The sequence below is a fragment of the Phycisphaerales bacterium AB-hyl4 genome (assembly GCA_041821185.1).
GTDB lineage: Bacteria > Planctomycetota > Phycisphaerae > Phycisphaerales > Phycisphaeraceae > Natronomicrosphaera > Natronomicrosphaera hydrolytica.
Window position 1 is genome coordinate 1 of sequence record JBGUBD010000014.1, and the last position, 57,671, is coordinate 57,671.

Annotated in this window: 48 protein-coding genes and 2 pseudogenes (1 of these 50 running past the window's edge); 28 read left to right on the forward strand and 22 right to left on the reverse strand. The window is 61.2% G+C overall.

Annotated elements, in window-relative coordinates; all coding sequences use genetic code 11:
• From ACERK3_17020 to ACERK3_17055, 8 genes are all read left to right on the forward strand, one after another.
• The coding region (locus ACERK3_17020; protein ID MFA9479983.1) for a hypothetical protein at nucleotides 1-230 on the forward strand (230 nt) is incomplete at its 5' end.
• A 41-nt stretch (nucleotides 231-271) separates the two neighbouring features.
• Nucleotides 272-2,728, forward strand: coding sequence for an alpha-L-rhamnosidase C-terminal domain-containing protein (locus tag ACERK3_17025; protein MFA9479984.1), 2,457 nt, complete (start codon nucleotides 272-274; stop codon nucleotides 2,726-2,728).
• A gap of 244 nt (nucleotides 2,729-2,972) precedes the next feature.
• Nucleotides 2,973-4,046 carry a LacI family DNA-binding transcriptional regulator gene (locus ACERK3_17030; GenBank protein MFA9479985.1) on the forward strand — a complete coding sequence of 358 codons (1,074 nt, stop codon included), beginning with the start codon at nucleotides 2,973-2,975 and terminating at the stop codon, nucleotides 4,044-4,046.
• Nucleotides 4,047-4,114: 68 nt separating this feature from the next.
• Entirely contained in the window at nucleotides 4,115-4,855 is a 741-nt protein-coding gene (locus ACERK3_17035) for a PEP-CTERM sorting domain-containing protein (protein MFA9479986.1), read from the forward strand.
• 248 nt (nucleotides 4,856-5,103) lie between these two features.
• Entirely contained in the window at nucleotides 5,104-5,724 is a 621-nt protein-coding gene (locus ACERK3_17040) for a hypothetical protein (GenBank protein MFA9479987.1), read from the forward strand.
• Nucleotides 5,725-5,863: 139 nt separating this feature from the next.
• Complete coding sequence (locus ACERK3_17045; GenBank protein ID MFA9479988.1) at nucleotides 5,864-8,089, forward strand: discoidin domain-containing protein; 2,226 nt, start codon at nucleotides 5,864-5,866, stop codon at nucleotides 8,087-8,089.
• Nucleotides 8,090-8,129: 40 nt separating this feature from the next.
• Entirely contained in the window at nucleotides 8,130-8,981 is an 852-nt protein-coding gene (locus ACERK3_17050) for a sugar phosphate isomerase/epimerase family protein (protein MFA9479989.1), read from the forward strand.
• A gap of 182 nt (nucleotides 8,982-9,163) precedes the next feature.
• Nucleotides 9,164-10,075 carry a sugar phosphate isomerase/epimerase family protein gene (locus ACERK3_17055; GenBank protein MFA9479990.1) on the forward strand — a complete coding sequence of 304 codons (912 nt, stop codon included), beginning with the start codon at nucleotides 9,164-9,166 and terminating at the stop codon, nucleotides 10,073-10,075.
• Between the two features lie 258 nt (nucleotides 10,076-10,333).
• Here ACERK3_17055 and ACERK3_17060 read toward each other — a convergent pair whose 3' ends face one another.
• The gene (locus tag ACERK3_17060) at nucleotides 10,334-10,468 is read right to left on the reverse strand and encodes an SOS response-associated peptidase family protein (GenBank protein ID MFA9479991.1); all 135 of its coding nucleotides are present in this window, start codon (nucleotides 10,466-10,468) and stop codon (nucleotides 10,334-10,336) included.
• 147 nt (nucleotides 10,469-10,615) lie between these two features.
• On the reverse strand, nucleotides 10,616-10,969 hold the full coding sequence (locus ACERK3_17065; protein ID MFA9479992.1) for a hypothetical protein: 354 nt from the start codon (nucleotides 10,967-10,969) through the stop codon (nucleotides 10,616-10,618).
• Between ACERK3_17065 and ACERK3_17070 the strand changes: the two genes are divergently transcribed.
• Both ACERK3_17070 and ACERK3_17075 read left to right on the forward strand, forming a co-directional pair.
• Nucleotides 10,959-11,447 (forward strand): hypothetical protein, encoded by a 489-nt coding sequence (locus ACERK3_17070; protein ID MFA9479993.1) that lies wholly within the window; start codon nucleotides 10,959-10,961, stop codon nucleotides 11,445-11,447. The two genes, ACERK3_17065 and ACERK3_17070, sit on opposite strands and share 11 nt — an antisense overlap.
• A 2-nt stretch (nucleotides 11,448-11,449) precedes the next feature.
• Entirely contained in the window at nucleotides 11,450-12,181 is a 732-nt protein-coding gene (locus ACERK3_17075) for a DUF418 domain-containing protein (GenBank protein ID MFA9479994.1), read from the forward strand.
• A 188-nt stretch (nucleotides 12,182-12,369) separates the two neighbouring features.
• Here ACERK3_17075 and ACERK3_17080 read toward each other — a convergent pair whose 3' ends face one another.
• Nucleotides 12,370-12,609: a hypothetical protein gene (locus ACERK3_17080; protein ID MFA9479995.1), complete on the reverse strand. Its 240-nt coding sequence runs from the start codon at nucleotides 12,607-12,609 to the stop codon at nucleotides 12,370-12,372.
• A gap of 300 nt (nucleotides 12,610-12,909) precedes the next feature.
• Here ACERK3_17080 and ACERK3_17085 point away from each other — a divergent pair, with 300 nt between their 5' ends.
• Nucleotides 12,910-13,539, forward strand: coding sequence for a hypothetical protein (locus ACERK3_17085; protein ID MFA9479996.1), 630 nt, complete (start codon nucleotides 12,910-12,912; stop codon nucleotides 13,537-13,539).
• A 186-nt stretch (nucleotides 13,540-13,725) separates the two neighbouring features.
• Here ACERK3_17085 and ACERK3_17090 read toward each other — a convergent pair whose 3' ends face one another.
• From ACERK3_17090 to ACERK3_17145, 12 genes are all read right to left on the reverse strand, one after another.
• A complete protein-coding gene (locus ACERK3_17090) occupies nucleotides 13,726-14,286 on the reverse strand; it encodes a hypothetical protein (protein ID MFA9479997.1) in 561 nt (186 codons plus the stop codon).
• A gap of 168 nt (nucleotides 14,287-14,454) precedes the next feature.
• Nucleotides 14,455-14,832: a hypothetical protein gene (locus tag ACERK3_17095; protein ID MFA9479998.1), complete on the reverse strand. Its 378-nt coding sequence runs from the start codon at nucleotides 14,830-14,832 to the stop codon at nucleotides 14,455-14,457.
• 220 nt (nucleotides 14,833-15,052) lie between these two features.
• Nucleotides 15,053-16,096, reverse strand: coding sequence for a S66 peptidase family protein (locus ACERK3_17100; protein ID MFA9479999.1), 1,044 nt, complete (start codon nucleotides 16,094-16,096; stop codon nucleotides 15,053-15,055).
• A gap of 764 nt (nucleotides 16,097-16,860) precedes the next feature.
• Complete coding sequence (locus ACERK3_17105) at nucleotides 16,861-17,286, reverse strand: hypothetical protein (GenBank protein ID MFA9480000.1); 426 nt, start codon at nucleotides 17,284-17,286, stop codon at nucleotides 16,861-16,863.
• Nucleotides 17,287-17,479: 193 nt separating this feature from the next.
• Nucleotides 17,480-18,163 (reverse strand): MotA/TolQ/ExbB proton channel family protein, encoded by a 684-nt coding sequence (locus tag ACERK3_17110; protein ID MFA9480001.1) that lies wholly within the window; start codon nucleotides 18,161-18,163, stop codon nucleotides 17,480-17,482.
• A 562-nt stretch (nucleotides 18,164-18,725) separates the two neighbouring features.
• A complete protein-coding gene (locus ACERK3_17115; GenBank protein MFA9480002.1) occupies nucleotides 18,726-19,919 on the reverse strand; it encodes a hypothetical protein in 1,194 nt (397 codons plus the stop codon).
• Nucleotides 19,920-19,995: 76 nt separating this feature from the next.
• Entirely contained in the window at nucleotides 19,996-24,204 is a 4,209-nt protein-coding gene (locus ACERK3_17120; GenBank protein ID MFA9480003.1) for a M56 family metallopeptidase, read from the reverse strand.
• A gap of 54 nt (nucleotides 24,205-24,258) precedes the next feature.
• Complete coding sequence (locus tag ACERK3_17125) at nucleotides 24,259-24,648, reverse strand: BlaI/MecI/CopY family transcriptional regulator (protein MFA9480004.1); 390 nt, start codon at nucleotides 24,646-24,648, stop codon at nucleotides 24,259-24,261.
• 553 nt (nucleotides 24,649-25,201) lie between these two features.
• Nucleotides 25,202-25,585 (reverse strand): hypothetical protein, encoded by a 384-nt coding sequence (locus tag ACERK3_17130; GenBank protein ID MFA9480005.1) that lies wholly within the window; start codon nucleotides 25,583-25,585, stop codon nucleotides 25,202-25,204.
• A 217-nt stretch (nucleotides 25,586-25,802) separates the two neighbouring features.
• The gene (locus ACERK3_17135) at nucleotides 25,803-30,476 is read right to left on the reverse strand and encodes a M56 family metallopeptidase (GenBank protein ID MFA9480006.1); all 4,674 of its coding nucleotides are present in this window, start codon (nucleotides 30,474-30,476) and stop codon (nucleotides 25,803-25,805) included.
• Nucleotides 30,477-30,622: 146 nt separating this feature from the next.
• A complete protein-coding gene (locus tag ACERK3_17140) occupies nucleotides 30,623-32,614 on the reverse strand; it encodes a HEAT repeat domain-containing protein (GenBank protein ID MFA9480007.1) in 1,992 nt (663 codons plus the stop codon).
• A gap of 166 nt (nucleotides 32,615-32,780) precedes the next feature.
• Complete coding sequence (locus ACERK3_17145; protein MFA9480008.1) at nucleotides 32,781-33,164, reverse strand: BlaI/MecI/CopY family transcriptional regulator; 384 nt, start codon at nucleotides 33,162-33,164, stop codon at nucleotides 32,781-32,783.
• Nucleotides 33,165-33,375: 211 nt separating this feature from the next.
• Between ACERK3_17145 and ACERK3_17150 the strand changes: the two genes are divergently transcribed.
• The 10 genes and pseudogenes from ACERK3_17150 to ACERK3_17195 all read left to right on the forward strand — a co-directional run bounded on the left by ACERK3_17150 (nucleotide 33,376) and on the right by ACERK3_17195 (nucleotide 42,054).
• Entirely contained in the window at nucleotides 33,376-33,879 is a 504-nt protein-coding gene (locus tag ACERK3_17150) for an RNA polymerase sigma factor (GenBank protein MFA9480009.1), read from the forward strand.
• Nucleotides 33,858-34,397 (forward strand): hypothetical protein, encoded by a 540-nt coding sequence (locus tag ACERK3_17155; protein ID MFA9480010.1) that lies wholly within the window; start codon nucleotides 33,858-33,860, stop codon nucleotides 34,395-34,397. Before ACERK3_17150 ends, ACERK3_17155 begins: the two co-directional genes overlap by 22 nt.
• 29 nt (nucleotides 34,398-34,426) lie before the next feature.
• Entirely contained in the window at nucleotides 34,427-35,875 is a 1,449-nt protein-coding gene (locus ACERK3_17160) for a hypothetical protein (protein ID MFA9480011.1), read from the forward strand.
• A gap of 23 nt (nucleotides 35,876-35,898) precedes the next feature.
• Nucleotides 35,899-37,413 (forward strand): hypothetical protein, encoded by a 1,515-nt coding sequence (locus tag ACERK3_17165; GenBank protein MFA9480012.1) that lies wholly within the window; start codon nucleotides 35,899-35,901, stop codon nucleotides 37,411-37,413.
• Between the two features lie 228 nt (nucleotides 37,414-37,641).
• Nucleotides 37,642-38,625 (forward strand): ATP-binding cassette domain-containing protein, encoded by a 984-nt coding sequence (locus tag ACERK3_17170; protein ID MFA9480013.1) that lies wholly within the window; start codon nucleotides 37,642-37,644, stop codon nucleotides 38,623-38,625.
• Complete coding sequence (locus ACERK3_17175; GenBank protein ID MFA9480014.1) at nucleotides 38,625-39,443, forward strand: ABC transporter permease; 819 nt, start codon at nucleotides 38,625-38,627, stop codon at nucleotides 39,441-39,443. The genes ACERK3_17170 and ACERK3_17175 overlap by 1 nt, the downstream gene beginning before the upstream one ends.
• A gap of 4 nt (nucleotides 39,444-39,447) precedes the next feature.
• Nucleotides 39,448-40,248: an ABC transporter permease gene (locus tag ACERK3_17180; GenBank protein ID MFA9480015.1), complete on the forward strand. Its 801-nt coding sequence runs from the start codon at nucleotides 39,448-39,450 to the stop codon at nucleotides 40,246-40,248.
• A 129-nt stretch (nucleotides 40,249-40,377) separates the two neighbouring features.
• Nucleotides 40,378-40,725 (forward strand): annotated as a pseudogene (locus ACERK3_17185) (ASCH domain-containing protein).
• Between the two features lie 99 nt (nucleotides 40,726-40,824).
• Nucleotides 40,825-41,343 (forward strand): annotated as a pseudogene (locus tag ACERK3_17190) (GrpB family protein).
• Between the two features lie 45 nt (nucleotides 41,344-41,388).
• A complete protein-coding gene (locus tag ACERK3_17195) occupies nucleotides 41,389-42,054 on the forward strand; it encodes a nucleotidyltransferase domain-containing protein (GenBank protein MFA9480016.1) in 666 nt (221 codons plus the stop codon).
• On the opposite strand, the gene ACERK3_17200 is transcribed toward ACERK3_17195, so the two are convergent.
• From ACERK3_17200 to ACERK3_17230, 7 genes are all read right to left on the reverse strand, one after another.
• Nucleotides 42,051-43,187 carry a hypothetical protein gene (locus ACERK3_17200; GenBank protein ID MFA9480017.1) on the reverse strand — a complete coding sequence of 379 codons (1,137 nt, stop codon included), beginning with the start codon at nucleotides 43,185-43,187 and terminating at the stop codon, nucleotides 42,051-42,053. The genes ACERK3_17195 and ACERK3_17200 overlap by 4 nt on opposite strands.
• A gap of 115 nt (nucleotides 43,188-43,302) precedes the next feature.
• The gene (locus tag ACERK3_17205) at nucleotides 43,303-45,387 is read right to left on the reverse strand and encodes a permease prefix domain 1-containing protein (GenBank protein MFA9480018.1); all 2,085 of its coding nucleotides are present in this window, start codon (nucleotides 45,385-45,387) and stop codon (nucleotides 43,303-43,305) included.
• Nucleotides 45,388-45,400: 13 nt separating this feature from the next.
• On the reverse strand, nucleotides 45,401-45,730 hold the full coding sequence (locus ACERK3_17210; protein ID MFA9480019.1) for a PadR family transcriptional regulator: 330 nt from the start codon (nucleotides 45,728-45,730) through the stop codon (nucleotides 45,401-45,403).
• 93 nt (nucleotides 45,731-45,823) lie between these two features.
• Nucleotides 45,824-47,797, reverse strand: a complete 1,974-nt coding sequence (locus tag ACERK3_17215; GenBank protein MFA9480020.1) for a hypothetical protein — start codon at nucleotides 47,795-47,797, stop codon at nucleotides 45,824-45,826.
• Nucleotides 47,794-48,525: a hypothetical protein gene (locus tag ACERK3_17220; protein ID MFA9480021.1), complete on the reverse strand. Its 732-nt coding sequence runs from the start codon at nucleotides 48,523-48,525 to the stop codon at nucleotides 47,794-47,796. Before ACERK3_17220 ends, ACERK3_17215 begins: the two co-directional genes overlap by 4 nt.
• A gap of 30 nt (nucleotides 48,526-48,555) precedes the next feature.
• Nucleotides 48,556-49,497 carry an ABC transporter ATP-binding protein gene (locus ACERK3_17225; protein MFA9480022.1) on the reverse strand — a complete coding sequence of 314 codons (942 nt, stop codon included), beginning with the start codon at nucleotides 49,495-49,497 and terminating at the stop codon, nucleotides 48,556-48,558.
• The gene (locus tag ACERK3_17230; protein ID MFA9480023.1) at nucleotides 49,497-49,922 is read right to left on the reverse strand and encodes a GntR family transcriptional regulator; all 426 of its coding nucleotides are present in this window, start codon (nucleotides 49,920-49,922) and stop codon (nucleotides 49,497-49,499) included. The genes ACERK3_17225 and ACERK3_17230 overlap by 1 nt, the downstream gene beginning before the upstream one ends.
• Nucleotides 49,923-50,104: 182 nt before the next feature.
• Here ACERK3_17230 and ACERK3_17235 point away from each other — a divergent pair, with 182 nt between their 5' ends.
• From ACERK3_17235 to ACERK3_17265, 7 genes are all read left to right on the forward strand, one after another.
• Nucleotides 50,105-50,437 carry a PadR family transcriptional regulator gene (locus ACERK3_17235; GenBank protein ID MFA9480024.1) on the forward strand — a complete coding sequence of 111 codons (333 nt, stop codon included), beginning with the start codon at nucleotides 50,105-50,107 and terminating at the stop codon, nucleotides 50,435-50,437.
• Nucleotides 50,438-50,440: 3 nt separating this feature from the next.
• Complete coding sequence (locus tag ACERK3_17240; protein MFA9480025.1) at nucleotides 50,441-51,289, forward strand: hypothetical protein; 849 nt, start codon at nucleotides 50,441-50,443, stop codon at nucleotides 51,287-51,289.
• 336 nt (nucleotides 51,290-51,625) lie between these two features.
• Nucleotides 51,626-52,357 carry a type I restriction-modification enzyme R subunit C-terminal domain-containing protein gene (locus ACERK3_17245; protein MFA9480026.1) on the forward strand — a complete coding sequence of 244 codons (732 nt, stop codon included), beginning with the start codon at nucleotides 51,626-51,628 and terminating at the stop codon, nucleotides 52,355-52,357.
• Entirely contained in the window at nucleotides 52,357-53,082 is a 726-nt protein-coding gene (locus ACERK3_17250; GenBank protein MFA9480027.1) for a transposase, read from the forward strand. The genes ACERK3_17245 and ACERK3_17250 overlap by 1 nt, the downstream gene beginning before the upstream one ends.
• Before the next feature lie 264 nt (nucleotides 53,083-53,346).
• Nucleotides 53,347-54,474: a LacI family DNA-binding transcriptional regulator gene (locus ACERK3_17255; protein MFA9480028.1), complete on the forward strand. Its 1,128-nt coding sequence runs from the start codon at nucleotides 53,347-53,349 to the stop codon at nucleotides 54,472-54,474.
• 93 nt (nucleotides 54,475-54,567) lie between these two features.
• A complete protein-coding gene (locus ACERK3_17260; protein ID MFA9480029.1) occupies nucleotides 54,568-55,299 on the forward strand; it encodes a prepilin-type N-terminal cleavage/methylation domain-containing protein in 732 nt (243 codons plus the stop codon).
• Between the two features lie 222 nt (nucleotides 55,300-55,521).
• A protein-coding gene (locus tag ACERK3_17265; protein MFA9480030.1) for a DUF4838 domain-containing protein crosses the window boundary here: on the forward strand, nucleotides 55,522-57,671 show its 5' portion. It continues 265 nt past the right edge of the window; only the first 2,150 of its 2,415 coding nucleotides appear in the window; its start codon is at nucleotides 55,522-55,524; the stop codon falls past the right edge of the window.

Consider the following 57,671-nt stretch of genomic DNA (forward strand, 5'->3'; position numbering starts at 1 on the left):
CCGCAGCGCTGCAGGCGGCTGAACAGCCGGGGGTGCGTGTGCTGAACGCAGCATCTCCGTGGGTGTGCGCCGATCGGCCAACGGCGGAGATTCTTCGCAACTGGTATGGGAGGGGAGTTGATCTGACCTACTTCGAGCAGGCTGGGCACGAACGCAGTGGCGTGTTTGACGTGCGCCGCATTCAGCAGGTGCTGGCGTTCACCCCACGCGATAGACCGGTCGAGCGTTAGTAGGGATTCGAAGAATTCCTGTGCACAGGGCAGACACTCAAATGAGTAATAGCCGAGAATCTGGCGACGGTGTGACGCTTGAGCATATGCGACGTTTTTCAACGTCCGTCATCGAGCCGACTGGTAACAGCAATATTCATCGCCGATACGCGATCGAGGCTGCGGCGTGGGTGTGGCATCCTGACTGTGCGGTCGACGAACCGGCAGTGTTGCAGTTTACCAACACGTTTTCGCTCGATGAACCCACAACGATTCGGCTGCATCTCAGCGCCGACCAGCGGTACGAGTTGTTGTTTGACGGGCGGTATGTGGGCATGGGACCGGACCGCTGCGATCTCGATCACTGGAGCTTCGCGTCATACGAGATCGACCTCGCGGCCGGTACGCATCGGTTTGACGTGCTCGCTTGGTGGATCGGTGCCGATGCGCCCACTGCTCAGGTCTCGCGCCGCGGCGGATTCATCTGCGCAGCAGAGGGATTGGAAGCACAACTGAACACCGGCACGGGATCATGGCAGGTGCAGCGGCGGGCGGGGTGGTCGTTCGTTCACAAAGACATGCAGGCGTACCACGCGATCGGCGCGGCCCAGACGATCGACGGCTTGGCGTGGCACGAACCGGCAAAAGCCCCCCTCCAGCCGAGCGTCGTCGCCACCCCGATCAAGACCAACGACTACGGGATTGTGGCCGATCAGTGGCATTTGCACCCGAGCCCACTGCCGGACCTGCTTCGTCGCCCGATCCGCCCCGGCCGCATTCGCGCGGTATGGGTCGGCGACGGCGATATCGTGCACACCGAATCGACGTGCCATGAGCAGGTTCAGGCTTGGAATCAGCTCATCACGCAAGGCCAGTCAATCAATGTGCCTGCACGCACGGTCACCCGAATCCTCTGGGACCTGGAAAATTATCACTGTGGCTTCGCCAACGCGACGCTCAGCGGCGGCAACGGCAGCGCGTTGACCTTCGAATGGGCCGAGTCGCTTTACAGCCTTGATAAGCAGGGCCAGCGATCCCCTCACAAGAACCACCGCGACGAGATCGAGGGCAAGGCGTTCTTCGGCTTCGGCGACACATTTCTCAACGACGGAGGCGAACATCGTGACTATCGCTCCTGTTGGTGGCGCTCGGGGCGATATGTGTGCCTGACCGTTCGCACAGGCGACGAGCCATTGCGCCTCGAGAATGTCGGCATTCTCGAAACCCGTTACCTCTGGCAGCCGACGGCGACATGGCATTGTAACGATGACGAGCTTGCGCCAGTCGCGGACCTTGCCGTGCGAGGGCTTCAAATGTGCATGCACGAAACGTATATGGACTGCCCTTACTACGAGCAGATGATGTACGTCGGCGACACGCGCTTGCAGATGCTCGTCGGTTATATCTGTTCACCCGACGACAGGCTGACGCGTCGTGGCATCGAGTTGTTCGACTGGTCTCGCTCGAAGATGGGACTCGTCGCTGAGCGTTACCCCAGTACGCCCCTTCAAATCAGTGCCACGTTCTCGCTGATCTGGATATCGATGGTTAAGGACTATGCCTGGTGGCGGCACGATCCGAACTGGGTACGGCAGCGACTGGTGGGCGTCCGCTGTCTGCTTGAGCAATTCAGGCCCATGCTCAACGAATCTGGCCTGCTCGGCAGCATGCCCGGCTGGTCGTTCGTGGACTGGACGCCCGAGTGGACAAACGGCTGCCCCCCCGTGGGTCCGGATGGGGTGTCGGCGATCTACAATCTGCTGCTGATTCATGCCCTGCGTGATGCGGTGGCATTGGAGGAGGCATACGGTGAGCCGGCCCTGGCCCGTCGATGGCAGGACACCGCGGACCAATTGTCGAAGCAGGTGGTGGAAATCTTCTGGCACGAGCCGAGCGGCTGCTTAGCGGATGACGCAAGGCATCAGCACTTCAGTGAGCACGCGCAATGCCTTGCGCTGCTCACCAGGACACTCGTCGGCGACAAGGCCGACGCAGCACTGGCGCGCCTGCTCAATGGCGAAGGGCTTGCTCACACCACAATCTACTTTTCGTTCTATCTGCTGGAGACCCTTTACCGATTCGGGCAAGGGGATCGGATGATGCAGCAATTCGCGTTCTGGAAGCGTCTCGTTCAGCAGGGGCTGCGCACGCCGGTGGAGTTGCCGGAGCCCACCCGATCGGATTGCCATGCCTGGGGCGCTCACCCGCTGTTTCACTTCCACGCCTCGTTGGCTGGGATACGCCCCGCTGCGCCGGGCTTCAGCCAGGTGCGGATTGCCCCCGTAGCTGGAACCGGCCTCAGGCGGATTGAAAGCCGTATTCCCCACCCGGCCGGCGAAGTGCGTGCGTCGCTTCGAATCGACCCTCACACCAATCATTGCCAGGGCGAAGTCGTCACGCCGCCTGGAATATCCGGGACGTTTGCCTGGGCGGATCAATCGGTTGACCTGATGGCAGGCCAACCGACCCCCATTTCCATCAGGCCGAGGGACGCGAAGGCTGACACACAGAGCCGGTAGGCCGTTTGTTCGCCCACGAAAGCTCGCTCGTCCCCCATCCATCCCCCCAGCCACCGCAGCGCCTGCGTGGATCTTGTCGATCGCTGCGATCGTCGGCCAGTTTCTCATCGCCGACCCCCTCGGCGAGGTGTGTTCTGATCATACGCAAATATTTATTCAATAGATTGTTATTCGCAAACCCACCAAGACCCTTGACAGGGCGAGGAAGCAAGGTAAACTCGGTTTAAGAAACCAGAGTTTCCAAATGCCTGAACCGCTCGACAACCTGAAACCCGTGGCCAGCGCCAACGGCCGCCGGGCAACCATGACGCAGGTGGCTGAGGCTGCCGGTGTGACCAAAGGCACGGTCTCGAAAGTTCTTCGAGGCGGCGACGGTTTCTCGGACGAAACGCGACGCCGGGTGATGGCCGCCGTGCAAAATTTTCAGTATCGCCGTTCGACGGAGCAGCAGCGCCGGGGGCGGGTGCATATCGGGCAGATCGGATTTATGGCTGTCGGGCCCGGCCCGGCGTCGACACTGATCGCTGGCAATGTAGGGGCGGGTTACCTGCTGTCGATGTTCGAAGGTTGCACAGCCGAGGCGGTGGAACGCGGGGAAAGCATCTCGCTGTGTCGCATGACATGGGATGAATTGGCCCAGGGTAAGATTCCCGCGGCCGTGGCGCGCAATAACGTGGACGGTATCGTGGTCCGGGGGGCGATCGATGACAAGGTCGCCTCATGGCTAGCCAGCCTGCGCGTGCCGGTGGTGCTGGCGGATTGTGATCGTCATCTCACGCAGTTTTCGCACGTGCGTATCGAGCATGTGCGCACGATGAGCAAGGTGGTGGATCACCTGACCGCCCGCGGCGGGCAGCAGTTTGCCGTGATCGCAGGCGACATGGATCACCTCAATGCTCAGGAGCGTCTGGCGGGGCTGCAGGTGGCGTTGACGCGGCGCGGCTTGTCGTTCGGGCCCGATGCGATTGTCAGCAGTTCGGATTGGGGGCCGGACGATGGTCGGCGAGGCGTGCGGACCTTGATCGAGCGGGGCGTCAAATTCGACGCACTCGTCTGCCAGAACGACGGCATTGCGATGGGGGCGCTGGCGGAATTGAAGCAGCGCGGTGTGGCGGTGCCGGACGAAGTGCGTGTCGTGGGCTACGACGATTTTCCGTTCGCCGCGACACTGGATCCGCCGTTGACGTCGGTGGGCAATTTCACGTTTCGTTTGGGGCAGGCGGCCGCCGGTCTGTTGTATGACGAAATCCGTCTTGGCAAGTCCGAGCGCAAGCAGGTGGTTATCGAGGGGGAAGTGATTTCCCGGAAGTCGACGTGAGGTCCGCGAATGTCGGATTAAAACATATTTGTCAGTTCTATCTTCTCACTACTCTATGGAGGACGGTCATGTTGAATTCACGATTGACGATGGGTGTTGCCGCGATGGCGATGACGGCATCGTTGGCCCTGCCGGCGCAGGCCAGTTTCATTGCAACGGACAATTTCGAGGATGGCGACTTCACAAGCAACCCGACGTGGGTTGCGCATACGGACGGTTTCAGTGTGGCAACAACTGGGTGGGGCAGTCGATCCTACCTGCGAGTTGAACCGAGCACTGCGTACAATAGTACGATCTCGCTGGACCTGAAGCAGTTCGACCTGCTGGATCTGAGCCAGTCCTTTGCGATCAGTTTTGAAACAAGAACGGCCGCTTCAAACCATGACGGCCACGTCGTGCAATTCAGTCTATTCGATGCGGCCACGGAAACAGGTTACACCGTAACGGCGACGGAGATGTCCACGATGTTCGGCTCGTCGGGCTTTGCCCGTGGAAATTACCGTGCGATTGCCGCTACGCTAGGGTCGCAAAACCTGCCCACCAATGCCACGAGTGTCCTGATCACGCTCGAATACAACCCGTCCAACGACGAAGTGATCGTTACTCGAAATGATAGTCTAGTTGGAAGTTTCATCGGCTCACAAGGCCTCGGTGAACTGGATACCTTTGAAATTCGTCTTGGAAATACCGGCGGAGCACCGGTTCGCTACTTCGATAACTTCCAGATCGAAGGCACAATGATCCCCGAGCCGGGTTCGCTCGCGCTGCTGTCTTTGGGTGCCCTGGCTTTGATGCGTCGCCGTCATTGAGAATTTGAGAAACGGCGGCGGTCGATCCCCTATGTCCGTACTTGTTGTTGCGGTCCGCCGTATCGTCCCTTGAAAGGAGCCTCGCGATGAGATGTTGTATTGTGGCGTCGGCGAGGGGTGTTGCAAGACGTGTGAATCGATGCTCCGGTGGCCGTGGGGCGGGGCTGTCCTCAGTACCGGTTGGAAGGGGCAAACGAGCGAGGCCGGGAATTTCGTCCTCGCCCGGGTTTACATTAATCGAGCTGCTCGTGGTGATATCAATCATCGCGCTGCTTATCGCCATTCTCCTGCCGGCGTTGCGTCAAGCCAGGATGGCGGCCGCCAGCATTCAGTGTGCGTCCAATCAGCGGCAGCTTATTCTAGCCTACACCATGTATGCCGATGACAACCAGGAGTATTTGCCGCTCTGGTTCGGGCCATCCCGACCATCGTCGTACGGGGCCTCGCATCAGTTCTATCTGATCGATGCAGCCCCTTATCTGCAAGGTGATGACGTACACCAATGCTCCGCGTCCAGCGACCATGGGTCTGTCTTGGGTAGGCAGGTCAGCATTGGCTACAACTTTCATCTTGGGTTTCGAGATGGCGGCGGCTGGTACGCGCCACCGTATTATATGCCACATCGCACTGGACAGATTCGACAGCCTTCCAGGTTTGTAATGACGGCTGACAAGCGTCCGCCGTCCACCAGTACAGGGTGGATCAGTGGTGGAGTGTTTATTAATGAAAGATGGAACACCCCCGTAGACCCGGGAATGATCCTCCCTCGGCATGTGAACAACGGGGCAAGTCTCGGCTTCCTCGACGGCCATGTTGAAACGGTCGAGGAAGGTCGGTGGGGCAGTTTTACGTGGACACAGCCACAATGAACGGGCGGCGCGGAGAGACGGTTCGGTACGAATGTCGCCTTGTCACCTCGGCATCCTGGCGAACGCAACTTATATCTCCGCCCCGGGGCGGGTTGGTATGAAGCCGGTTATCACACGCAGCTAGTAATAAGGTAATGGTATGGATGAGCGAAGCATGGGCCGTTCTGGCTGGGACGGCAGTCGCAGTTCTGCAACCGGATTGCGTTGGTTGTTTGCCCTCGCGTTGCTGGTGACGCCGACCGCCGCGTTTGCGGATGATTATGAATGGCTGCATCGCCCTTTTTCTGATCGCAGCAATGAACGGGCGATCGGAACGGTTTCTTCGCTGGTCGACGTCTTTCCCGACAAGCCGCCAGCGGCGGCTGATCTCGCGCCGGAACTCACCCTTAGTGCTGCTCGCAATGAGTCCGAGAGTGGGCAGGTCGTGCTGATCGCTGGTGATGAACCACTGAGTATCAATGATGTAACCGTCAGCGATCTGCGGGGGGGGCAGAGAGTTCTCTCAAGCGAGCATCTTGAAGTGCGCCTGGTGGGATATGTAGATATTCAAAATCCCTCGTGGCGAAGTATCGGGCGGCGCGGGTTGTATCCCGACCCACTGATGCGATTTCGGCCGTTCACCTGCCCGCCGGGCCAAGCGAGATCGCTTTGGGTTACGGTCAGCGTGCCAGAGGACGCATCGGCGGGCATGTATCGCGGGGCACTGACGCTTCACCATGACGATGGGGGTGAGGAACAGGTGCCGATCGTCGTGCGTGTATTCAACTTCACGCTGCCGGAAGCCCCGCAGTTTCATACAAGCTACTGGAGCCATTTTTCGGGCACATACGACGTGGAATCGGAGGGCGACATCCTGGATGAAATGATTCGGATGTTCGGTTCCTATCGCGTTTCGACATCCGTGGCTCAGCCCGGGGATGTGAAATTCTATTATGAAGCAGACGGTTCGATCACCTGCGATTGGGACGCTATGCGGCGACGGCTTGAACTCGCCGTCGAAAGCGGGTTTCGTACGTTAAACGTGGGGCCCGGGGTGCAAGGGGTTCACGGGGACGCGGCCATCCAAAATACGCGCCGCGTACTGGACCGTGAGACCGGGGAGCCGGTGAGTTCTGAGGTCGCTGCGTCGTTGTCGGCCGACGACATGGTGGCTGCCTACCTCGTGCCACTTGCGGACTGGCTTGAAGAGCGGGATCTGCTCGACCGGGCTTACATTCAAATTCGCGACGAAGAGATGAATCAGCAGGCCTGGTTCACCGAATTCCAGCCGTATGTCGAACGGATGCGGCGTGTCGAGCCGCGCATCGCCTTGCTCAGTGTGTTGGGGCTGCATCCGATCACGCAGGGTTGGTTCGATATCTACGCGCCGCATACGGGCTTCCATAATAAGGAGGCCTACGAGATGGTACGGACCGGTGTGTCTTTGCGTGGGGAGAAAAATTTCCCCGCGGATGTCACCGCAAGTTCGACGGGCGGTTGGTCGAACGCCAGTTTCTACAAGTATGATCCGAACGACGCCTACGACGGTAGTCACTATACGAAATGGATTCCTGCGACTGCTCCAACGTCTGACGAACCTCAATGGCTTGAGTTCCAGTTTGAGGAGCCGGTCGAGTTAGACGGCATGGCGCTCACGCCGTATGGCAGTCCAGATCAAGACGTGCAGTGGTACCTGGAAGGGTCGCAGGACGGTGAGACGTTCGAGCCAATCAATTTGCGTGTGCGCGGTGATTCACACGAATACGCATTTGATCGGAATACATGGAAGGCAATGCGAATTACGTGGACACGAGGCGACCGGGCGTTTGTTTCGACGGCGCACCAGTATGTGCCGCCGCCGGAGCCGTTGACGGCCGGTCTTCGTCAGGTTGAATTCCTTGGTGAAGGCCTCCCCCGGGAGGCGACGCTGCCGCGAGATAGCATACGCCCCGCAAAGATGATGTGGGAGTACAACGTGGACGCCGATTTCCCTGGTGCGGCAGCCGACAACAGGCCGATCGAAGCACGTCTGGTAGCCTGGCAAAGCTGGATTCGCGGCCTTCAAGGCTACTTGAATTATGGCGGCGGACAATGGGCGCTGACCCGGACCGAACGGGTGGTCGATCCTGATACATGGGTCTATCCGACCTCGACCAACGGCAGCGCGGCAATTGTCTATGCGGGACCTGACGAGGTACTTCCGTCTATTCGCCTGGCGCGATTACGCGACGGTGTTGATGACTACGACTATCTCGTGCTGATGAAAGAGCGTTGGCCGAATCACCGTTTGCTCGCGGAACTGCGACAGCGGGGGTTGGAGGTCTGCCGAACGCCGGGAACATTGATTCCCAATCGAGAACTCATGGGAAATACCTTGGGGCGATAACGGCCGACGCTGGCATGCCTGGGCAAACAAGGAGCGCGCGATGGCGTGGACGATCAGTGCCTTTGCTGACGAAGCGGGTAATCCCCTGGATGAGCAAGTAAGCGCCCTTCAGCGGGCGGGCATAACTTTTATCGACCTTCGTCGACTCGACGGACATCTCATCACCGATTTGTCCCAAGACCTTGCCAAACAGGCGAAGCAGAAGTTGGACGACGCGGACATTACCGTGCATATGCTCGGCTCGCCGATCGGCAAAATCGATGTCACGGACGATATGGAGATCGACTTGGCGAAGCTTCGGCATATTGCCAAAATGCGCGATGTTTTTGGTTGCAACACTTTTCGTATCTTCAGCTACTACAACAGAACCGGGCTCGGCCATGATGAATGGCAGCAACGATCGATCGACCACCTGAAGCAACTGATTGACCTCGCCGACGAACTCGACCTCGTGCTCTACCATGAAAACGAAGGTGGCATTTTCGGCGACAGATCCGACAACGTTCGAGTCATCGCCGAACTGCGATGCGATCGATTCAAGCTGATCTACGACTTCGCCAATTACCTCCACACAGGGGAAGCAGGATGGGAAATATGGCGCAAGTGCAAGGACATCACCGACGGCTTCCACCTCAAGGACCGGCGAAAGGACGGAGCGCATGTCCCGATGGGGCAAGGTGAGACCCATGCTCGTGCGATACTTGAAGATGCGGCCAATTCAGGTTGGTGTGGCCCCTGCACGATCGAACCGCACATGAGCAACTCCGAGGCTGCCTTCTCGCACGGAGCCGGCGCCCGGGTGTTCGCCGACATGCCGCAATCCGAGTCGTTCCACATTGCCGCCACCGAGGCGATTGCCCTGCTGAACACGCTGAGAAACAATGGGTGCTGAATGGGCATCCACCGCCCCGGGATTGAGCGACTCCCGCAATCGATCCCGCTTGAGCGTCCGGATGATGCAATATTGTAAGGTGGCTGCCGCCTATGCAAGGCTTTGGTCTGCACGCTGACGGTGTGGCGTAATGCTTCAAGTGTAAGGCATTCAGCTGCTTTCCCCGAAACAAGAACGATTAAATGTCTCCAATACACGCACGTACACATCATCAGGACATCCGCATCGGTACGTTGGCCGGGCGGGGCGAACGGACCGCAGCTTACATCGGCGAGATCCTGTCGCACGGCTTCGAGAGCTTCCAACTCAACTTCCACAAGCGCAAGCCTGAAGGCATGGACCTCAAGAAACTGGCGCGGCAGGTGCGAAGTATTATCGACGAGGCTGAGTCGTCGGCAGTGATCAGCTCCTTCGGTATCTTCGGCAACCCGCTGCAAGACAAGGAACACGTCAAGCAACTCAAGCAGGCGATTGATGCCTGCGAAACGGCCGGCTGCTCAATCGTCGCCAGCTTTGCCGGGGCACTGGACGGTCAGCCGGTGGAAGAGGCGATCAAGCCGTGGGCGAAGGTCTGGCGTCCACTGGTCAAGCGGGCCGAGGATCGTGGTGTTCGGCTCGTGATCGAAAACTGCCCGATGGGCGGGACTTGGCACGCCGCGAACTGGAACATCGGCTTCTGCCCTCGGGCATGGGAAATGATGTTCAACGAGATCAATTCAGATCATTTGGGCCTGGAGTGGGAGCCGGCGCACCAGATGATCCAACTCATCGATCCAATCTCGCAGCTACGCCAATGGATCCACAAGATCTATCACGTCCATGGCAAGGACGCATCAATCGACTGGAACCGCCTGCGGACGCACGGCACCCATGCCGGTCTGCCCCCTGTGATTAGCCGACATCCTGGCTTCGGCGACACGAACTGGACCGACGTCATCTCCATCCTTCGGCAGCACGGCTATCGTGGCTTCATTGATATCGAAGGCTGGCATGACCCGATCTACGCCGGTGATTTGGAACTGACCGGCCAGGTGCATGCGTTGAATCATCTCAAGCACTGCCGGGGCGGCGATTTTGTTGAGACCGTCAAGTGACAGACCGTCGAGCATGAGCGTTGAGATCCGGCACTGTTCTACACGGTGCAAGGCATCATTCAGAAACGCAACCGGCGCTTCACCGACGAGAAGATGATTGATCTGCTACGACAGCTGGTGCAGAAGTACACTAAGGTGTCGGGCTATCTGATTGATGAGATGGACGGCCAACCCGTCGGCGGCGTGCTACCGCAGCCGGTTCGGAAGCCTGGTCGAAGCATACCGCCTGGCCGGCTACCAGCCCCAACAGGATTTCACCTACGTGCAGGTCAACGTAGGCGCGATGTTGTACCGCGGCACAACGTCCGCCAGGCCCACGGTCAACTGCGCCTCAAACAACTCGGCAATCCGCTGGGGCGAAGTGTGAAGGGTGTAACGTCCGCACATGACCATTCATCATAGGAACTGTACGAGCCGAGGCAGCGGCGAAACATTCAGTTGCCACGTCAAACTGGAGCGGTGCGGTTTCGAGCCCGTGCCGGTAGACTGACGAGCGTATTTGCGGCCGGGTCACGATCATCACAAAGGGGGGTTCATGTGTCAGATCATGCCAGCCTGTCGGACCACAAGCGTCTCGACCAGCTCATCCAGGCGAATCATCCGTGCATCGCGATCTCCACGTTCGAGAAAGATGAGGCGATGACGCTCGTCCGTCAGGTCGGCATCGACCGCGGGCTCGACCCGTGGGTGTGGAGCCATGTACGCGGTGTGCATCACGGCCTGCTCGGAAACAATCAGGATCACGTTCGCGACACGGAACACCCCGCGGCCGCGCTGTACCACCTGCAACAGAAGACACACGAGCGAGTGGCCGGCGGTGGTGTCGGCCCACGCCACACCGTTCGAGTTGGCATTGCCCGGCGTCACCGAACTGGAGGAAGTGGTGCGCTCCACATTGCGTGAACTGCACCGCCAGCGGCCGGTGAAAATCGACATCACCCGTGGCGAACTGCGGACGATGGTCAAGAACCTGCGTGGTCTGACCTGTCGGCAGGCCGAGCAGGTGATCCGCGATGCGGTGACCGAAGATCGGCAGTTCACCGCCAACGACATCAACCACGTGCTCGCCGCCAAGCGGCGCACCATCGGCGGCAGCGGGCTGCTGGAGTATGTCGAGTCGCCGATGAGCCTCGACGAAGTCGGCGGCCTGCGTCGGCTCAAGCGGTGGCTCAAGCAGCGGCAGGGGGCGCATGACGAGAAGGCGAAGCAGTTCGGCATCAGCCCGGCTCGCGGTGTGCTTATGCTCGGCGTGCAGGGGGCAGGCAAGAGCATGTGGCCTTCCTTGCCTGGCGATTGCCGACAGCGGTATTGGTTGCGCTGGGCATCCTGTCGATTGCCCTGCCAGCGACGTGCTGGGGCGGGTTTGGGCTGACGATGCCATACTGGCCCGACGACGTGACGGCAGGCATGGCATACGAGTGGGGGGAAGGTGCAATCGAAGAAGTGCACCAGGAGTATGCCATCTACCAGGCCGGCTGGGTGACGCAGTTGCCGCACCGGGTGATGATGGCCTTGTACCTGCAGACCTTCATGCTCGCTTTCCATAGCTTCTGGTCGCTCACGGGCCTGATGTTTGTTGGTATGGCGTTATACAAATGTGGCTGGCTGACTGGGCGGGCCGCGGGGTGGACGTACGGCTTGGCGATCGGACTGGCCGTGGGCAAGGGCCTGCCGATCATCGGCGCAGGCGTGCTGTACAACCTCGGCCGTGACTGGGACCTGACATGGTCGTTCGTCGGCATGCAGTTCAACTACTGGGGCAGCTTACTGGTTGCCGGCGGCTGGATTGCCATAACCGTACTGGTTGTTCGTTACCAATGGCTTCCACCTGTGCGCCGCGGGCTTTCCGCCGTGGGGCAGACGGCATTGAGCAACTACCTGTTTCAATCACTGGTCTGCACGTTCATCTTCTATGGCCACGGGCTGGGCCTGTTCGGTGATGTGTCGCGCGTGGGCCAACTTGCCGTGGTGGGGCTGGTCTGGCTGATTCAGATCGCCCTTTCGCTCTGGTGGGTCAAGCGATACCGCTTCGGCCCGATGGAGTGGCTGTGGCGATCGCTGACTTACGGCAAGCGTCAGGCCCTGACGCAGTCGAGATTGGGGTGATGTGTTGCCCAGTAGGAATGAGCCAGGGCCCCTTACTCAAGCGGCAGGCAAGCACTGAATCGTGATGTATGCCAGACCTCTTTGACGCGTGTAATGATTGCCGCTTCTTCCGCTGATACACTTCGCCAATATGCCCTCACTTCCGGGACCAACTCGTCCGCCGACATTCACTGAAGCTATTCGGTTGTTCATGCGCCGGCTACACGGCGAGGCGATACAGGACATCTGCTGTCGTCCACCATCTGAAAGAAGCGCTCGCGCTGCACTCCCGTCATGTGCCGACTGAACATCAGCAGTGTGGAGATCGAGGCGTTGTCCGTCAGCAACGTGTCGACCGCTGCTTCCACGTCGGCCGGACTGAAGCGCTGCTGGTAATAAAACACCAGTTGCTGGTGTGTACCGGGGCGTCCCTTGCGGGAAGCGGGCACGGTGGGGGGTGAGTACAGTCAACGTCTCATTGTCTCGCTTGGCCTGTACGAACGACAGCGCGTCCGGGCGATCGTGTTCGTCAGTAACAATGGCCCAGCCGGCCGCTTCAAACAAGGCAGGTTCGCTTCGACGGTGTCGTCTGGACGATCAACGACCGTTGTTTTGACCATGTCCACCTCAGCCACATCGACCTCGACTTCACACGGAAGCGGGTCGATGCCTTGCAGGACAAAACTGTGCTTGGGCGAGCATGGGTGGGTATATTCGTGTTCCTGGCAAGATGGGCGGTTAGGATTAAGGTGGAACCTGCCGCATTAGGTCAGGCAGCACGTGTATGGGATTTCAGAATGAATGCGTTTCTACGCATCGAGCTTACAACGACGATGTCAAACTATTCAACAGTGATCCCAGTGATTACGGCTATGAGTCTTCTGCTCTTTCTTGGCTGTGCGGAGAATGGAACAACCTACCAGCATACATATTCCTACGGACACCTTGATTTCATCGGACGTGAATCCAATGGGGGAATTGTCTTCACATCGCTGCGGTGGGGGCCGCCTGCTCATGCTCAGCAGGACCACATCATTATCGGCGAGTTGGAACTGCCGCTGAAAACCCTGTCGCAAGATCAACTGCGGAGTTATGGGGCAACAGAGTCTTCAAACGACAGTCGCACTCTGTTGTTCGAGACCCCGTTTCGAGAGGATCCTTTTTACAGGATGAGCTTTACATTCGAGGGAGAAAGTTTGCAGTCAGCAGGGTTTCAAGCATCCAGGTTTGTACTTTCGGGCCATTCGCTCCCGGAGGGGAAGACACTTCTTTTGCTGACAGGTGCAGGTAAACGAATCCCGCTGCCCATAACCCAGCACAAGTTGTTGAAGTTGCTTGGCCCCCCGGATCAAACAGATCAAAGGCGTTTATACCCTTGATCACGTCGGGCGATGGTGTTGGCGACGGCTTGGCGCAGATGGGTCTTTTACTACCCACGACCGTTGTTATGAACATGCCGACCTCAGCGACCTCGATCTCGACTTCACAAGGAACCGGGTCTATGCCATGGAGGACGACACTGTGGGCTTGGGCGAGCATGGGTCAATTGTACTCAAGCGGGGCATTCAAGCGTCGTCTGCTTGACTGGTGTGACCGCACTCGGGACATGGGGCATCGGGGTTTCCTTGCAAGTTATAAGCGCAATTCGCGCATCGACCGACGCTGCGAAGATAGGCTTCCCGTCTATTGAGCTTTCCCGCGTAACTCAGCAGACAAAGCGCTAAACCCGCTATTACAAGCGGTAGGGGTAAGAGATAGAAACCGAAAAGCCGTTCGTTGACGCCGTACATCGGCTCGAAGGCCGCGATGATCGGCGAAGCGGCACTGAAAATCAGCAGTCCACCCCAAAGCGCTGGTAACACATACTGTTTATTCAGACGCCGTAGCAGCATCAACGGGGAGAGAGCGAACAGTGTGATTGGGATGGTTGCCATCAGTAGCAATTCTGGCTGCATGAACCCGAAGATGAAGCCAAACAAGGCGATCTGGAGTCCGACGATCGTCATCACCGCGCCTGGTGAAATCACTTCACCGTGATAAGCCGGTAATACCATGACGATTGCTCCGACGCACCACGCCGTAACCAACAAGCGGAATCCGTAACTCCGAATGGTGTGTTGCTTCAAAATGATCCCTCAATCCCATGTCGCATCATTTTATCGAAGGGATTTCCGCCTTTACGATGCCACCTCGCATGGGAGCGGGTCGATACCTTGGAGGACAAAGCTATGCACCTGGGCGAGCATGGGTCGAGTATAGCGGGAGGATGGTCGAACTTACCACCACAACAGCGACTACCAGCGGCCATCCCGAGAGAGCAACAAGGAAGTGTCTCCGGTTTCATCGAGCCACTGGAATCCTTGCGACTCAACGGTGAACGGTTCGATCAGACCGTGGATGTTATCCCAACTCTGGCGGCGCAAAATCCATTTGAAAACGTTTGGCTGTGGCTCCGCCACGAACCCTTCGTCACGCGGCCCCGTAGCCAGTGCCAAACGAAAATCGCCGATGGATTCCACCCAAGCTTGCGCATGCAGAATGAAGCAAGCAACCTGACCGCTGGCTAACTGGTTACACGCTGCTTGGAGCTGTTGTGCTTCGGCAGCCGTAAAGTTGTAGAGGCGTACCAGCGGACAGTCTGGCGAGCCGTCTTTCAGATACTCGACCTTCATGTGGGCTTCGCCTCCCCGCCTGTTAGTAAGAGCATCCGGCGGAATTGGGCCTTTTGCTACCAACGACCGTTGTTTTGATAAGACCCCGCTCAGTCACATCGACCTCGACTTCACACGGAAGCGGGTCGATGCCTTGGAGGACGAAGCTGTGGCTTCCGCCGAGCAGGAGTAACGCGCTGGAGAACAGTCGTGGCATCGATGGTCGAACCTGACGAGCGGCCTATTCAACAACTGCGTTCTCCAGAATGGAGAACGTTCGCTGCGCGCAGTCAATCTGGGCGAGAACACCGTAGGGCAGAACGAACATCGGATCCGTATGGCCGAAATCCATGCGGGTTAGGATCGGTAGATGCGTCAGGCCTTCTTCCTCAGCGACAACCTGCAGAATCGCCTGTTCATACTGCTCGAACTGTTGTGGGGGCACGCCTCCGCCGGGACGGCCCACGAGGATGCCAGCCAATTTTGAGAGAAATCCCATAGATGCGTAACTGCGCAGCGCGCTCTTCATCGTGCTTGGCGGCGGCGCATCTTGAGAGGTTTCCAGAAAAAGTATGGCGTCATCCCAGACAGCGTCAGGCAACCAAAAGGGCGTGCCGCGCATGCACTCGACCACCTCCAGGCAGCCGCCGACCAGCCGACCTTCCACGACGCCTTGTCCTTGCAGAAATTGCCATGGCTCGGAAGGATTCAGCTCGCGTGGTCGATGCTGGTTTTCAGGCACAGCCCAGTCCAGTCGCTCCACCGTCCAACCGTCGTCATTGGGTGCCACAGGCCCGAGCGGTTGTGCGGAAAACAATGCCTGGTGAACGGCCGCCCGCGTGTAGGGGAAGATGCCGCCGTTCTCGGCGAAGCCAGCCATCACGGACGGTCCGTAAAACGTTACCAGCCCGGCGTGAAAGCACATCCAGTGCGTGATCGTGGTATCGGAGTATCCCATCAACACTTTCGGATTGCTCCGGATCACCTCAGGGTCGACATGGGGCAACAGACGAATAGAATCATCGCCTCCGATGGTCGAGACGATGCCGTTGATGGCGGGGTTGGCAAATGCTTCCATCAGGTCGTCGGCCCGTGCTTTCGGGTTCCGGTGCAACCAATCAGGATCGCGCAGAGCGTGCCGCGTCTCGACAACCTCAACATCGAACGCTTCTTGCAGTTGCCGCTTCCCTGCTTCGTAGCGATGTGGAAACTTGCCTGGCCCTCCCCATGACAATGATATCGCAGCGATCCTGTCACCATGGCGGAGCTTCTTCGGTTTGATCATGCGGCGGTCCTAACGTTGATGTGGTTGGCCAGACCTCATTCATCATCGAGAAGTGCAAAACTGGCGCAATTGGGTCTTATGACCCCACGATGCTCGTCTTGATTAAGCCAACCTCAGCCACATCGACCTCGACTTCACACGGAAGCGGGTCGATTCCTTGCAGGACGAAGCTGTGCACCTGGGCGAGCATGGGGGGAGTATACTCCTCGGAGACTGTGACGGTTAATCGACCTTACAACTCTCGGAGTTCCTTCTCTAGCAGTCGTATCTGTTTCGCCCGTCCCGGATTTGAGGGACGTGCTTTGAGTTTGGTGATAGCCTGCTCAATCGCATGCCGACGGCGAACACGTGCCAGGTGGTGTTCTTTACCTCGCTGTGCAGCTTCGTTGTTCAACTGTTCACGCAAGTCCTGCCATGCATAAACGTCTCGTTTTGGTGGAACGGGGATCTTATATCCCAGGTAGCGGCACATTCGACCGCAGGACGGGCATGGAACTTCCTGGTTGTAGTGTGTTGGGCGCCGAACCGCCTCACGACAGTCGAAACATACCCAAGCGGCGTTTCCCATGTCTTGGCCCCCTTGAGGCGCGGCGAGTGAAGCCGTGCTTTTTGCTGACCTTGACGGAACTGGAACTTTGACTATCAACGACGGTCGTCTTGACCATGCTCACCTCCGCGACATCGGCCTCGACTTCACACGGAAGCGGGTCGATTCCCTGGAGGACGAAGCAATGCACCTGGGCGAGCATGTGCACATTCTAACCTTAGCGTGAAACTTGCTCAGACGCCTCGGTCTTGGATTGACGCAGCGGTCTGATTATCCCTGCATGGGAGGTGAGCCGGATTGCAGGCCACAAGCCAAATAGCAACACAAGGAACCAGTAAGGGATGGCGATCCATTGCAATGTAGTGCTGCCGGAGGCAACGGGGAGCTCTACCACGTCGTAGTCGAAGGCGAGCCAGTACCAACGTGGCGGTGCTTCCAGCACGCTGACGGTTACTTCACCGCTTTGGATTTTGGCGTCCAGTTCGCCCCATAACTCTTCCTCTGAAAGAAGAGGTGCTTGCTTGTCGTGCGGTTCTGGCGGCGGCCACTCAGTGACGATTGAGAACGTGATGTGTCCGCGAAGCGATTGGGCACCAACGGTAGTTCGGCTTGTGGCTGATGTGCCTGCAGGCATGTCGAACATGATCGGCCACCACCAACTTGTGATGAATCCAAGGAGGCTGGCGATTGTGAAGATGACACATCCAGTATGCACTAGCCGGTAGGCTCGTCGCATGAATACCCCCTGATGCGTTGCGGTCATTACGAGAAATGGCGAGTTGCACAGATGGGCCTTATTTGCCCCATGACCGTCGTATTGATTAAGCCCTGCTCAATCATCCGAGATGCGCCAGCATGAACATCAGACACGTCGCGAGAATAGCGAATACGACCGCCAGTGCCAGCCCTTGCATTGATCGGTGTGGGACGACCAGCGTCGAGAAGTGCAATGCACTCTGGCCGCTGCGACTGGCGATGGCCTGCTGGATCGGGGCGAAGACCAACTCAGCCAGCAGCGCACCATAGAGGACGGGCGACATCGTGACGGACAGCCCCGGGCCGATGATGCTCGGATCATCCAGGTTGGCGAATATCGTAATGAGGCCCCATAGCAGCCCGATCAACCCACCGGCCCAGGCCAGTTGGTAGGCGCGGGCGAAAACCAGCAGGTGGGCGACACAGCTATCGCGGTCGATTTCGCGTGGAAGCGTAATAGCAACCGCCATTGCATTGAGGATGGCACGCGGACCGAACGATAGCCACAGACCGCCGAGGAGTACGCCGATGACCCAGAGCATGGCGATCGGGTTGAGGAACGGCCGGGCGTCGCCGGCAAGCAGGACGAGACCGACAACCAGTGCGACGATGATCGTCAGGCCCACCGGCACATGCAGCCAGTGCATCGTGCGTTCAGTGGGGAGGTAGGTTGTCGGATCGTCTGCACTGAACGGGCGACCGCACGCCGAACAGCGGGACGCATGCGTGTCGGCGAGCGAGTGATGGCATTCGGTGCAATGCATGGCCAACTCCAGAATTGAGGACGAGTGGTCCGTCGTGATGCGCTTCAATCCCCAAACATTGCCGCCAGCCTCTACAAGGTGGTCGCAGTTTGATGAACTGTTATACCCGGTCCAGCAAGGTGCATTCGCATCGCCGGTCCAAGGCCCATACGAGGCCGCGGACAGGTGGGGCCGAGCGAAACAATTTTGTTCCAGCCCAGTCCGGCGTTGACAACCGCCCAAAGGTGGTAGCGGGCGGCGCGGTGAACGGGTGACATGGGATCGACCCGCGTAAGGTCCGACCTCCAGCGGTGCGTTACGAGAAAGCCCGCATCGTCGCCAACGACCAGTGCGAGCCGGCCTTGGAACGACGCGGCATGCACGTGCATGGTTCCCACGTCGAAACCAACGCCGAGGTAGGCGAACATGCTGTGAAGCCAGAAACCCGCGACCACGGCAGCGATGCACGCCACCGCGAGCACGGTTCGTCGGCACGCCGGTTTGTGATGACGGCTACGACGCATTGGATGACTTCGGATTGGTTGTCTACCACCGTCGGCGGTGCCCCTAAACTGAGGGGCGGTCATTCGTCTTCACGTGATGGCGTCTGGCGGGACTGCAACGGCACGCTGCCAAGGTCCAGTGGCTCGCGGGTGTAGTCATCTTCGATCGGCTCGATGACGAAGTTGCGACCGGCTTGGCCGAGGGGCTCGCTATAGCTTCCTGAAGGCTCGTCTAGCGTCACGCTCAGCGTGTACTCGCCTTCCGGCACGTCCTCCACGCGGAAGCGGCCGTCGCTGTCGAGTTGGAACTGGAACAGTCGCCGTTCACGTGCCAGCCGCTGCTGATCGGCGACGAACGCACGGCCTTCTTCCGTCTGTTGCCACTGCTGGTACCACGCCTGGCGCTCGGTCTGATCCATGGTGGGCCAGTCCTCGGGCAGGGGTGGCTGGGGCTGCTTTCCCCGGTTCGTGATGAGGCCGCGTGCCTGGGGCCAGTTCACCTCACGATCGGCGTCCTCGGGCAGCGTGATGCGGCTGACCACCGGCCGGCCTTCGCCGCCGATCTGCACGATCACTGTCTCGTCCGGCTCGGTTTGCACCCGCAATGTATGCGTCGCGCCATAGGTCTGCGGGCCCAACTGAATCCACCGGCCGACGCTTCCTTCCCCGGCCCGCACACGGTCGAGCGCGAAACGCCCCTCCGCATCCGTACTGCCCCGACCGCTCCAGTGCATGTGGGCTACGGCACCGGCGTCGCCCGGCATGCCCGAGCTCGGCGGATCGGCGGAATGCACATGCACCGAGTCGCCTTCGACCGGTTCACCACCAAGCATCACACGGCCTGCCACGCGCGACCACCGGGTGAGCTGGATGCGGTCCACCTGCTCCAGCGCCTCGCCGTGCACGTCGGCGTAACCCTCCGCGTGCAGAACGAGCAGGCGGACATTCGGGGCCTCGAACGGCGGCAGTTCGAAACGGCCCGCGTCATCCGTCTGAGCCATCACTACGTTGCGGCGCTGGTACGAGGCCACGCTGCCATTCTCGATCTTCAGCCTGCCGCCGGGGCTGAGCACGAACATATCCGCCCACCCCGCCGGCTCATCGTCGGCGGTGTGCACCATGCCGGTCACGGGCTCGGCCCGCTCAAGCTCAATGTCGTAGCGGACCGCACCCTCGTCGGCGGCGACGGCGAACAGCGAAAGCCCAACTATGATGCTCAGTACGAGCACGAGTGTCTCGATCAGTGAAAACCCGCCGTTAGGTGATTTCAACATGCCATGGCCTCCTTGTTCTTGGACCACCTACCTACACCTGCCGTTCGAAGAAAATGGTGTCTGTCTGAACGGTCCGTTATGGCGAAGCAACTTCTTCCTGAGTGATTGCTGCCTCTAGCTGTTCGACGATCCGGTTGACTTCCTCGTCGCTGAAGTTACCGGTGATCTGGCTCCGGCCCGCGATCATGGCCTGCAAGGTTGGAGCGGTCAGCACCTCGCCGTCGAGCACGATGGCCATGTTGTTGCCGACGTTGGGGCCGGTGAGTGCCCGCATCTGTTCGCCGCCGGCGTCGTCCAGCGCCACGCCGATCGCTGGTCGGCCCTGCTGATCCTCTGTCACCAACACCTCCATCAGCCGCCACTGGCGTTCGCCATCGACCACCGGCTGCATGACCAGCGGCTCGCGGTTGGCTACCAGCAGGTACGTCCGCCCCTCGTGCTCGGTGGTGATTACCTCCCAGCCTCCAAGGTCCAGCCCTTCACGCAGCGGGAACCAGGCAAAGGGCACGTCATGCCGGCGCAACGCCTCAGCCCCGGCCTCGACCAACACCTGTCGGGCCAACTCGATCGCTTCGTCAACGTCGATCACCTGCTCCCCATCATCAGCCCCCATTGCCTCGGCCATCTCCAGCAACGTCTCCCGCGTCGGCACGATGCGGAACTGCAATGACATGTGCTCCCTGACGCCAGCATTGTCACCATCTTTCTCCGCATCCTGGTTTTCCGCGTGAACATGAATGCCCTCCTCATCAACCGTCACCGACTTAGTGTGCGACAACTCCCGTACACGAGCGGGCGTGGAACTGGTGCTTGCATGGCCAATGAGTATTCGTTCGAAAGGTTCATACGTCCCCTTCTCGGCCAGAACACGCGGGCCGACGAGACGGGAAGGCGGGATTCCCTCAAGAGTCATAGTCGCCGGAGGCGCTCCATTCACCGCCCAATCCGGCAGCCGGCGATAGTAATAGCGGTCCAGATCCACTGGCTCGTCAAGGTACGGCTCAACGTCTGCCAGTCCATCCGGAAACCGCCCCTCGTGCTTGTCCCGATACATTTCCAACGCATCAAGCAGTTGCGTTATCTGCTTCCGACGGACGTTGAACTGATCCCGCGTATCAGCATTTGCTTCGCGCGCTTCTAGTTCCTCAATCAGGCGGTCCAGACGTTGCACCGGCTCCGCACCCTCGCCCAGATGCTCAATCCCCTGTCGCTGCTGACGGAGGTTGTCGCGTTCGCGTTGCCGTAGTGCTTCCGGATCTTGTCGGACGATCACCACATCGCCTGCCTGCAGTCGGGGATTCTCCGCCTCTCCTTCGATAAGGTCTTTCACGCGGATACGCGGCAGCCGGCGTTCACTGCCATCGGGCTGCTGACGCACGATCTCGATAACGGCAGGCACCCCCGTCCACTGGACGTTGTCCGCCGAGGCGATCAGTTGTAGCAGCGTCATGCCGTCCTCCGGCAGCACATAGGCACCGGGCCTGCCGACCGGTCCGGTGATGTAGACGACCTGCCTCGCAGGCTCCGCACCAGCCGCTGCTTCGAGTTGCCCATCATCATCCTCGGCAGCAGCCAGTTGCAACTGTGCCTCGATCAACGCCTGCCGCGCCTGCTCCACGTCGTCCGGCGACGCCCGGCCCGCCTCCATCTGCTGCTGAACACGCTCGAACTGCCGCTGGCGTGATACCACCAGTTCCCGCAGCAGGTCCACACGCTCCGTTGCCGCGTCGCCCGCATCCGGGGCCTCTTGGTCAGGCTCGGCCGGATCATCGGCCGTCTCCGCTTCCGTCGCATTCCCCTGCTCAGCGGCCCGCACGATGATCACGTCATAGGTTTGCAGTTCAGGGGTCTGCGTTTCTCCATCTATGAGCTCGGATAATTTCGTTCGTGGCAGGAGCCTTACACCTTTACCGTCTGGCTGCCGACGCAGCACTTCGATCGACATGCCCCCATCCTCTTCTATCAGGTTGCCGGTCGACGCCACCAGTTGCAGCAAGGTCAGTTCGCCATCATCGGGCAGCACATAGGCCCCCGGTCGCTGAACATCACCCACGATGTAAACCCAACGAACACCGCTATCCTCATGGGAAGGGGCCTCCGCCTCCGCCGCCTCTCCCAGTGTCACGCGGACTACATCCCCGGCAAGCACGGAACGAATCGGCGGATCGTTCACGGCGATTCGCGGCAAAGGCACTCGTGTGACAGTGTCATTTCGATACCAGTCGATATAGCCAGGCTGGTCCAACTGATATTCATCCAGCCCAGCTCTTGCGAGCAGTTCACCGACCTCAATGCCCTCCTCCGCGATGGTGTAAGCGCCTTGCTTCGACACTTGGCCGAGAACAAATGCTTGCGGGGTGCCCCTGGTGGCTTGTCCATCAGTGGGCTCAGGCGTTGAGCGAGCATTGGCACTGGTGGGCAAGGCTACCGTGGCATCCGGTGCCCGCGTCCACAGGCCCGCGATGTGTCCCTCGTCATCAATGACGACCTTCAGGTCGACCGCATTGCGTTCCCACCGCAACGGCACATAAATGGCGTCGTAGCCGTTCTCCCGCCGATGGTACGGCTCACCCCGCCCCTCGTATTCCCCACCCACCTGGTCAAGTTGTAGCCACATCGCCTCCAGTTCCTGCGGCGAAAGCTGTTCTCGCATGCGGTCGTCGAAGTGCTCGCGAGCCTGTTCAAAGTTGCCCGTTTCCAAGGCGGTGACGAGTTGGTCGGCCCGCTCGATCATCGCGGCACGTTCGGGAACGGCGTCGGGAAGCATGATGCGAATGACATCGCCGGGTTGAATCGCAATGTTGTAGCGTGCGTGACCGTCAAGCAATGTATCGTACGGCACGCGGATCACGCGAGGTTGCCCGCCGTCACTGGCCTGGCGATAGATGTGGATGAAGCGAACACCGGACGGTACGCCACGTGCGGCCGCCAACGCATCGAGCAGACGGTAGTCCGGCCCAGTCAGTTCAAATGAGCCGGTCCGCGTCCCACGCTCTCCACTGCCGGCGGGGCCGATGACGACGAATCGCTTTTCGGTCTCGCCCGCATGTTCGTATTCAAGATAATCGGTTTCGTGTCGCTCTTCGTCCGCCGCTTCCTGCTCGACCACCTGCACGCACGCCACCGGCACCGCCACCGCCCCGACCAGCGTGATCGTCAGCGCCACGCCCAGTCGGCTCATCGCCCGGCGGTTGCGGTGCTGGTCGAGGATGGCGACGAGGCGGCCGTCGAGCTTGCTGCGGCGGGCCATGGCGATGCCGGCGTGGGCGGCGAACAGGCCTGCCTGCGGACCCGTCGCGATGTCCAGCAGGTGCTGGGCGTAGTCGGCCGAGTCGGTCTCGTGCAGCAGCACCATGTCGTCGCAGGCCTGCTCCCGCTCGATGAGCATGCGATGCGCCGCGAGCCAGATGAGGGGATTGAACCAGTAGATCGCGCACGCCAGTTGGCTGAGGATCTGCGTCAGGCAGTCCCACCGCTTCACGTGAGCCAGTTCGTGCAGCAGCACCGCCCGCTGGCGATCGGCCGACCAGTCGTCGGCGTCTTCGGGGACCAGCACGTTCGCCGGCGCGCCCGGCCAGGCGCCCCAGGTCATCGGCATCGTCCGGCACGGGCTCTTGAGCAGCACCACCTTCCGCTTCAGGCCAAGGTGTTGCGACAGGTCATGCAGCAGCGTCTGCCATGGGTCGACCGTGATCGGCCGGGCGGTGCGGCGCAGGTGCAGCAGGCTCAGCCAGCCGAGCAGCAGCGGCAGCAGCGCGAAACTCATCCCGCCCAGCCAGACCCACGGCAGCCAGTGCCACAGCACGCTCGACCACGAGGGGGCGGTTGTTTCGGCATCGTTCGCGGGTGCGACCGTGGCAGGAGCCTCGGGCAACGGGGCCGGCCCTTCGATGCTCGCCGCGCCGGCCTCGGCCCCACCCCCGGAAGTGAGCGGGCCCGGCTCACGCACGGCATCGTGCGGCGTGATCGCGCCGGCTGGGGGATCGACGTATGAGGGGCCCGCCGACGTCACAGCCGGTGCGTCAACCTCCCGGTCCGCAGCGGGCTCAGACGTTGGCGACGATTCGACCCACGTGAGCGTCGGCGCGGCCGGCAGGATCGCCAGCCCCGGCAGCAGATAGGCCAGGACCGGCAGGGCCAGCACGCTCGCCACCGCCAGCGTCCAGACGAGGTGTCGGCCCGCCGCCGAGCCGCGGCGCATCAGCAACGTGATCAGCCACGCCAGCCCCAGGATGAGGCTGCTCTTGAGGGCAAGGTCGAGGGCAAGCGGCACAAGGTTTTCCATGGACAGGCTCCCGGAGGGGAAGTGGGTGAGCGGTAGGGGATGGCGGCCGGACGGTCAGGCTTTCTTCCGCCGGGCTTCGTCGATCATGGCTTGCAGACGATCCAGTTCGTCGGTGGACAGCTTGGCCTTGTGCGTCGCGAGGTGAGCGCCCACCGCCTTCTCCAGCGAGCCGTCGAAGAACGTCTGGATCACGTTCTGCAATGCGCTCTGGCCGACGCGACTTCGTCGGGTCTTCGGCCGATAGACGTACTCCCGGCCACACTTCTCGCGCGTCACCAGCCCCTTGTCGCCCAGGATCTTCAGCAGCGTGCGGACGGCCGTGTGCGTCGGCGGGTCGGGCAGCCCCGGCTGAATCTCGTTGACATTCGCTTCGCCGCGGGCGTAGATCACGTCCATGATCTGCCGTTCACGGCGACTGAGGTGCTGGTGCTGATCCCGGCTCATAAGGCAGGCTCCACGGCGGTACAGTTTCACGATCCTCCAAAATTTTGGCGTGAAGGTTTCCAGAAAGCAAGCAGAAAATCCAAAATATTGGTGTGTTGAGCCGTGAGGCCACCGTGGCCGGAGCAGCGTGCCGCCCGGCCACGGCACGGCGTGGCATCAAGACCAAGCTGGCGAGAACCCTTACGGCTCGCGGTCGGATTGAACCGTGGCTCGGTAATCGAGAGCTTGCAGATGCATCATCTTCTACCCGCCACTTCCCACCGGTAACCCTCCTCCGAGTTTCCTCGGAGCACTTCAATTCGGCCGGACACCGCTGCCGGGAACCTGAATATCTCACCATCATTGACGATGTATTGATCTGAAGGTCGCGGGGGTGACGGTTGCATTCCCGCCAAAACGAAAACGGCGATTGCAAGCAGGACGATCGCCTTGGCGATACTTCTGTTTTCCATGGTAGATTCCTAAAGTAGCTGCGCCGTTCCAGTTCCACGCGGCCAAGCCCCCAGTAATTCACTGAGCACGCAGGGCGGCCAGTCGTGCTTCCAGTGCATGTTCACTGATCGTCCGAGATGTCATGCGTCTCGGGTGCAAACTGTGATTCGATTTTCAACTGCTGTCCGGCTTCAATTTCCTTCAGGAAAAAGATGTTGGTGTCATACGGATCGCCTGGCCGACGCCCCCGACGCAACTGGGGACCGAGATGAGGCTGATCCGGAGCCACTTGCAGCGGCCTTTGCAGTTGAATGGTCGGCCGCTGTTCGAGTTCCTCAATACGGGCTTCCAACTGACCAAGCTGCTTCTCAAGCGCAGCGACCCGCTCGTCCACGGCAACCGTTACGGCCGCAGGGCCGGCTGACGGCACTTCCGCGGCCACGCCCCACACAGACCCCAGGCCGGCCACGCACGCCATGATGATTAGCAACGATGCGTTCCGCATGATCAATCTCCAGTTGCAAAAGAATGTTAAACAACACGCTGCACGCTTGGGGTTAGACGGCAAACGCCGCGTGCAGTTCCCTGTCATGACCAACACGGGCAGACCGGGACCATCGCGTCGGCGCTCGGGCAAACGCGGATTTCATCATGCCAACCTCCGGAACGGGAGACAGGTGCATGCCAAGTACACCCGCAGCCCGCACCCCAGCGCATGACAACTACTGCGCTTCACGACCTTGCAAACGGTCGAGCACCGCCTGCGTCCGGGCGATACGCCGGTTCAATTCCGCAAGATTCACGCCAGGCAGTTCACGCTGAGCCTGCAACGCCTCCAACCGATCCTGCAGGACGTGAGTCCGGTGGTCGCGGTACAACCCACCGTCCCCAATCAGAATCACGTCGCCGGCCTGAAGTTGCACATCCTGATGACCGCCGGGCGCGATTGGAGGCTGAAGATGCCGCCGCCGCGCCTCCCGTTCGCCCGGTCCACTGCGCACCAACTCGGCCCGCCAGCGATTCGGCAGATCGTCAGCCAGTTCACCCAGCAATTGCGAGAACATCAACACCTCATCGGCCGGCAACGCGTAGGTCTTCAACACATCCGTGTGGGTGAGTACATAAACAACTTCTCCCTCCGCTCCAGCGGCTCTGCGAATCTCCGCGATCGAGCGCACCCGACCGGCCACCGGGTCCTGCTGGGCGAAGAAGCCGACGATCGGCTCATCCACCGCCGCCACCCGTGCCGCGTAGACGACGCTCTTGACCACGGTCCCTTCGCGCAGCCACTGTCCGCGCCAGAGCATCACGTACTCGTCCGTCCCCAGCGTGGTCGGCTCCGCCAGGTGCTGCCACTGGAACGTGGCGTTCGGCGGGATCGCCGTGCGATAAGCCGAGCTTTCACGCCGTGGGCCGTCCGCGTGATCCCGCCGCAGGGTGGCGGTGAAGGTCAGTTCGTCGGCTCCGAAGCCGAGACGAAGGCTCAGCGTCTTGTGATCCACGTCATCGACAAGTTTCTGATCACCGCCGCCGCCGTGCTCGCGCAACTGCCCGTTCTCATCGGTGATGTACCAGCCACGGACGAGCCGCACATGGTCGGGCAGATCGAGCTGCCACGTGATCACCATCTCACGCTCGTCCGGCCTCAGCGTGTGGCGGCGAATGTGACCATGAGCCTCGGCGGGCTCGCCCCCCGCATTGATCTCCTGCAGTCGACCAAGCGGAATGCTGGTGATGCGAATTTGCTGGTTGTCGCCCGCCTCTGTCTGACTCAATGGGCCAATGAGCAGGAAAAAAGCTTCGCCATCCGCACGCACCAGCACCAGGTGTTCCCCCTCCTGGACTTCCACACGATGCAACTGGTTTCGTTCCGCCGACCGAATCCGCTCCTGCACTTGCTCGGCCACATCACGGCGCGTCATCTGAGCGAGCAGATCGTTGGCGTCGCGATAGCGCGGACGCTCCGCCGACTCGAACGGCACCACGACCGCCCCGCGCACCGTCACCAGCACGTTCGCTTCGGGCATGTAAAGATCGCCGGCCTCGGCTTCACGCGCCAAGGCCTCGGGCGACGCATCTACCGGCAGGCCGTGCCGTTGCAGGCTCAGGTGACGCACGTCGAACCGCTCCGGCGAAAGGTCCAGCAACAGCAGCGTGCCGAAGCGGTCGCGATTCGGCTCCACCAGCGGCAGATGTGTGACGAACCTTGTGGGAAAGTCCCGCCGATCTTCAAATGCCGGTCGATCAAGGTCCGTTGGTAAATCGTGACCTTGAGCGTGATCCGGCAGCGGCCGCACCGGACGCTCCCGCTCCGCTTCGTCCATGCGAAACACCGGCTCCGCCGCCACCCGCACCATGTAGCGGATCGTCCGCACCACCTCGCCGTCCCGCACCCATTGGCCTTCCCACAGCGTCTGGTAATTCTCTTCCTGCGCTGCGATCATCTGATCGGCTGGCAAGGTCCGCATGCGAAGTCGGGCACCTTCGGGCACACGCCGCCGCGTGCCCATCGTTTGCAATGACATGGGCGCTGCCTCGTCATCAGCCGCCGGTTCCATGCCCGGCAGCTCGATGCGACGACGCGTCCCGCCGGTCAACACGAGTTGGTCGCCCTCGATCGCCACGTCCAGCATCAGCGGGATCGTCCGCCGGTTCGGCTCGCGGATGACGCCGCCGCTGTCGACGCGTTCCCTGCTCGAGCCGTCGGGCCCATAGCTGGCCCAACCATGCAGCACCGTCACATCACGATCCACCTCCAGCGACCAGCGATATTCGGCAGGCTCATCCTCCGCTCCCGCCGCCGCGTCGAAATCCACCCACCCCTCGGGATGTTCGCTGGTCAGGCGGATGGGCCAGGCGTTTGAGCGAACCTGGTCTCGCAATGCCGCGTCCGGGGCTGCTCCTGTTACCTCATGATGGTAATTCTCCACCAGCTTGTACTGCACCTGCACGCCGCCGGTGTTGGTGAAGCCGGTGATCTGGAGCACGCCAACCGAGCCGGCGCGGGTCTTGAAGCGGTAGGTGAGCGGCAACTCACCTTTGGCATCAAGCAGGCCGACGGTCGCCGGCTCAAGGTGGGCCAGATGATTGAAGAAATCGACAAGCGTTCGCGGGTGATACTGATCCCACGCACCGTCATCCACCGGAAACGCCAGAAGCCGATGGGTGAGAATTGGATAGGCATCATGTGTCGGTTGCTGCTGGTTGCGGATCAGGTCGATACCCGCATCCTCCGCCCATCGTGTGAAGTCCGCCGAGTCGGCCTCGCGAATGTCCGGCTTGGGCATCGGTTGCTCGCCGGTGTCGAGATCGAGAAAACTCAGACGATCGTTCTCACTGCGTCCGTAGGGTTCGATCGTGTGTTCAATCACCAGCCCGAAAGCGGGCTCGGCGTCGCGGTGGTCATCCTCAGGTTCCAGGGCTGACACCTCCTCATCCGTCTCACCTTCAACCGAATCGGCCTGTCCCACCACCACCTCCACCTCCACCTCCGTCTCGTGCCCCGGCTGCAGCGAGACGTTGCGGAACTCGACCCAGCGATAGGGGCGGCTTTCAACGGAAAGCGTGTCTAGTTGCTCCAGTGTCAGGCCATCGAAGGTATAGCGAAGGCTCTGTACATCTCCGCCGCGCCCACGCCGTTGCGGTGAGGCAATGTGTTGATTTCCAGCGTTGTCAGTGGACACAAGGCGGACCGCTCGATCCATGATGGCATGAGAAACGTCGATGACAACCGCATCGCCACGCTGCTCCGGCGACGTGACGACGACCGGCTCGGTGGTGTTCAGCACGGTTGTTCCGACAGCGGTCCAATCGAGCGTCCAATGCACGACTTCGCGCCAATCGCCGTGGGCCAGTCCCAGTTGCAAGTCGATAGCCTGCGTATCATCGTCAATTCGCGAAACAACAAAGCCGCGAGTGGTAGGGTATTGGTCCGATCTGGCCCCCGGCGCTCGCACTTCTGTGACACTTGTGCCTGCGGGACCCCGTGCGACGAGGTCTAGGTCTGGATTCGAGATCTTCACCGCAATCTCGTAAGGCCGGTCCTCATTCGACCATGTTCCCAGTTCATCATAAGGAGCGTCATCCAGACGCTGTCCGTCAGGCGACCACCATTCGCCATCGTCGGGACGGAAGTTCTGCGCCACACCCACAAGTTCAACGTGCACATCATCGATAAAGGTCGCCCGGTACGGTGGCTCGTCCGCCTCGGCCAACGGTTCTGAGCTCTCCGCGGACTCGACATCCGCCTGCAGCATCGCCACCGGTACCGCCACCGCGCCGATGAGCGTGATCGTCAGCGCCACGCCCAGCCGGCTCATCGCGCGGCGGTTGCGGTGCTGGTCGAGGATGGCGACGAGTCGGCCATCGAGCTTGCTGCGGCGGGCCATGGCGATGCCGGCGTGGGCGGTGAACAGACCTGCTTGCGGGCCGGTGGCGATGTCCAGCAGGTGCTGGGCGTACTCACTGGCCTTCGTCTCGTGTGTGAGCACGAGGTCGTCGCAGGCTCGCTCCCGTTCGATGAGCATGCGGTGGGCGGCGTACCACATCAGCGGGTTGAACCAGTAAACGGCACAGGCGACCTGTGTGAGCAGTTGCGTCAGGCAGTCGTAACGCTTGACGTGGGCCAGTTCGTGCAGCAGCACGGCTCGCCGCCGCTGGGGCGACCAGTCTTCGCTGTCCACCGGCACAAGCACCGTGGCAGGCACCCCCGGTAGGCAGCCCCAGGTCATCGGCATGATCGGCTGCCGGCTGCGGCGAAGCACCACCGGTCGTTGCAGGTTGAGTTTTGCTTGCAGTTCCCGCAACAGGTGCTGCCAGCTGCTGGCGGTGATCGGCTGACTGGTCCGCTTGAGTCGCATCAGGCCGAGAGCGCCGAAGACGATCGGCAGCAGCGCAAAGCTCGCACCGCCCAGCCAGACCCACGGCAGCCAGGCGAGCATCACACGCCACGTCGGCGAAGCTGGCTCTGCCTCGGCCAATGTCATCGGGGCGGACTCGGCGGGCGCATCGTCGATCGCTTGTGCACCATCTGTCGGTGAAACCGCTGGCCCTGCCGGTGCCGGAACGGAGCGTCCATCGCCAGCGGGTGGCGGTGCGTCGGCAAGGATGCTGCCATCGTCGCCGGCCGCCGGCGCATCAGCGAAGGGTGTGGGTGCGGTGTCGGTGGTGTGCGGTTCAACCTCGACAGTGGTCGGCAACGTCGGCAGCACGGCCAGCCCCGGCAGCAAATACGCCAGCACCGGCAGCCCCAGCACGGCCGCGATCGCCGCGGTCCAGACCGTGTGCCGGGCGGCGGCCGAGTGGCGGCGCATCAGCGCGGTGACGATTGCCGCCAGCAGCAGGATCACCGTGGACTTGATCGCAACGTCGAGCAGAAGGGGCAGAAGGTGCTGCATGGGAACGGCTCCCCGGTCAGTGGTGGATCATGGCGACAATCGAATCACAAGTGGAAAGCGATGTCAGTCGCCCCGGTCGCGGGCGTCGTCGATCATCGGGTGCAGCCGTTATCGCTGCTCTTTGGTAAGACTCGTGGACAATTACGTCAGTGCCAGAACACCCCCGTCCCGTACAGCAGCCGCTCATGCATGTACGGGGCGGCATACGCACGGAAGCGGTAAACCAGGCCTTCCCGGGCCCGCCGACGCAGGGACGATTCGTAGCCACCTTCCCGGCTGAAGCTGCGGTAGTTGGGCAAGGTGAAGTTCACGTCCTGCATCAGGCGCTGGAGCCGGGAGACTCGGGCAGGCTCCAGCAGTTCGCCCAAAGACCACGCGGCGAGTTGTTGCAGATGGGCGTCGTCGCTGTCGAGCAGGGCGATCAGGCCAGGCGTGATGTCGTAGTGGCCGGACCACTTCAGGCTGCGCACTACCGTCTGGCTGATGTACCGCTCCCGCGTGAAGGCCGAGAGCAGCAGCGGGCCGGCCTCCTCTTCGCCCAGCAAGCCGACGCCCATGATCGCCGCTCGCTGAGCGAGCACGGAAACGCGTGTCGAGCCAGAGACATCTTCATGAAGCTGGTCCACATCCACCTCCTCCACCGGCGTCAATCCCATGTTGCTGGCGAGTTGGAGGACGACGGGGTCACGGTGCATCCCGAGCGCCAGGATGATGTGGCCGGTCAGCAGAGCTTCATCAGGACGTACACGCCCGGCCGCCTCACGCAGGATCTCGTTGGCCAACGGATGCTTGCTGAGCCCCAAGGCCAAAGCACAAGCGGAGCGGAACTCGGTGGTTTCGCTACGGTCGTTGAGATAGCGTTCGAGCCGTTGCAGCGGACGCCGCTGCTCGCGAACGGCACGATCGTGACGGTGGGCAAGGTCATCAGCGGCGAGGGCCACACCTCGTTCCGCGAGCAGCCCGAGACCAATTGCAGCCATGGCACGATTGGGGTCGAGCGGCCTTTCACGGCGGCGCAAGTGCTCATAGGTGTAGCGCATGGCCATCACGTCCATGAACAGGTCGACATCACTCGAACCGCCGATTTGACCGAGAGAGACGAGGCCGAATCGAACTTCCGATGCGCCTCGGTCCTGCCGCACCAGCGTTCCGTGAAACCAACGGCGGTCATAGAAGGGATACCGGCCGGGGTCGCCACGCAACTGATCACGCTGCTCCTGCGGCACTTCTGAAAATGAGCGAAGAAGGTTGCGCCTCGCAAGCGATCGCTCGTAGTCGTCAGCTTCATCATAGAACGCCAAGGCCATCGCGGCCGCATGGCGGATGCCAACAATCGGAGGAGCATACTCACCGTGCGTCTGGTAAGCACCACCGACCTGCCGAATATGCAGACGGTGCAGTCGCGGCAGGCTGTGAATCCGATTCGCCTGGCCCAAATCCAGATAGATGTCGGACAGCAGTTGCTCGTTGGCTTCGTCCTGGTTCTGCCCGATCGCCAGGATTGCCTCGGATACCAGTTGAGCATCGCCACTTTCTCGCACCACCTGCTCCATCAGTTCCACCGTGCCCGGCGGATTGTGGATGCGAATTGCCCATGCGGCGAGCCGTTGTGCCTCGACTGATCGACTGGTGGTCATTACCTGGTGCAGCCGTTGCAACACCTCATCGGGCGGGTCGGTCATCAATCCCACCGCGACCACCCATGCACCCAGATCATCTTCATTGTTGAACGCGGATGGCAGGTCGGGATCGAGCATGTGGCCCCGGGCAGCCCCGTCATCAAGCAGCCCCAGTCCCAACCATGCCACCTGTCGCACCTCGGGGTTGGGGTGGGATGTCAGTTCGATCAGTCGCGCTGTGGCCTCGCCGGCCCCGACCTTTCCCAACGCCAGAGCCGCCTCTGCCACGAGCCGGGTGTCGACCGCTTCGGTCGCTTCGAGCAATGCCCTTACCGCATCCGCACGCCATTCCTCTGGCGAAGCCGCGATGTCGGGCACTTCGACCTTCGACAGTTGGTTCGCTTCCCACCAGTGCACCCAAGACCACCAGTTTTCAAGCCAGCCGTTCGGGTTCACCTCGGCCTGCTGAGTGTGCTGGGCGTTGGCGTCGGGAATCGTCGGGCACGACATGTGGGCCACGGACATTCCCAGAATAATCAAAAGCATGCGTACCGGAACACCCACTCGTCGGTGCGACGTTTGTTTCGACATCATGGCCCACCCGCTTCCTGATGAGTTGCTCGTGCCCGGACACGACCCCCGAGCGATAAAAAATCATTGATCGTCCTTTCGCCGATATCCACGATCAGTCGCCGCGGTCGCGGGCGTCGTCGATCATCTGGTGCAGCCGCTGCCGCTGCTCTTCAGTCAGTTTCACCTTCCGTCCGGCCAGGTACGCCCCGAACGCCTGCTCCACCGAGCCGTCGAAGAAGGTCTGCACCACTTTCTGCATCGCCGACTGCCCGGTGCGTCGGCGCGGGGCCTTGGCCCGGTACAGATACTCCCGCCCGACCTTCCGGCGGGCAAGCAGCCCCTTGCGATCGAGGATGAGCACCATGTTGCGGATCGCCATCGACGTCGGCGGGTCGGGCAAATGTTCCTGCAACTGATTGACGCTCAACTCGCCCTCGGCATAAAGCGCGTTCATGATCTGCCGTTCCCGGCGGCTGAGGTTCTGGTGCGGGTCCATGGGTGCTCTCCTCGAAGTTCCACAAGAAAGGCGGACGTTGCGGTTGATGGCGTCGTTCAGTGCGCTACCTTTTTAACGCGCTAAGATATGCAAGGCAAGACCTGGCGCGAGATTTTTCGCGTATGATTTTGCTGGCCATTTCACCAATTTCACGGCAGGATTCGGAAAAACCGGTGCGGGTGGTGTCTTACAGGTAGAACCGAGGAGGCGGATGAGCGGGATTGAGCCGGAAAGCCTGGCCCGATGGTACGGCCGATTCGCTCCGGCGCTGCTGCTTTATGTCCGGCAATGGCTCGGTGCGGCGGAAGCCGAGGACGTGGTGCAGGAAGTGTTCGCATCGCTGATGCAACAACGCCAGCCGCCTGCGTCGGTGCAGGCCTGGCTGTTCCGCTCGGCTCGCCACGCGGCGCTCAATGCTCAACGTTCACGCAGACGGCGTACGAGTCACGAAGCTCGCCTTGCCGCTACCGATGCGGGTTGGTTTCAGGCGGATCCCGGCCAGGCGATCGACGCCCAACTCGCCGAGCACACGCTGGCCGACCTGCCCGACGAACAGCGCGAGGTGATCGTGCTTCGGATCTGGGGCCAGTTGGGCTGGCAGGAAATCGCAGACCTGGTCGGGCGACCGACCTCAACCGTGTTCAGCCGATACCAGAGCGGCTTGCAAAGTCTCCGGCAGCGATTGGAGAACCCATGTCAGAAACCAGACGATTGACGGCAGAGCAGCGTGAGCTGGAATCGGCTTTGAGTGGCCTGCAGCCGCGCACCCCACGACGCGATCCGGCGGTGTTGATGTTCGAGCTTGGTCGACGCGCCGAGCGACGACGATGTCGACGGTGGCAAGCGGGCGTGGGCGGATTGAGCCTGCTGGTGGTATTAAGCGTGAGCTTGCACGTGACGAGCTTCGTCCGGCCAACCACGGGCACTGGTGTGATGGCAGAGCAGGACGAGGGAGCTTCCCCGCAACTCGTGCAGGACGAACCCGCTGAACGTCTGCCTCAACCGCAGCAACACGCCTCGACGAGGAGTGAGCGGGGGATGGCAGAGCCTGTGACAGATCGAACCTGGTCCTGGCGGACCGCCGTCTCCGAGGACGCGCAAGAGCGTTCGACCGAACATGACCACAGCGTCGGTCATCTCAGCCGTGTCGTGCAGGAGCACGGGATCGACGCCCTGCCCGAGCCGGCGTTGCGGTTCAAGGTCGACCCATTGAATCTGTCTTCGTCGTTGTAGCGCGATGAATGGACACTGGAGCACGAGTCATGCATGAACAATCCTTGATGATCAACCGGCGTGGCTGGGCAGTGATCATGGCGGTCATGTTCAGCATTCTGCTGCTGACGTCGGCGGAGGCCGAGGAAACGCCGGAATGGCTGGAACTGACCGTGACCCCTGCGGCCGAGCCAAGGCCGGCGCTTCAGTACCGCTTTGTTCACCGGAGGAACGAGCGTCGGCACGGCAATGCGGTGCCCATGTATGCCCGAGCCATGATCCATCTTGGTAGTACTGTCGACTGGGAGGAGACCGGGCCGCGCGTGCGGGACTGGCAAAACCTGCCGCTTGAAGAGTTGCCAGTCGATGAGGTGCGTAAGGTGCTTGGTCATCATCAGGTTTTTCTGGACGAGGCCTCGCTTTACGATCATGCCGAGTGGGAAACCGCCGCTCAGGAGCATGGCATTAGCGCCCTCCTGCCCGAGCTGGGGCAGATGCGAAACCTTGCTCGGCTTGTCTCGCTGCGAACTCGGATCCATATTCTCGAAGGCGATTACGAGTCTGCGATCAGATCTCTCCGCACGGGCTTCACGATGGCGACCCATGTGGCGGAAGAACCGATTGTCATCAACCACCTGGTCGGCATCAGCATCACCGCGATGCTGACCGAGACGGCTTACGAGTTGATTGCCTCACCGAACAGCCCGAACCTGTACTGGGCTTTGGCGCAGGTGAAGGCCGAGCACATCGACACTCGGCCGGCCATTGAGTTCGAGAGTTATCTGATGTACTGGAGTTTTCCCGCGCTTCGCGATCTTTCAACCGTGCCGATGAGCCTTGAACAGGCCGACCGTCTTTGGGAGGAGATCTTCACCTCGCCGATGGCGGCCGACTTTGGCGGCGTCATGTGGGAACATCCGCTGCCTGCGATGGGGATCGGCATCACCGTTTACGCTGAGGCAAAGGCACGACTGATCGAGCTTGGACATGACGTCAAGGCTGTCGAGACCATGTCGGTCAAGCAGACCCTGCTGCTGCACTGGTTGATCGAGTTCGAGCATTGGGTCGACGAGATGATCAAGTGGCATTCCCTGCCTTACGCCGACGCGTGGGAGGGGCAACAGCGATCGCAGCAAGCCTTTGAACGACACCAAGCACGCATGTCGGCCGCAACCAATCCGTTTCTCATGAGTCTGCCCCACTTCGACGCTGCGCGTGCCACTGAAGAACGCTCACGCCGACGGCTCGCGCTGCTGCGATGCGTCGAAGCCATCCGCATGCATGCCGCCGCCAATAACGGACAGCTTCCGGAATCGCTCGATGACATCACGATCGTGCCTGCGCCGGCCGATCCGAGCAACAACATGCCGTTCCGTTACGAGCTTCAGCCGGATGGCAGGACGTTCACGCTTCAGCCTGCCGAAACTGACAATCGCCGCATGGCTGTGCGATTCAAGGAAGATCGCCTGCGTGTCACCGTAGAGCCCCAAGATCAATGATATTTTCCCCACGGAGCAAAACGATGCGACGACAGATATTGCAACGGGTCGGCGTGCTGGCGGTTCTGCTGACCAGTGTCACAGCGGCTTTTGCCAGCGATCGTCACGATCCGCAAGCCGCGGCCGCGCTGCTTGAGCAATATGCCGATCCGTCGACGGTGTTCATCGGCCGGATCACGATCTCTGAAATTGACATTCCCGCGTTGAAGGAAGAGATCCGCCGAACAGTCGAGGCCAGCGGCCTCAATGAACGCGAACAGTCGCTGTTGCTTGGTGGTCTTCCGTCGGAACCGATGCGCGAGGCGGCTGCGGCCTGGTTCGAGGCGCTGGCGGCGGAAGGCGGGAATGAGATTTACGTGCTGCTTTCGCTGACGGACTTTTTCGTGAACATGGAGCCGTCCTTCTTCGTGATCGTGCCCACTGCCGAAGAAGTCGATGCGACGCGCGTGCGCCGGCTGCTGTTCAGTGGCGATGTGCATGGTCGGGAAGTCGCGGATGAGCAAGTCAGGCACCCACTATTGCCCGGCTGGACGACGGAGGTTTTTGATGATGCGGTGGTCCTCGCGATGGGATCGGCGCTTACCCGCCTGCGCGAACAGTCCGGCCATGCCTTGCCGAACCTGGCCGAGGCACTGGCGGCGGTGGAGAATTGGGCGGTGCAACTGCTGATCGTGCCGACAGGAGACACGCGACGGGTGATGCGGGAGCTGATGCCGGCCATGCCCGACGGCACGCGCCCGGGGGCGATCGTGGATCGCGGCATGCAGTGGCTGGCGATGGGGCTGAACCTGCCGCCGGAGCCGGCGCTGCGATTGCGTGTGCAAGGTGAGGATGCCGAAGCGGCGCGAGACTTGGCGGATCTGATTGCGCAGGTGCAGCCGTTGCTGGAACGCGAAGTCGAGCGCGAGGCGCCCGCGATGGTGGGGCCGCTGTCGGCATTGCTGGAACAACTCGAGCCAACGGTGGAGGGCCGACAGTTACGGGTGGAGCCGGATGCGGAAGCGTTTCGGGAGGCTGCAACGACCAGCGCAGGTGTGTTCCTGCAGGTGCGGCTGGAGGCCGTGCGGATGCAGTCCCGCACCCAGTTGCGAGGGCTGCACCAGGCCTCGGTCATGTGGGCCCAGGGGCAGCAGCCACGCGAGGGTGAGCAGCGCCGACCGATGGCGTCGGATCCGGGCAAGCTGCTGTTGGGGAATTACTTCACAGCGGAATGGGTCCTGCATCCGCTTGCGGACATGCGTGTCCCGTCTGATTTCAACGCGTGGCCGGATGAAAGGCGGCGGCAATGGGTGAACGAGCATGCCTCGTACGTACTGATCCCGGGCCTGGTGGAGGATCTTGACGGCAATCGCGTCGCCGGCTTTGAGAAGCCGGAGGTTACCGACGCTCGCCACATCGCTGTGGTGTTCAACGACAACCATGTGCGCGACGTGCCCCTCGACGAGGCGCGGGCGTTGATCGAGGAGCAGACCGGCATGACGCTGGAGGAACTGGCCGAGCAGCAGGCACGCGCCGGCGTGGACGAAACCGACGAATAGCGCATTGGTCGGTGTTCAGCCGTTTCGATTAACACGACCGGGCTACTCAATCAGGCATATGTATCCGCTTGGGTATGGGTATTGGCGCACAGGAATCTGCCGGTACACTTTCTGATTCAGTCGATCTTCCGTTCATACCGGCGCGGCCGCCAAGAAGCCTGTCGGTGTCCGCGCCTGCGCGCGTTGTGCAACAACAAAGCGTTCTCGTCCTCATCAGAGGAAAGTGCCATGCCCCAGATCGTGGTCGAAAACCTGCGCAAATCTTTCCATATCGCTCAGCGGCGGCCGGGCATCATGGGGGCCTTGGCGAGCGTGGTCCGTCGGCGGCATCGTACGGTGCACGCCCTCGATGGCGTGAACTTTATAATCGACCGTGGGGAACTGGTGGGCTACATCGGTCCCAACGGGGCGGGCAAAAGCACCACGGTCAAGATTCTTTCGGGCATCCTCGTGCCCACGGCCGGCCGATGTGAAATCGAAGGCCGAGTGCCGTGGCGCGAACGCGTGGCGCATGTACGCGACATCGGCGTCGTGTTCGGCCAGCGAACGCAGTTGTGGTGGGACTTGCCGGTGATCGAGTCGTTCGAACTGCTGCGCGACATTTACCGGGTGCCGCACACGAGCTATCGTCGTACGCGGGAGGAACTGGTGGCGACGCTCGATCTGGCGCCGCTGCTGGATGTGCCGGTGCGGCAGTTGAGCCTGGGGCAGCGGATGCGGTGCGATCTGGCGGCGGCGTTGCTGCATGAGCCAAGCATCCTGTTTCTGGATGAGCCGACGATCGGCCTGGATGCGGCGAGCAAGCTGGCAGTGCGTGCGTTCATCAAGCAGATCAACACGCGGCGCGGCGTGACGGTGATCCTGACCACACACGACATGGACGACATTGAGGCGTTGTGCAGTCGGGTGATGGTCATCGGCAACGGCAGCGTACTGTGCGACGGCACGCTGGCGGACCTTCGCAGGCAGGTCACGCGCGAGCGGCACCTGATCGTGGATCTTGCCGAGGCCGACGGCTGGCGAGGCGAGCCAGGCTGGGGCCAGCTGATCGAGCACGCAAGTGGACGCGTTCGGCTCGCTTTTGATCCCGACACGCTGTCCCCGGCCGAGCTGATTGCGCAGGTGACAGCGACGCACGCGGTGCGCGATCTGTTCGTGGAAAATCCGCCCATTGAACAGGTCGTCACCCGGCTTTACGAAGGCGGTGCGTAATGATGCGAGCGTACCGGGCGGTGCTGACCCTGCGTTTTCGCGAAGTGCTGCAGTACCGGGCGGCGGCGTGGGCCGGTGTGTTCACGCAGGTGGTGTTCGGCTTCATCATCCTGATGGTGCTCAAGGCGTTTTATGCATCCAGCGAAGCAGAGCCGCCGCTGGGTGTGGGGCAATTGCTGGCGTATGTCTGGCTGGGGCAGGCATTGTTCTCACTCATGCCGTGGAACGTGGATCGCGAGGTGCAGGCGATGATCCGCAGTGGGGCGGTGGCATACGAACTGGCGCGGCCGATGGACACGTACACGCTGTGGTTCTGCCGCACGACGGGCTGGCGGCTGGCGGCGGTGTCGTTGCGGGCGTTGCCGTTGCTGGTGATCGTGGCGGGTGTGTTTCCGCTGGTGGGCATGCATGAATGGGCGCTGCCGGGGCCGGCGTCGTGGCTGGCGTTGGGCGCGTTCGTGGCGGCGATGGTGGTGGCAATCCTGCTAGCGGTAACGATCACAATGCTGATGCATGTGGTCATGCTCTGGACGCTGGATGCCGAGGGGATCACCCGAATCGCCCCGGCCATCGTGATGCTGGGCGCGGGCATGATCATTCCGTTGCCGCTGTTTCCCGATGCGGTGCAGCCGCTGCTGATGGCGCTGCCGTTTCGGGGTCTGCTTGACGTGCCGGTGCGGCTGTACAGCGGGCATATTCCGGTGAGCGAAGCGGCGGCCCATCTCGCGCTGGGGTTGGCGTGGGTGGTTGGCTTGGTCGCGCTCGGACGATGGATGATGACCCGCGGGCTGCGGCAAATCGCGGTGCAAGGGGGCTGACGTGATCAACGGCTTACAGCTTTACATTCGCCTGCTGGGCACGTCGGTTCGCTCACAGCTTCAATATCGCGCCAGCTTCCTGCTGGCGGCGAGCGGACAGTTTCTCGCCACTGGCGTGGAGTTTTTGGGCATCTGGGCCTTGTTCGCCCGCTTCGATCAGCTTCAGGGCTGGCGGCTGGCGGAGGTGGCGCTGTTCTATGGCACGCTGAGCGTGGCCTTCGCGATCGGCGACGCGCTGGGCACGGGGTATGACCGCATGGGGGCGATGGTGCGTAGCGGCGACTTCGACCGTGTACTCGTGCGCCCGCGTTCAACCGTGCTCCAGATCATGGGCATCGAACTGGCCATGCGCCGCGTGGGTCGACTGCTGCAGGGCCTGATCGTGCTCTGTGCGGCCGTCTACGTGCTCGACATTACATGGACGCCCGCAACCGTCGCCCTTCTGCTGCTGACGATCGTCGGTGGCGTTTGCCTGTTCCTGGGCCTGTTCGTCCTTCAGGGCACGCTGACCTTCTGGACCGTCGAATCCGTGGAGGCGGTCAACGCCTTCAGTTACGGCGGTGTGACGGCCGGGCAGTACCCGATCACGATCTACGCCGACTGGTTCCGGCAGTTTTTCACCTTCATCGTGCCCCTGGCATGCGTGAGCTACCTGCCGCTGACCCTTGTGCTCGACAAGGAAGACATCCTCGGCGTGCCCCCAGTTCTGCGAGCATCAGCACCCTTGGTCGGTGTCAGCTTTCTGTGGCTCGCGCTGAGCATTTGGCAAGTGGGCGTGCGACGGTATAAATCGACAGGGAACTGAGGCACGTGTTTTTGAGGCTGGTCTGCGAGCGACATACAACAGGCAGTTACAGACCGATGACTGTCTGGCGCGTCGCCGAAATCGGTCATCCGCGATATGCTTATCGCATCACGTGCAGAGGGATGCTTCATGCAATTGCAGGCACTGTCGGTCGTGGCTCCATGGGGTCACTACATCGCTGAGGGACGTAAGCGTGTCGAGGTCCGCTCGTGGCGCCCGGGCGCGACGCCGATACGCAACCTGCTGATCGTTGAAAATGATCGCCGTCTGACCGAGCCTGGCGATACGGACCCGGCCGGGCGTGCGGTGGCAGTGGTGGATGTCGCCGACGTGCATTCGTGGCGACCGGATGAAGCCGAGGCGGCTTGTTCGACTTGGGAGCCTGGCTGGTGGGCGTGGACGATCGAGCACGTTCGGCCGATTGCGGCGCCGCTTCCCATGCTCGCGGCGCGAAAACTGTACAGGGTGGACGTGGATGAAAATGTTGTATCGAAGCACCTGAACAGGGCAGATGGTGAACCGTACGCATCTCCCACGGCGATGACGCAGAATGATGCCGACGCGGTTGTGCTCGTGCCTTATGACCCCAACTGGCCGACAATGTTCATGGAGATGGCGAACTCGTTACGACACCGCTTCGGCGACACGATTGATCGCATCGAACACGTCGGCAGCACTGCGATCCCAGGCATGAGCGCCAAGCCGGTGGTGGATATGCTCGTTGCCATCCAAACATTTGAGCAGGCAAAGCAACTGATCGTTCCAGCTCTGGTTGGTGAAGGCTGGGACTACTGGTGGCGTGATGATCGCCCGCCGGGACACATGATGCTCATCAAGCGCGATGCGAGAACCGGGGTGCGAACACATCATGTGCACATGGCGCCGTTGAAGCAGGCGGCGCTCTGGCAGCGAGTAACGTTTCGCGACTACCTGATCGCCCACCCGGCCGAAGCACGCCGGTATGAGCAACTCAAGCGTGAACTGGTGATGTGTCTGGCCGAGGATCGCGAAGCCTACACCACGGGCAAGGGGCAGTACGTTCGGGCCGCAACTGCGCGGGCCGTGCAATGGGCGGAGGCGACTGGTCGCACTTGATCGTCACGAAGTGGACGAGCGGTGGACGGCAGCGGGTGGTAAATCATGGCGAAACCAATCCAACAACGCGACATCCATGCCTGGCAACCGCTGAGCGTGCCGGAGGTGGTGGCGGTGATGCGAGGTGCGACCGTGCCATGGTGGATCGCCGGCGGTTGGGCGATCGACCTGTACCTCGGTCGACAGACGCGGCCGCATGGCGATACTGACGTGCTGGTCCTGCGGCGGGACCAATTGGCCATTCAGCAGCATCTGTGTCGTTGGCATCTGTACAAGACCGGCCAACCCACGCCGTCAAGGCTGGCACCGTGGCCCGAGGGCGAGTTCCTCAAACGGGAAACGGGTATCAACGATATATGGATCAAGAACGAAGTGGGTAGGCCGTGGCGGCTGCAATTGATGTTCATGGAAAGTGAAGGCGAGCGGTGGGTGTTCCGGCGTGATGAGCGCATCGGCGGCCGCATCGACGAACTTGGCTGGCAGACGAGCGAGGGTGTGCCGGTGCTGCGGCCGGAGATTCAGTTGCTGTACAAAGGGCGGCTGGCGGATCGGCGTCCCAAGGACGATGCCGACTTTGCGGCCGTGCTGCCGCATTTGGCTACGAGTCAGTGGACCTGGCTGGCGAAGGGGTTGAAGCAGCAGTTTGGCGATACCCATCCTTGGCTTGAGCGACTGTCGAAACAAACGTCCGGACCGTCAGAACCAGATTAGCGTCCAGACTTGAGCAGCCGCGAAGCCAACGTCGGCAGCAGCGCGGGCAGCGACGCCTCCCGTCGAGCGAGGGGCATAAGCAGGTTACGCCAGCCCTCTGTCGCAGGTTCGACGCATGTCAGGCCGTAGTCATCGTGCTCATGACGAATCTGCCGTTGGGCGGTCTCGGACCCATCCACCTGCTCGATATACAATATCGTGGCAACCCGCACCATGATTTCATCCAACAGGAGCGGCCAAGGCGGCGTATGCGTGGCCAGGTATCCCTTCAGCGTGAGTTGATCTCGCAACGGTTGAAGGCGTGCTGCGAAGTCGGGGCACTGGCTGGAGGCATCGGCCCAGAGCGTATGGGCGAACTCATGAAAGATGATGTGGCCGGTATGGCCCAGATGCAGACGAAAACGAAGCGCGACCTCTTCGTTCTCCGCGACATTCGGCGGTCCCAGGCAGCAGTAGGCGGTGCTCGCGTCACCCGGGCCGAAGGCGGTGGTCGCGGGGGCTTCGGGCACCGGGATAAGTCGAAGGGGTGTGCCCGTCCTGCCGAAGATCGAGGTGATGCTCTCCGGGATTCGCCGATGCTTGAGCACCGCTCGGCAATCGTTGACGACCAGTGCCCATTCCGACGCCTGCTTTCGCCACAGGCCCGGCAAGTCGGTCGCCAGCACGAAATCGTAGAGCCGGTCGAGGTAACGATCCGCCAGCATGTGCTGGAGCGTCTGGGCTCGCAAGTGTCCGGCCGTTCCACCGCGAGCGACCGTCACTTCATATGCCGATTGATTCACCGCCCATCGGCCTTCTTCCTGGCTCAAAATCGCCGCAAGGAGAAAGTAGGTACTGAAGTCGCCCACGGATTCGTACTGCGCCCGCGTCAAGCGCACGAAGGGGTGATCTTCATGCATGGCCAGAAGGGCTCGCACCTGCTGCCGGATCGGATGCTCTCGCCATCGCCGACCATCCGCGCCGCGAGCGTTGACGTCCACCCAAGGCGTCAGAAGGAGAATCGCCGCGATCGCACGAAAGCGGTCGTCGACAGTCACGTCGACCTTCATAGGCGGTGCGTCGCTGTGAGGGCTGCGCAACCGGGCGTCCTCGGCACGCTCCGTCCGCGGGTTGGTGTGTTTGTCCGTGCTCATACAACCCCTGCGTCTCGGTGTTGCACAGTTCGTTTCGATAATGACGCCCATCGTGACGACAATCAAGCGAAATGATCGGCCGGTGGCGTTAGACCGTATGGCGGCGAGGGCTCATCTACCGCACACTGTCGGCAAGCCAGTCACGATAGGCGGTGACGGCAGAATGATCCCGTTCGTGCGTAATGCCCACGTTCGCGTGGCGGTCAAGGGCGTCGATGGTGGTGGATTCGCTGATCAGCAGCACCCCGCCGCCGACCAGGCCGACCGTGAGGGTGGCCATCGCCAGCCAGGGCAATGCCGAGCGCACAAGCGTACGGCGGTACATCGCCGTTCGCTTGCGCAACTGGCTCAGCCGAACCACGCCCAGCAGTGCCCATGTGGCGGTGAGTACCAGGGCCGCGATCATGGGCGTCAGCGGCGACGAATTGCCGTGCCGTGTTGAGAGAACAGGAATATCGAACATCAGCACGCCCAGGCCGATCACGCACACAACCGTGACAGCATGCCACCATTTGGATAACGCTGCGACCGGCAGCCCCTGCCTCGCCATGGCCCGTCGCACCAACATAGCGCCGATCAGCACCACGCCAAGCGCCGCGAGCAAGCCTGCCGCGCTGGCCGCTGCGATAGTCGGGACGTCCATCATCCAGAACCGGACAGCGTAAAACCCAACCATCACCGCAAGGACAACTCCGGCAGCGACGGCGATCTCCAACATGTTCGGCCATACCAGCCGCGGCCGTTCGCTGCCGTCGCGGTGACGCAGCAGCGAGACTATCGACGCCAGCGCGGCGCATGCGGTAACCGCCAGCAACATCCACAAGCCAGTCAACAACGCCACCTGAGACAGCCACACGCGTTCCGCTCGATCGATCCACACCGCCCCGGTCTGGTCCTGCCGGTTCATTCGCATCAGGTGAAGCGGGCTGGACAGGGGCGGCAAATCCACATGCAGTGTCTCGCGGAAGCGGGTGTGTTCATGCAGCAGGGCGTCATACACGGCCTGAACGTCGGCAGCTTCATCATCCAGACCGGCCTCCTCCAGCACATGCACCTCGGCGCTTAAGCCCAGGGCGGCGATCGACGAACCAGTGAGCACGATGGTCAGCAGGCCGGCATCCTCCACCATGCGAACGCCAACGTGCTGAACGTGAGAGAGAAGCGATCGCGCTTCGTCGACCCGGCCTTCTTCGCCGAGTTGCCTCGCATAGGCGGCCACGTATCGGGCTGTGAAGCGTGAGCGTGCGGAATACTGGATCCCGCCGCGCAAGGCCGCGCTGGCGAAGATGCTTTGCCGCAGCATGTATTCGTTCGCCGAACGCGACGCAGGCAGCAACGCCATCTGTCGGCCGACGAGGTCCACCCCATGCGTGCGAAGGTAAGCAGATTGACTCGCCGCCACGAACGCTGCAACCACCGCTTCCATGGCTTCGCGATCATCCAGTTCCAACTGCATCTCGCCGTCACGTTGATTCAGTACACCGGCCCGGTACACCAGCAGGCTCGCCTTCAGCAGGTCGTACAACCCGTTGTCAGGCTCAAGCTGCTTGCCGCGCTCCAACGTGTCCAGCAGAGCCTGCGTGTCTGCTTCACCCCGGGCCAGCGCGTCCGAGTCGAGCGAGCCGATCCAGGTCAAGGCATATCGAGCGTGCACCGCCGGGTCATCGGGGTAGGCTTCGACCATCGCCGCGGCACTTTCGAGTGCGCTTTGCGCCTCTGGATCGCCGAGCACCAGTCGCCGTTCCCGCTCGTCGAGGTGACGGAGTAACGCGTGATCGTCGATCGCCACCGGCTGAGCGGCGCCGTCCACGCCGGCGACGCCGGGTTCCATCTGCCATGCCATCAAAGCCTGCAACTGCCGAGCATCCCGCTGCTCCAGGCGATGCTGCATCGGGATCAACGCCACCGCCAACAGCACCGCCGGTACGAGCACCACCCGGGCCGTCCAACGCAGCCAGAACCGCAGGCGGATGCGGCCGCGGTTGGCCCGCCAGAGCTGATCGGCGAGATCCTGCTCATCGCCCAGCGCCCGCATCGCCTGCGCCTCGGCCCGCTCCACCGGCTCGCCCGCGTCGATGTACTCGGCGGTCGACGCGTCCAGGTGGGACGTCAGTTCCTCCGCCACGTCCCGCCGCAGGTCCGGGTCCATCCGCAGCCGATGCGTCACACGCTCCGCCAGTTCATGCAGTCTTGTCGACATGACTCACCCCCGGTCAGCCTTTGGCCAACAGCATGTTCATCGCCCCAGCAAACTGCTGCCACTCTTCGGCCCGCTTCGCCAGTTCGCTCTGGCCGCGGCGGGTGAGCATGTAATATTTCCGCCGCTTGCCGCTCTCGCCGGCTTGCCACTTGGCCTTAATCAACCGCTCAGCTTCCAGCCGGTGCAGGGTGGGGTAGAGCGTGCCTTCACGCCACTCGAAGAGCCCGTTGGTGCGGGCATTGACGAGCTTGACCATCTCGTAGCCGTACATCGGCTTCTCGCGGAGCAGCGCGAGCACCACCGGCACCACGCTGCCGCGCACCAGTTCACTGGAAAAGTCCATGGCGGGTTCTCCTGAGGTTGCCTTGTGTCCCTAGGTATAGAATACCTAGTTACCCGAGGCAGTCAAGCGAAATCACCAGCACTCACAGTTCGCCTACCAATCGGCGGGATCGAAGATATGCAGATCACGGCCGGCGAGGATGACCTTGCCGTCCGGCGTGGCGACGAGGCTCATGAACAGTTCTCCCGGGGCGGCATAGTGTCCGAGCTTCCGCGGCTGCTCGGGTTCACGCAGGTCGAAGACGATCATGCCCGGCTGCGGTTCGTGCACGATCACGAATAGCAGATCGTCGTGGACGAGGCTGGCGAGGGGATGTCCGCCCGTGATCCTTTCAAGTGGCGTAGGCGGGCGATGGCCGACGCGCTCGAAGCGCACCATGTCGCCGTTCGCTCCGGTTTGGTCGTTGATATCACGTCGAGCAACCGGCGAATACCGAAGCACCTCAACGCCTTGCCCATGTGTGAACCGGAGGAGGTGGTGTTCGTCGAACGTGATGGTGGGCATGTCCCAACCAGCGACCTTGAGGGTCAACCACAGGCGTTCGGCCATGTCCCATTCCGGCACATCCAGCAACTGGAACGCGCCTTCATCATTCAGCAACGCCCGCCATATCGAGGAGCGTCGTTGCGAGAGTTCGCGGGCCGGCCACTCAAGCGAACGCAATGACGTCAGATCGTGGTCTGGATTGATGGCAAGTTCCATTAGGCGGGCCGGGTGATGCGTTCCGTCTTCGTTGTGTGGAAAGTAGCCGGGGGTGAAGACCATGGCTCGGTTGTCCCGTTGGAAGACATCGACGTTAAAAACATAAGGTGTATCGAACAGTCGTTGAAAGCTGGTTGCCCGCACAAGTGCGTCGCTGCTTTCACGGATCAGGTCGAAGGCGCCCAGACCCAAAAGGCGATGGCCGACCGGCAAGCCATCAGGGAACACGATCTCCGCCTCCGGGTATTCCGTCATGCTGAACACCAGCGGTACAGTCACCCGTTGGGGCCGGCTCGGCGTCCAGAACAGCGGTATTGTGCGCCGGTGCCAGCCACGGTCGATACCGACTCCCTCCGAAGCGGCCGGCTTCGCGTTCATATCGATCGACCGCAAAATCCTTCCTCTGATATCCACCCTCACGTGTGCGTGATCGGGCAATTCTCGCCGGGATTGCGTGTTGATCTGTCCAGCCCCCACGGTCGCCACGATTCCGCGCTGCCCATCGGTGATCATCTCAAGAACCACCTCGTTCCGCTCCGCCGTCACCGGCACGACGCGCTCCGGCGTCAAATTGCTGCCGATCTGCATCGCCGCCACGCTCATCATCACGAGCAGCAGCACCGCCACCGTCCAGCCCAGCACGTGCGCGTTGACCGCGATCCGCACCTGCCGTTCCAATGCCAGCCATGCAAGCACCGCCGCGACGCCCGCGATGGCGAGCAATGTGCCCGCCAGTTCACCAAGCTGCGGTGACAGCTGCGGCCGCCGCCCATGATGACGCAACGCCTCGAACACATCCATGTACGCCAGCGGCGGCAGCAGCACGGGCACGAAGTAGAGCATCAGCCCCGCCAGCAATGCCAGAAACACCGCGGGCACCGCCTGCCCGATCGCCGCGCCCAGCAAAAACGCCACGGCATACATCGCTGTCATGACCGGCGCTTGTACCGCCATCGCGTTCAACGGCTCGGCCCACGTCTGATCTCCCCGACCCGGCCCGAATGTCAATGCCATCGTCAGCAGATGCTGAAAGACTATCGCCGCAACCGCCACCGACAGCACGATCAGCAGCCCGCTTGCAAACTTCACCCCCACATAGGTCGCCACACTGATCGGTCGTGAGCGCCAGAATGTCTCCACGCCCGCGCCAAGGTCGCGACACGTCGCCGCCACTGCCGTGAAGACCGCGAACGCCGCGCCCAGTGCAAGCGTCACGTTCACCAGCAGCCGGGCACGGCCGGCAAAGCCGAACACCTCGTACAGCTCGGCCGTGAGCGGCAGCACCACCATCAACGCCATGCCTGCATACCAGAACCAGCGCAGCTCGTGCAGTTCCTTCCAGGCCAGGGCCAGGTAGATTCTCATCCGCGTGTCCTCCCGGGTTTGCCGAACAGCCAGGCTCCAACGCCCCAGGCCGCCGCAGCGATTACCAATTGCAATGGCGACCAGCCATAGAGACCGATGTTGATCACGCCAGGCGATGGTGAGCGGATCACATGAACCGGCACGAAATCGTGAACCCAATGCGTTGCCTCAAACATGAGCACCCGGCCGTCCGACATCGGCATCACCACACGCAACAGCGCCACCGCCAGCACCATGCACACCAACAGAAATGCCACGCCCACGACGCCCACTCGTGCCTCCGTGGACAGTCGAATGCCCAGCGTCGTCGTCCACACCAGCACCACCACCGCCATGGGCACGCGCTCCAGAAATCCACTTATCACGTACTGTCCGGGCACTTCGCGTCCACCCGCCATCAGCCACGCCACCGCCATCGCCGCCACCAACGGCAGGCTCACCACGAGCGCCCCCATCGCCGTCTTCACCGCGTACACCACCGTCGGCCGTGCGGGCAGACGCAGCAGCGTCGACACCGTGCCTGCCTCGCGCTCTGGGGCGACCAGCCCCATCGCTATCACGATCGGCAGGACCACCGCTCCAGTGAAACCCGCCATGAGCATGATCATGCTGTCTTCAATCACGCGGGCCTGCAGCCCGATGGCGGTAAAGCCGACCATGATGAAACAGCCCAGCAGTAACCACCAGCGCTGCTCCATCCACTCTTTCCAGATCAGCGATCGAATCATCAGCCCGGCTCCCTTCGTTCGACCATCCGGTTATGCCACCCGCTCCACCGCGTGCCCGGCCGGTGGCGGTGCATGTTCGCCGTCGACACGGCCGATGACGAACGCTTCGAAGATTTCGTCGAGGTTCAGGTCCACAACCTGATGCGGCACGCCGCGGGCTCGCAGGCCGGCGATGGCGGCGGGGGCGTCGTCCACCACCACGGCTGTCTCAGTGTCGCGTTGTCGCACGTCCAGTTTTTTCAACGGCACGTCCAGCCGGCCGTACATGTCGCTGGGCAGCACGATCTGCCGCACCTGCTCGCGCAGCTCATCCGTCGCGGCGGCCCGTACGATCCGTCCCCGGTCGAGGATGGCCACGCGGTCCGCCACGGGCTCAACCTCGTACAGCAGGTGCGAGCTGTAGAAGACCGTTCGGCCTTCGCCTTGGAGGTGCGTCACCACATCGCGGTTGAACTCCTTGCGCATGATCGGGTCCAGGCCCAGCGCCGGATCGTCCAGGATCACCAGCTCCGGCCGATGGGCCAGCGCCAGCAGCAGCCCCAGTCGTACGCTCTGCCCCTTGGACAGGTGGCGGATGCGGGTCTTCAGCGGCAGCTCGAAATCGCGGACGTATCGACGGGCAAGGTCGTCATCCCAGCTCGGGTAAAACGGGGCCATGAACCGGATGATCTGCTCGACGTTCATCCAGCCCCACATCTGCTGATCTTCCGCGAGGTAGCCGACGCGTCGGCGGATGGCCAACGCGTCGCGTGTCGGGTCAAGGCCGAGCACGCGCATCGTGCCCGCGTCCGGCGACATCAGGCCGAGCATCATGCGGATCGTCGTCGTCTTGCCCGCACCATTGCGGCCAAGGAACGCGAACGTCTCGCCGGGTCGCACGTTCAGTTGCACGCCATCGAGCACGGCATGCTTGCCGAAACGCTTGTTCACGCCGTCAACCACGATGGCGTCGGTCGGGGAAGAGTCCTGCATCAGGCCCGCTCCTTTTTCTCGTTGGTTCCGCCGGAGGATGTCAGCCCGCCGGCCGCCGCTTGAATCGCGGCTTTGAAGTGGCGCTCCAGTTCGCCCGGCGTCAGGCCGAGCATCAGCCCCCGCCGGGCAATCTGTTCCAGGTCGCCGCGGTACTGCTTCACCTGCCCGGACAGACGCCGCACCGGCGGTCGATCCGCGATGTAGGTGCCGTCCCCATGCCGGCGATCAAGCAGCCCCTCGCCCGTGAGCTTCTCATACACCCGCAGCACCGTATTCTGGTTGACCGCCAGCTCCCGCGCCAGCTCCCGCACCGATGGCAGTCGATCGCCCGCCTTCAAGCTGCCCGAAAGGCACCGGGCCCGAATCTGCTCGGCCATCTGCCGGGAGATCGGAATCGACGAGGCTCGTTCAATGCGGATGAACATGGTGACTCTCACAGGTGACTACACATATGTAACACCAGTCAGATCACCTCGTCAATCCCTTTTTTCACAAAATCTCACCGCGGACCTGAGCACGATCCCCAGCCAATGCGCTTGATCTGGAAAGAAATGCTTGGCATAACGCTCTATGTCAGATACTATGTATCACATAATAAGGAGCGGCCATGAAAATCGAACGCGAACTCATGCGAGGGGCCGGGCCGGTGGCGGTGCTCAAGTTGCTGGCCAGTAGCGAAAAGTACGGCTACGAACTGGTCCGCCTGCTCGATCAACGGTCCGACGGCGTGCTTGCCATGGGGCAGAGCACCCTCTACCCCATGCTCTACAACCTCGAAGCCAAGGGACTGATCGCCTCGCGCGTGCAGCAGGTCGATAGCAGCCGGCCTCGCCGGTACTACCGCCTGACCGCGAAGGGCAAGAAGCAACTGGCCCGCGATACGGCCCAATGGGAAGCGTTGTCGACGGCCATGGGCAAACTCGGCATTACGGGAGCGTGAACCATGAGCATGGCCAGAGAACAGACCCTGTGGCGACGGATGCGGTTCACACCCGTGAGCGATGCATTGCGTGGCCAACTGACCGGCCGACTCGACGTGGACCAGCTCATCGCTGAAGCCGGCCTGCCTGCCGAGCCAGCGCAGCGCGTGCGGGAGGTTGTATATCGCACCCGGCTGTGGCGCAGCGAAAAGATCGACGTGGCCACCGAGTTGATCGCCCACTTTCGCGATGGCTTGGATGATGATGTGCCCGTGGACGAACTGGTCGCCGGCTTCGGCGATGCGAAGCAGGCGGCCCGGCTGATCCGGCGGGCAAAGAAGCGCAATCGGCCGTGGCCGTGGCATGTCGCGCGGGCGACGAGCCTGGCGGTGTGCGTGCTGGTGGGCGTGTACGTGGTCGCTTCGATATTGTTGCTGATGGGTCGGCCGGCGGTGACGGTGGATTACGTGGCCCGGCTGAACGAGCCAGCGATAGCGGTGCCGGAGGCGGATCGGGCGTGGCCGATCTATCGCGAGGCCCTTCTGGCGGGAATGCGGGATTTGGATTTCGACGCCATGCGGGTTCAGCTCGAGCGTGGTCAGCGCGGGATTCGTGCCGGGGAGCCGGGATGGGGAGAGGCGGTGGTGTTTCTGGAGGATCATACTGACTTGCTTGAGCAGATTCGCACTGCGGCTGCGAAGCCGGGCCTAGGCTTGTCGATTGGACATAACTGGGACTTCACAGGCCTCGACCGCGAGGCTCTGCATGGCCCGATTCAAGGTGATCCGGTCAGCCCAGAAGGGTTTTATGAACAACTAGCCCAAGGGTCGCTTATCGGCGTAACACTCCCAAACGCGTCTATATATAGTTGAGTGAGCTATCGACAGACCCCGTGGGCAGACCACGCCACCCACGACGCTTGATCGATGGTTTCGTTGAGTCCCTTGCGGAATCGTTCAGTTGATAGGCGTCTTGTCGTCTCGTGGCCTTCCTCTTGCCACAACGGCTCAACTTACGTAGAGTGTGTTCGGTTTTTGATCGCCACTGTGCCGGGGAGTGAGTGAGGAGCCCGTGAGGGGGCCACGCTATCTTTTTGCCGACATGACGGTTTTCGCCAGCGTCGAGCAGCAGGAACAGCCCAGGCTCCGGGGCCACCCTATCGTCGTTCGCAGCATTCCCCGCATGAGTTTCATTCGATAGCACATGTCTTGGCATCGATCTGGAAAAGTTGGTCGGATCGCTCCTGCGGTTGTGACGAGCTGAATGACCAGCAGTTGGAGGAAATCGAACGGGAATTCGCCCGCCAGGCCCTCAAGCCGTTCCACAACCCCCGCCTGCGCGAAGCGGTGCTCACCGCCAGCCAGCAGTCCACCGAACAGGTGATCGACGAGATCAGCCGCGACCAGCTGCTCGACGCCGGCTACAGCGCCGCCGCGAAGGAGAAGGCCCAGACCCTGGTCAGCCACTTCCGCCAGTTCATCGACGAGCACAAGGATGAGATCGAGGCTTTGAAGCTGCTCTACAGCCAGCCGCACCGCGCCGGCCTGCGCTACGGCCAGGTCAAGGAACTGGCCCGCGCCCTGCGGCAGCCGCCGCTGTCGCTGAACACCGACCACCCCGAGCAGCCGCTTTGGCAGGCCTACCACGCCCTGGAGCCGGACAAGGTCAGGGGGCAGAACAAGGCCCTGGTCGACCTGATCGCCCTGGTCCGCCACGCCATAGAGCCCGCGACGCCGCTGTCGATCCTCCCTGGTCGTTCACTGATCCGCGATTATTACCCTCCGCCTTCAAGGTGGATCGACCAAACAAGTAACGTAACTCGAATTGTCAACCATGACGCGATACTAGCCCGGATTATGCATGGCCCCATTGAAAAAACGGCCTTCGTGTGTTCTAACTCGGTCACCACAACAGAGTTTGATCCGCACGGAGGCCGATGATGTCGCAGCAGACTGTCGGTCAGTTGACCTTTGAGTTTCTCCCACATTCGCCGGTCGTTGTCCAGTCGCATTCAGGGCAGATCAGCACCGATGCCGGGCTGCTGCCCATTCGCCAGTTCGATCAGCGCTGGTGTTATACGCAGCGCCTTGCGGCGTGCCTGAAGCAGGTCGCTCAGCCGTTGATGGATAAGGCGCAACGCCGCTACGACCACACGGGCGTGAAGCAGCGTCTGTTCATGCGCTTCCGCTACGCCGCGGAGAGTTGGCCGCACGAACGCACCGTGATCGCCAAGGCCGAGTGCCACGCCGGCGGCACGAACCTGCGATTCGTGATCACCAGCCTCGACGTGCCGGGCAAACGTCAGGTGCGGCAGACCTATGACGATTACGTGCAGCGCGGCGAGAGCGAGCAGCGGATGGACGAACTGAAAAACGGCCTGCATGCCGACCGCCTGAGTTGCCATCGCTTCAAGGCCAACTTCCTGCGACTGCTGCTGCACACCGCCGCGTTCAATCTGCTCAACGCGTTGCGTGATCACGCCGGCTTGCCGACGCTGCTGCGTCGCGCTCAGCCGGGCACGTGGCGAAGCCATGTGATCAAGGTGGCTGCGACGATCGTGCAGACGACGCGCCGGGTGTTGGTGTCGTTGGCGGCGCAGTGGCCGTTCGCCCATCTCAATCACGCGGTGTCCCGCCGTGCGTTGCAGAGCCTGCCGGCTCCCTGATCGCCCCGACAAGGCGAGATCATCGGCTGGGGGAAAGGGGGCGGTCCGCGCCGACCTCGGCCCAGCCCGCCTGAAATGCCGCCGCGTTCAAACATCACGCATCAATGACACGGCGACGAATAATGCGGGCTAGGGGCTCACACGTAGGAAGCTGTCTCCTCCTTCAGCCCAAGGAAATAATTCAGTATAATGAAATAATATTTGGTAAAGGTGTTGATTTTTTCTTTTTACCAATGTACTTTACGTGTAAACGAGGTGACAGGAATGCCCCCTACACGAACCCAAATCGCAAAGCGGTCGAACGTCTCCGTCTCGCTGGTTTCGCGTGTCTTGAATGGTGATCCGACGCTGCGAGTGCGGGAAGAAACCCGCAACCGCATCGTGGCGGTTTACAACGAAATGGGGGGGGGGGGAGACCCCGGGGAGGCAAGCGAAGCTGAGCAGGAACCGCGTCGAATTTCGCAGCGGCTGGCGCACAACATCGTATTGCCGATGGATCGGGCTTTCGAAAATCTGTCAAAGCCGCTGTTTACCAGCACGGTAGCCGTGCTCGTGCAGAATCTGCAGGCGGAACTTCAAAAGGCAGGCTTTCGCTTGAGCGTTGTCTTCTTCGATCCACACCGTCGTCGCCAATGGTTTAAAGAGCTGTTGGGTGCGAAAAACTACGGGGATGGCCTGTTGCTGCTGGGTGGCGTCCTGAATGACGAGTTTGCTCGGTTGCTCATCCGGAGCGGTTACCCACACGTCAGTATCGACTCTCGTGACGAGCAGCGAGGGGCTCATACGGTCATGGTGCATAGCCTTGGCGGAATGAGGCTTGCCGTTCAACATCTGCGCGAGTTGGGGCATCAGCGCATTGGCTTTTTGGGGCCTCGGGAAGCCCCGCGGTTACCCCAGTTTACCATGGCAATGTGTGAAGCCCATATGCCGATAGAAGAGGCCTGGCATTGTTTTGCTCCTGGTTACGATGTGGCGATGTCGGAAGATGATTGGCGAACGATCGGCCGGGATGTCATGGGGCATTGCATTGACGGTCGAGTCGCACGGGACGTCGGGCATGCGACGGCATTCATCTGCCACAACGACCGTCTTGCCTTGGGGGCGGTTGATGCGCTGCGGCAGCGCGGCTTGGAGCCGGGCAAGGATCTGTCTCTAGTCGGCTACGACAATATGGAAGATCGCATTCACGAAGCAGCGCCGGCTGTGCCGATTTTGAGCACGATCGACAATCCGATGGACCTTGTCGGGCAGATTTGCGCGCGTCGTCTGATCAACCAGATCGTACATGGCCAGCACGATGTCGTTCATGAGTATGTTCCTACAAAGCTGATCGTTCGCCAGACAACGGGGATATGCGTTGAATCGCAATCACACATGATGGTTGCGAGGTAACGGCAGGGGATAAGGCTTCTGTTGCCTGGCTTGATATAGAGTATCCAATCCATATTATCTTCATCACTTATCGTACCTGGAAGGAGCGTAGAGATGCGTCGAGAAAAGGGTTTTACGCTGATCGAATTGCTGGTGGTTATTAGTATTACCTCGCTATTAATCGCAATTCTCTTGCCGGCGCTGAGCGCCGCACGGAGGTCGGCGCAGGCGATCGAGTGCATGAGTAAGCTGCGGCAAATTGGGATAGGCATGCAAGTCTACAGTTTTGACCATGATGACTATTTTCCTCCGGCTCGATTCGAGTATCTCGGGACTACCAACTATTACTGGGCGCACATGCTCGATCGCCGTGAGTATTTCCCTGCCGGCGCAGACTGGGAAAATCACCTGTGCCCTCAAGCTCCGAACAAGGGGAGGACAGGTCTATTCGGCTTCCCCGGCTGGAACTGGTGGTTTACTTCCTACGGGTACAACATCCACTACGTCGGCGGATCCTACTTTGAGTCTGGAGTGAGTAATGACACGCCGGCAAAAACGATGCAAATTCGAAATCCGTCAACGACGTTGGTGCTTGCCGATGCGTCCAGTGCGAATGCTACCGGATACTTTGCCGACGAATACACGGGTTACAATCACATCTGGTCGACTTCCACGATCGCCAATTCCGGCCGACCGGATCCACGTCATAGCGACGCGGCGAACATCGCGTGGGCGGACGGGCACGCCAGTGCCGTGAAATCCCCCACAGGTCAGTGGCAAGGCCTGTATGAAGAAGGTGTGCTTGGGAACCCAAACTATGCTGGCAACGCTTGGGACCGAAACTAGATCACTCCGCACCGGATGTCCGCCGTCGGAGACACCGCGAAAGGATTCAGCATGGGTTTTTCAGAATGCGTAGCCGCGTTATCGAACGCGGTCGACTGCTCGAAACGGATCGGCTCCTCTGTACATGCGTGCCCGGAGGTCTTCGTCATATCTCGGGCTCCTGCCTGGATGCTGGCCATACTAGTCATGGCAAGCGTTGTGTCAGGCCATGAATCGCCAGCGATGACACTGGTGGATAGGGGCGAGGCGCGGGTCGTTGTGGTGGTGGCGGATGAGCCGACTGCCATCTCGCTTCTCGCCGTCGATGAACTGGTATTGCATGTGGAAAAGGCGACGGGCGTCACATTGCCTGTCGCTCGCGAGTCCAGCATTCCAGACGGCTATGGATCACGTCTCTACTTGGGGAACACCAAGGCTGCTGCCGCGCAAGGTATCGATTCTGAGAGCATGGAGCCGGATGCATTCCTGCTGAGGACGGTAGAGGCCGATCTGTATGTGGTGGGCAGAGAGGATGGCCTGCTTGTAAGTAAGCCAGTCATGTACGGCACCGGCTCGTATGGATACAGCGGAACACTGTTCGGCGTTTACGAAGTGCTGGAACGGTACGTGGGGGTGCGGTGGTTGTGGCCAGGTGATCTGGGTACCTATGTGCCCCGCACGAAGGCGGTGGTGATCGATTCGCTTGATGAAATGGTGCGAATGAAGCTGCAGCGCCGCCAATTCGGCGTGTCGTGGATTCGGAGGGCAGTTGAAAACTATTCGTCCCGCATGGAACGGATTGCCTTTTCGGAAGACGGGCTCCGAAACTACGCTCGAGACCTGGAGGTGTATCTGAGGCGGCACAGGGTTGGGGGCGACCGCTCCCATCCATATGTAGACCACCGCTTCCATGATTGGTGGAGTCGCTACGGAAAGGAACACCCCGAGTGGTTTATGATGAACAAGGCGGGCGAGCGCACGGGGCCAGCCTTGTGTGTGTCCAATCCAGACTTGCACCGTTTCATCGTGGATCAGGCTTGGGATGGCAGCGCCGAAGACCGATGGCATCTAAACATTGGAGAAGTCGATGTCCGGGTGTATTGCCAGTGCGAAACGTGCCTGGAGTGGGATCGGCCTCAGCCGAAGGGGTTTGCCGAATACTCTACATCGAATCGCTATGCCCGGTTTTGGAAGGCGGTGCGAGACCTGGCAGTGGAACGCAATCCGAAGGCGCTTCCTAAAACCTTTCTGTACATGAATTACACTCATGCCCCCACGATCGACATTGATCTTTCAGGTATCTATGGAGAGTTTGTTCCATGGTTTTCGGGATTTAATCCGTATTACCCAATGCCCGACAGGGAGCACGCATATCTGAAGCAGCAGTGGCGTGACTGGAGTCGGACTGGCATTACGATGGCGTACCGTCCGAACTATCTGCTGGGTGGGTACGTGTTGCCGCATCTGAGCACGTGGCAGGCTGGGGATATGTTTCAGTTCGCATACCGGCATGGAATGGTCGGCCATTACTATGATTCACTCTGGGGGCAGTGGGCAGTACGGGGGCCGATGTATTACATCCACATGCGCCTCTCAGCCGACCCGGAGGCGGACATCGAGGTGTTGCGTGAGGAATTTTTTTCCTCGTTCGGCCCAGCGGCAAAAGAAGTAGAAGCATATTTCAATTACTGGGAGTCATACTCTCGGCATGAAGCTCCAAGAGGTGGGGTGGATTGGCACGACCCAAGGCGGGCGCATATGGCCTATCCCCCAGAAGTGTTCGGTCCTGCCGAGCGGATTCTTGATAGGGCAATGAGCGCTGCGCGTGAGAGTGCGAGTAGCGAATTCTCTGAGCGCGTGGAGTTTCTCCAGTCGGGCTTGAAGCATACGCGGCTGTCATTGGAATTCATCGGCACGCTCGGGCATCAGGGTGCGATCCCTCGGGATGATAAGGAGCGGTTTCGTACCGTTCGTGAAGCGATGGAGAGGTTGGTTCAGTTTCGGCGTGCACACGAACACATGTATATCGCCGATTATGTCGCTGCTGCTACGATTGAGATGAATCGAATCGACTTGGACGTGCTTTATGAAGCGTTCGAAGATGTGAGGGTAGATGCCGCGTCTGACTCTGCTGAAATGCCTTGGGGGCAGTGGTACTTCCGAAAGGATGAGCAGGGTGTGGGTATAAAGCAGGAGTGGTTTATCGCAGACCTGGATAAGACTAGCAAAGGCATTCAACAGTACGACGATGGCGGCGTTGCGTACTTGATCGACCGTCAGTACTGGATGCCTGTGCGGGTGCCTGCCCGACTGTCCGAAACGCCTGCGGGGGACTACCTGGGCTACGGCTGGTATGTAACTACATTCAATATGCCCAAGTTATGGACGGAACA

Bases quoted from the DNA above. Each gene is read 5' to 3' on its own strand.
- ACERK3_17025 (MFA9479984.1), top strand. From the start codon at position 272: ATGAGTAATAGCCGAGAATCTGGCGACGGTGTGACGCTTGAGCATATG.
- ACERK3_17030 (MFA9479985.1), top strand. From the start codon at position 2,973: ATGCCTGAACCGCTCGACAACCTGAAACCCGTGGCCAGCGCCAACGGC.
- ACERK3_17035 (MFA9479986.1), top strand. From the start codon at position 4,115: ATGTTGAATTCACGATTGACGATGGGTGTTGCCGCGATGGCGATGACG.
- ACERK3_17045 (MFA9479988.1), top strand. From the start codon at position 5,864: ATGGATGAGCGAAGCATGGGCCGTTCTGGCTGGGACGGCAGTCGCAGT.
- ACERK3_17050 (MFA9479989.1), top strand. From the start codon at position 8,130: ATGGCGTGGACGATCAGTGCCTTTGCTGACGAAGCGGGTAATCCCCTG.
- ACERK3_17055 (MFA9479990.1), top strand. From the start codon at position 9,164: ATGTCTCCAATACACGCACGTACACATCATCAGGACATCCGCATCGGT.
- ACERK3_17060 (MFA9479991.1), bottom strand. From the start codon at position 10,468: ATGGTCATGTGCGGACGTTACACCCTTCACACTTCGCCCCAGCGGATT.
- ACERK3_17075 (MFA9479994.1), top strand. From the start codon at position 11,450: ATGCCATACTGGCCCGACGACGTGACGGCAGGCATGGCATACGAGTGG.
- ACERK3_17095 (MFA9479998.1), bottom strand. From the start codon at position 14,832: ATGAAGGTCGAGTATCTGAAAGACGGCTCGCCAGACTGTCCGCTGGTA.
- ACERK3_17100 (MFA9479999.1), bottom strand. From the start codon at position 16,096: ATGATCAAACCGAAGAAGCTCCGCCATGGTGACAGGATCGCTGCGATA.
- ACERK3_17105 (MFA9480000.1), bottom strand. From the start codon at position 17,286: ATGTTCGACATGCCTGCAGGCACATCAGCCACAAGCCGAACTACCGTT.
- ACERK3_17110 (MFA9480001.1), bottom strand. From the start codon at position 18,163: ATGCATTGCACCGAATGCCATCACTCGCTCGCCGACACGCATGCGTCC.
- ACERK3_17115 (MFA9480002.1), bottom strand. From the start codon at position 19,919: ATGTTGAAATCACCTAACGGCGGGTTTTCACTGATCGAGACACTCGTG.
- ACERK3_17120 (MFA9480003.1), bottom strand. From the start codon at position 24,204: ATGGAAAACCTTGTGCCGCTTGCCCTCGACCTTGCCCTCAAGAGCAGC.
- ACERK3_17125 (MFA9480004.1), bottom strand. From the start codon at position 24,648: ATGAGCCGGGATCAGCACCAGCACCTCAGTCGCCGTGAACGGCAGATC.
- ACERK3_17130 (MFA9480005.1), bottom strand. From the start codon at position 25,585: ATGCGGAACGCATCGTTGCTAATCATCATGGCGTGCGTGGCCGGCCTG.
- ACERK3_17135 (MFA9480006.1), bottom strand. From the start codon at position 30,476: ATGCAGCACCTTCTGCCCCTTCTGCTCGACGTTGCGATCAAGTCCACG.
- ACERK3_17145 (MFA9480008.1), bottom strand. From the start codon at position 33,164: ATGGACCCGCACCAGAACCTCAGCCGCCGGGAACGGCAGATCATGAAC.
- ACERK3_17150 (MFA9480009.1), top strand. From the start codon at position 33,376: ATGAGCGGGATTGAGCCGGAAAGCCTGGCCCGATGGTACGGCCGATTC.
- ACERK3_17155 (MFA9480010.1), top strand. From the start codon at position 33,858: ATGTCAGAAACCAGACGATTGACGGCAGAGCAGCGTGAGCTGGAATCG.
- ACERK3_17160 (MFA9480011.1), top strand. From the start codon at position 34,427: ATGCATGAACAATCCTTGATGATCAACCGGCGTGGCTGGGCAGTGATC.
- ACERK3_17165 (MFA9480012.1), top strand. From the start codon at position 35,899: ATGCGACGACAGATATTGCAACGGGTCGGCGTGCTGGCGGTTCTGCTG.
- ACERK3_17170 (MFA9480013.1), top strand. From the start codon at position 37,642: ATGCCCCAGATCGTGGTCGAAAACCTGCGCAAATCTTTCCATATCGCT.
- ACERK3_17175 (MFA9480014.1), top strand. From the start codon at position 38,625: ATGATGCGAGCGTACCGGGCGGTGCTGACCCTGCGTTTTCGCGAAGTG.
- ACERK3_17195 (MFA9480016.1), top strand. From the start codon at position 41,389: ATGGCGAAACCAATCCAACAACGCGACATCCATGCCTGGCAACCGCTG.
- ACERK3_17200 (MFA9480017.1), bottom strand. From the start codon at position 43,187: ATGAGCACGGACAAACACACCAACCCGCGGACGGAGCGTGCCGAGGAC.
- ACERK3_17205 (MFA9480018.1), bottom strand. From the start codon at position 45,387: ATGTCGACAAGACTGCATGAACTGGCGGAGCGTGTGACGCATCGGCTG.
- ACERK3_17210 (MFA9480019.1), bottom strand. From the start codon at position 45,730: ATGGACTTTTCCAGTGAACTGGTGCGCGGCAGCGTGGTGCCGGTGGTG.
- ACERK3_17215 (MFA9480020.1), bottom strand. From the start codon at position 47,797: ATGAGAATCTACCTGGCCCTGGCCTGGAAGGAACTGCACGAGCTGCGC.
- ACERK3_17220 (MFA9480021.1), bottom strand. From the start codon at position 48,525: ATGATTCGATCGCTGATCTGGAAAGAGTGGATGGAGCAGCGCTGGTGG.
- ACERK3_17225 (MFA9480022.1), bottom strand. From the start codon at position 49,497: ATGCAGGACTCTTCCCCGACCGACGCCATCGTGGTTGACGGCGTGAAC.
- ACERK3_17230 (MFA9480023.1), bottom strand. From the start codon at position 49,922: ATGTTCATCCGCATTGAACGAGCCTCGTCGATTCCGATCTCCCGGCAG.
- ACERK3_17235 (MFA9480024.1), top strand. From the start codon at position 50,105: ATGAAAATCGAACGCGAACTCATGCGAGGGGCCGGGCCGGTGGCGGTG.
- ACERK3_17240 (MFA9480025.1), top strand. From the start codon at position 50,441: ATGAGCATGGCCAGAGAACAGACCCTGTGGCGACGGATGCGGTTCACA.
- ACERK3_17250 (MFA9480027.1), top strand. From the start codon at position 52,357: ATGTCGCAGCAGACTGTCGGTCAGTTGACCTTTGAGTTTCTCCCACAT.
- ACERK3_17255 (MFA9480028.1), top strand. From the start codon at position 53,347: ATGCCCCCTACACGAACCCAAATCGCAAAGCGGTCGAACGTCTCCGTC.
- ACERK3_17260 (MFA9480029.1), top strand. From the start codon at position 54,568: ATGCGTCGAGAAAAGGGTTTTACGCTGATCGAATTGCTGGTGGTTATT.